This is a genomic window from Actinomadura rifamycini DSM 43936, assembly GCF_000425065.1.
In the GTDB taxonomy this organism is placed as follows: Bacteria; Actinomycetota; Actinomycetes; order Streptosporangiales; family Streptosporangiaceae; genus Spirillospora; species Spirillospora rifamycini.
Map to the genome: position 1 here is coordinate 113,222 of NZ_AULB01000020.1, position 55,190 is coordinate 168,411.

Below are 55,190 nucleotides of genomic sequence, written 5' to 3' on the forward strand. Positions count from 1 at the left end.
CGTGCGGGGCGCGCACGGCGGTCCGGTGCCGGACGGTCAGCCGGCGGTGCGCTCGGGCTCGCCCACCGCGAGCATCGAGCTGCGCAGCAGGTGGGCGCGGGCGAGCGCGGGGTCGGCCGCGGTGCGGCGCATGTGGTCGGCGCGTCGGCGCCGCTCCTCGGGGTCCTCCTCCTGGAGGGACTCCCAGTTCTCGTGGGTGACGGTCCGCACGTAGTCGTGGGCGACGTCGCGGCGGAGTTTCTCGTAGGCGTCGACGGGTCCGGTGTCGCCGCGCAGGGCGGCGGTGACGGCGGCGGCGGCCGCGGCGGCGTCGTGGATGCCGCTGTTCATGCCGAGGCCGCCGAGCGGGTTGTTGATGTGGGCCGCGTCCCCGGCGAGCAGGACCCGCCCGCGCCGGAACCGTTCGGCGATCCGCTGGTGGACTCGGTAGATCCGGGCGTGCGCGATCGTGTAGCCGCGTTCCAGCGGTGCGATTCCCTGCAGCCGCCGCTGGATCGCGCCGGGGTCGAGGGCGCCGCCGTCCGCCTCCGCCTCCGGGATCGGGAACAGCGCCCGCCAGTGCAGCGGGGTGCGCAGCAGCACCAGCCATTCGCGGGGGTCGGAGATGTAGTTGACCGCACCGATGCCCGGGACGAGCTCGGCGAAGTCGTCGGTGGTGGAGACGACGAGGAACCGCTCGGGGTAGGTGATGCCGGGGAACTCGATGCCGAGGTCGCGCCGGACGGCGCTGTGCGCGCCGTCGGCGGCGATCACCCAGCGGGCGCGGCACCGGGCCCCGCCGTCCAGGACGACCGTCGCGCGGGAGTCGGCGCCGCCGTTTCCGGGGTCGACGGAGGTCACCCGCGCTTCGTGGACGAGGCGCGCGTTCGGGATGCCGGCGAGGCGGCGGCCGATGATGCGGACGAGATTGCGCTGCTCGCTCTGCAGCCGGTAGGGGAAGCGGGTGTCGTCCTTGATGCTGGCCAGGTCGAAGTGCGCGACGAGGCCGTCGGCGCGGTCCCGGTACTGGTAGGTGTCCGCGATGAGCCCGGCCTCGTGCAGCTCGTCGGCCACGCCCAGGTCGTCCAGGATCTCCAGGGTGGGGGGATGGAACGTGGAGGCGCGGGACTCGCTCAGGTCCTCGCGCGCCGCCGCCTCGCGTCCGGTCTCCTCGAGGACCACGACGCGCAGCCCGGCGCGGGCGAGGGCGAGGGCCGCGGTGGCACCCACGGGGCCGAATCCGACGATCGCGACATCGGCCTCGGTGTCGCGCGGCGGATCGTTCTGGCCGACAAGCACGGGTTCCCTCCAGAATGGTCGCATCTCTCACAATGCGGTAACCGCGTACTCAGGATGTGGAAGAAGCTAAAGGCTTCCCTGTGACGGTTGTCAATGCTTCCCGGTCGCGGAGTTTGCGACGAAGCAATGGTCGGACGCGCAAAAGGCCGACGGCATCGGGGTTTCGCGGCACGCGAGACCGTCCGGGAAACAGGAAAACGGCGCCGCTCATCTCGCAGTGTGAGACGAGCGGCGCCGTGATCGACGCCGAAGGAAGGGCGGTCCGCCGCCCGGCGGAAGCGGCCTCAGGCCCGGTCGAGGGCGCCGGTGATCTCCTCCGCGCCGGAGATCACGAGCTGGATGATCCTGGCCCGGTCGTTCTGCTGGAGGCGGTACAGCGGTCCGGCGACGCCGAGCGCCGCCACCACGCGCCCCTGGTCGCGGATCGCCGCCGAGACGCCCCAGATGCCGTCGTCGACCTCGCCGAAGCTCTCCGTCCAGCCGATCCGGCCGATGGTCTCCACGTCGGTCTCGAGCTGGTCGCGGACGGGCTCGGTCAGCTCCGGGGCCGACGCCAGGTAGCGCCGCCGCTCGGTCGCCGGCATGGAGGCGAGCAGGACGCGCGCCGCCGACCCCTCGTGCAGGCTCATCGGCTCGCCGGGGGTGAACTGCAGGCGCACGTGGTGCGGGGAGTCGACGCGGTCGACGCACACGGCGCTCCACCCGATCCGCTTGATCAGCAGCGCGGTCTCGCCGCAGTCCTCCACGATCGACTCCAGTACGGGGCGCGCCGTGTCCTCCAGGCTCCGCCCGCCCGCCCGGGCGGCCCCGGCCAGCCGGACGAACACCCACGACAGGCGGTACTCGCCCGTCCCGACCTCCTCGATCATGCCGGTCTCGCGCAGCACCGACAGGTAGCGGTACATCGAACTGCTGGGCATGTCGAGGGCGGCGGCCAGGTCGGCGGCGCCGCGGGTGGGGCGCTCCTCGTCGAACTCCAGGAGGATCTGAAGAACCTTGCGGGCGCTCTCGGCACCGCTGCGCCTGCGAGCGGGCTCTGGCATGTCGTCTCCTCGTCGGGGGGCGCCTGTGGCTTGACGGGGCACGGACTCCGGACCTACCGTGCCTCACATAGCGAAAACTACTCTCTCACAATGTGGTAGCCGGGTGCATCGTTTCGATGAAAGAGCCCGGAGGGACGTCGCCATGCTGCGACACATCATTCTGCTCCGCTGGAGCCCCGAGGCCACCGAAGCGCAGCGGGCGGCCGCCGCGGACGCCTTCCGCGCGCTGCCCGCCGCGATCGGCCAGATCCGCGCGCTCTCCTGCGGACCGGACCTCGCCCTCGGCGAGAACGGCCACGACTTCGCGGCCGTCCTCGACTTCGACGACGCGGACGGCTGGCACGCCTACCAGCGGCACCCCGCGCACCGCGCACTCGTCGCGGACCTCGTCGCTCCGATCCTGGCCGAGCGCGCGGCGATCCAGATCGATGTCTGACTCCGCGACCGGCCGGCCGCTCGCCGACGACTACCGCGAGGCCGGATTCGGCGGACGCCTCGGCCTCGGCGCCCGTCCGGCCCTGCTCGTCGTCGACCTGGTCCGCGCCTACCTCGACCCGGGCAGCCCGCTCTTCGCGCCCGCCGCACCGGCCGCGCTGGAACGCGTCGTCACGCTGGCGGAGCACGCCCGCGCCCAAGGGCACCCGGTGGTCTTCACCTACGTCTCGTACACGCCGGGCGGCGCGGACGGCGGCTGGTTCTACCGCAAGGTGCCCGCCCTCCGGCTGTTCGACGAAGGGTCCCCCCTGGCTCTGCCGCCCGCCGAACTCGTCCCGAGGGAAGGCGACCTCACCGTCCGCAAGCAGTACCCCAGCGCGTTCTTCGGAACGTCACTGGCGGCGACCCTGCACGCCCAGGGGGTGGATTCGGTGGTGGTCACCGGTGTCAGCACCAGCGGCTGCGTGCGGGCCACGGTCGTCGACGCGCTGAGCCACGGGTTCCGTGCGGCCGTCGCGGCCGACGCCGTCGCCGACCGCGACCCGCGCCCCCACGACGCCGCCCTGTTCGACATCGACACCAAGTACGGGGACGTCCGCACCAGCGCCGACATCGCCGCCGCGTGGACGGGGAGCGGATCGTGAGCACCGCGGACACCCATCCCGCCGACCGGCTGCGCGGCTCGCTGAACTCCGGGCCGCCGGTCCTGGCCGCCGGATGCCACGACGCGCTGAGCGCGCGGCTCGCCGAGGCCGCGGGCTTCGAGGCGGTGCATCTGTCCGGCGCACTCGTCGGCGCGAGCGAACTCGGGCTGCCGGACCTCGGCTTCACCGGCGCGAGCGACATGCTCGCCGCCCTGCGGCGCGTCGTCGCGGGCACCGGCGTGCCGATCGTCGCCGACGCCGACACCGGCTACGGGGACCCGCCGCAGGTCGCCGAGACCGTCCGCCGCTACGAGCGGGAGGGAGCCGCCGCCCTGCACCTGGAGGACCAGGTGCAGCCGAAGCGCTGCGGCCACGAACCCGGCGTCGAGGTGGTCGGCCTTCCCGTGGCGCTGGCCCGGCTCGACGCGGCCGTCTCGGTGCGCCGCCGCCTGGTGGTGATCGCCAGGACGGACGCGCTGCGGGCCGCGGGGCCCGACGAGATGCTCCGCCGGGTCGCCGCGTTCGCCGCCGCCGGAGCCGACGCGATCATGGCGGAGGGCGTCGTGGACGCCGAGCTGCTGCGCCGGGTCCGGGACGCGGCCCGCGGGCTCCCGCTCGTGGTGAACTGCTCGGCGGCCGGGCCCGCCGCCGACCCGGCCGACGTCCTCGGCCGCGCCGGCGGCCGGCTCCTGCTGTACCCGGTCGCGGCGGCGCTCGCCGGCGCCGCGGCCATGCGCACCGCCTACCGGAGCATCCTGCGCCACGGCCGCGCCCCCGACCCCGCGATGACCTGGACCGACTTCAACGACCTGCTCGGCCTGCCCGGGCTGGCCGCCCGCTTCCCCGACCGACCGCCAGCCGAGGAGAGGACTCCATGACCACCGTGCTCGCCGACCGCCGCGTCTTCGGCGTGATCGTCCCGTCCACCAACACCGTCGTGGAGGACGAGTACTACCGCCACCGCGCGGACGGCGTGTCCTTCCACGCCGGGCGGATCCTCATCCGCAACGCGGCGCTCGACGACGACGCGAGCTTCCGGACGTTCCTCACCGAGCTGCGCGCCGAGATCGGCAAGGCCGTGGAGTCGGTGCTCACCTGCGAACCCGACCACCTCATCATGGGCATGAGCGCGGAGACCTTCTGGGGCGGCGTGGACGGCAACGCCGAGTTCGAACGCCTCATCCGCGACCTGTCCGGGCTGGACGTCACGACCGGCGCGTCCGCGTGCCGGGCGGCGCTGGCCCGGCTGGGCGTCTCCCGCATCGGCGTCGTCACCCCGTACCAGCCCGTCGCCGACGAGCAGGTCCGCCGGTTCTTCACCGAACTCGGCCACGAGGTGGCCGGCGTCCGCGGCCTGAAGTGCGCGTCCGCGACGTCCATCGCCGGCGTCACCCGGGACGAGCTGCGCGCCGCGTTCGCCGAGGTGGACGGACCGGACGTGGAGGCCCTCGTCCAGGCGGGCACGAACCTGCCGGTCATGGGAGTCGCGGCCGAACTGGAAGAGGAGCTCGGCAAGCCCGTGGTCGCGATCAACGCCGCGACCCTCTGGCACGCCTACCGCACCAACGGGATCGGGGACCGGATCCCCGGCGCGGGCCGCCTGCTGGCGACCCTCTGACCGGCCGCCCCACGACGAGAGGAGCACCACCATGACGAAGATCCGCGTCGCCGCCGCCCAGTTCTTCTCCGGGACCGACCCCGTCGAGAACCTGGCGCTGTGCAGGGAGTACGTGCGCCGCGCCGCCGCCGCGGGCGCGCAGTTGGTCGTCCTCCCGGAGAACGCCAACCGGGTCCGCGACTACGCCGACCGAGCCGAATGCTGGGCGCGCAGCGAGGAGCTGTCGGGACCGTTCGTGACGGGGCTGCGCGCCACCGCCGCCGACCTCGGCGTCCACATCGCGGCGGGCGTCGACCTGCGCGGCGCCGCCGAGCCGGTCGTGCACATCGCGTCCGTGCTCATCGGCCCGGACGGCGAGGTCATCGGCGTCCACAACAAGCACGTCCTCTGGGACTACGAGTACACGCTGTTCGAGCCGGGCGACGAGCCGTACGAGGTCCACGACACCGCGCTCGGCCGGATCGGCCTGCTGCTGTGCGCGGACGGCATCGTCCCCGACACCCCGCGGGCGCTCGCGCTGCTCGGCGCGGAGATCCTCTGCAACTCGCTGAACTCCCGGGGCCCGGACGAGTTCCGCGTCCACGTGCCGCTGCGCGCGATGGAGAACCGCGTGTGGCACGTCGCGGCCAACACCGTCGGGGGTCCCGAACACGAGTGGCCCTGGATGGGCGGCAGCCAGATCGTCGCCCCGGACGGGACCCGGGTCGCCGACGCGGGCGAGGCCGAGCCCGGCCTCGTGACGGCCGACATCGAACCCGCCGCGGCCCGCGACAAGCGGATGCCCGGGGTCGCCGACCTGTTCGCGTGGCGGCGCCCGGACCTGTACGCCCCGCTGGCCCGCCCACTGGACGAGGTCCCGGCCGCCGCCATGTACGGTCCGGCCCCGGCGGACATGCCGCCCCGGCCGCTGCCGGTCGCGATCATGCAGGTCAGCTTCTCCCGCAACACCGAGTGGACGGTGCGCCGCGCGCTCGGGCAGATCTCCCACGCGGCCCGGTCCGGCGCCCGGCTCGGCGTGCTGCCCGAGCTCTTCTGCTTCGAGTCCGGCGAGGTGGCGGCCGACCCGGCCCGCGCCGCGGCGGTGTCCCGGGACGTCCTGGCGCGCATCGCGGCCGCCTGCGCGGAGGCGAAGATCTGGGTGGCCGTCGACCTCGTCGAGGAGTCCGGCGAGGGGTACCACTCGACCGTCCACCTGGTCGACGACACCGGCGCGACCGTCCACCGCTACCGCAAGACGCACCTGACCGACGGCGACCGCGTGTGGGCGGCGCCCGGCGATTCCCTGACGGTCGCCGACACCCCGATCGGACGGCTCGGCTTCATGATCGGCGACGAGGTGTGGGTGCCGGAGATCGCCCGTGCCCTCGCGCTGGAGGGCGCCGAGCTGATCGTCCATCCCACCGCGTGGGGCACGCCCGAGGCCATGCACGTCGCCGCGACCGAGCGCACCGAGGAGAACCGCGTCCACCTGGTGTCGGTCAACCGGTTGGACGACCCCGCCGGGCTGGGCAGCCAGGTACTGCGCGCCGACGACTTCGTTCCGGGACAGCCGATCGCGGTGATGCGCTACCCGACCGGCTACTGGACGCGCCCCGGGTTCGAGGAGCAGCTCGTCTTGGAGCTCGACCTGCGGGAGTCCAACGACAAGATGATGGGTCACCACCTCGATCCGCTGGCCAAGCGCCACCCGCATCTGTACGGCAGCCTGGTCGAAGAAGCGACCGGGTAACGGCCGCCCGCGCTCCCGACCGGCGAGCGAACCGCGCAGACTCGAACCCCGGAACTACGGAGCTCTCGTCACCTCCGGCGCCGCTTCTGGCGGCGGTGCTTGGAGGCGGGGCGCTGTTGCGGCGGCTTCTTACGGGCGGGCTGCTGGGGATTGCGGCCACGGGAGCTGTTGGGGGTGCGGCCGCGGACGATGCCGATCAGTTCCTCCATGAGGTCGGTCGTCTCGGCATCGAGCCAGGCCAGACCGATCCGGGACTGGGGGGCGTCGGTCACGGTCCGGTAGGTGAGGTCTCTGCGGTGGTGGAGGCGGGCCAGGGACTGCGGGAGCAGCAGGACGCCGGTTCCCGACGCCACCAACCCGATCGCGCCGGCGGTGCTCTCGGGACGGGTGAAGGCAGGCTGCCCCGGGCGGTCGTCCCAGGTCAGCACGTCGTCGAGGGGCTCGAACACGTCCTCGTCGGCGAGATCGGCGAGCTCCACCTCCTCCACCGCGGCCACCGCGTGGTCCTTCGGCACCACCACCACGGTCGTCTCCAGGTACAGCGGGATCACGTGGAGCCCCTCGCGGTCGACGGGCAGGCGTACGAACGCCGCGTCCACGCCACCGTTCCGCAGCAGGGGGACGACCTCGGTCGCCGGCGTCTGCAGCAGGCGAAGCGGCACCTCCCGGACCCGCTCGGCCCACACCCCGGCCCACTTCCCGGGCGTCACGCCCGGCACGTAGGCCAGCCGGAACTCGCTATCGGTCACTCCGCCACCCTAGTCACGTCCAGACGGTCCCCTCCCGCTGGCTACCCTTGAGGTCATGGGCACGTCCAAAACAAAGACCCCGCAGACCATGAAGTCCGCGACCGCGGCCAAGAAGCTGGGGATCCTGCTGTCGGCAGCACCCGCCGAGTTCCAGGAAGGTCCCGTCTCCCGGGACGAATTGAACGCGCTCCAAGCCGACCCGCCCTCCTGGCTGGCGGACCTGCGCCGTGAGGGCCCCCACCCCCGCCAGGTCGTCGCCGCCAAGCTCCGCGTCTCCATCTCGGGGCTGGCCCGCGCCGGTATCACGGGCCCCCTCACCACGGCCGAGATCGAGAACCTGAAGGCCGAAAGGCCCGACTGGCTGGAACGCGAGCAGGCCGTCCAGGCCGAGGTCCGCAAGGAGGAACTCCGCCTCAAGCAGCAGCGCGCCGCATCCTGACTCACGCCAGGCCCGGCCGAACCGCCGGGCAGCGACCGGTGTCCCGGCCACGCGACGCCGGGGATGTCGTCGCGGCGACCGAACGGTGCCGCGCTTGGCGGCGGCCCGGCCGCGGGGGTCACGTGGTGCGCCAGCGAGGGGCGACGACGGCTCCGGCGACGGCCAGGACGGCCGCGAGCGCGACGGTCCACGTGAATCCGGTGGCGGCGGCGAGGGCCAGGGCCGCCGAGCTTGCGACGGTGACGAAAATGCCCTCGATCGCCATCGGGACGCTGTAGTCGGTCGCCGCGGACGCGGGACGGGCGAGCGCCATGGACGTCGCGGCGATCCAGGTGACCTTCGCCCCGTAGACGATCGAGACGACGGTCATGGCGGCGAGCGTCGGCACGAGGGGGGCGTGCCCGGCGGCGAGGGGGAGGAGGGCGGCGACCCCGGCGATGCCGAGCACCCCCGTGACGAGGGCGGGACGTGTCCGTCCGTACCGGCCGACGGCCGCGCCGGTGGCGAGCGCCGCGACGACCTGGGCGCCGGTCGCCGCGGACGTGGCCAGCGCGATGCGGTCGGTGGACCACCCGGCGGACAGCAGCATGGCGGGCTGGACGGCCGTCGCGAGCCACTCGCTGACGGCGAAGACCGGGATCACCAGCAGCGCCCACGCGGCGGCCCGGCGGTCCCGGAACAGTGCGCCGAGCACCCTCGGTGCCGCGGCCGCTCGGCCGTCCGGTTCGGGCGGTTCGCGGATGCGGGTGAGGACGGCGAAGGGGACGAGGTGGACGGCGGCGAGCGCGAGGAGCGTGACGGTCCAGCCCGCGTGCGCGTACAGCAGCAGGGCGCCGCTGGAGCCGATGAGGAGTGACGCGGAGGCCGACGCCATCTGCACGCCGTTGCCGACTCCGTGCTCGCCGCGCCGAAGGAGCCGTACCGCCAGCCCGTTCAGCGCCGTGTCGTGGAACACCGACAACCCCAGGAAGACGATCGTCAGCGCGAGCGTCAGCGGCAGGTCGGCGACCGGGTCGAGCGCGGCGAGTGCGGCCAGGGTCGCGATCAGCGGCGGCTGCGTCAGCAGCAGCCAGCCCCGGTAGCGGCCGAACCCGGACGGGCGGGCGCGGTCGATGATCGGGGCCGTGAGGAACCGCAGGAAGTACACCGCGCCGAGCATGTTGATCGCGGCGACGGCTCCGAGCGGCACGTCCCGCGAAAGCAGGATCGTGCCGAGGGCGAGGAAGAAGAACGAGTACCCCGTGTTGGCGACCAGGTAGAGGGCGCCGACGACCGCCAGGGTGCGCCCGCGGGGTGCGGGCGCACACCGGGCGGTGCCGGCGCGGTGGGGCGCGGTCACGCGTGCGGCGCCGGGGGACCGGACGAGGTGATGCGCCAGCTCTGCGTTCGCTCGTACTGGTCGAAGAGCCGGGCGAAGGCACCCCCGGCGGCCCGCAGGTCCACCGGACGCCCGGTCTCGGTGACCCGGCCGCCGTCCAGGGCGACGACGTGGTCGGCGGCGGCCAGCGTGGCGGGCCGGTGCGCGATCACGATGACGGTGCGGTCCGAGTCGCGGGCGAGGCGCCCGATGGCCTGCCCGACCGCGCTCTCGCTCTCCGGGTCGAGCGCGGACGCGGCCTCGTCGACGAGGACGATCCGGGCGCGCTTGAGGAACGCGCGGGCGATGGACACGCGCTGCCGCTCGCCGCCGGACAGCTGCGCGCCGCCCTCGCCGACGCGCGTGGCCCAGCCGTCCGGGAGCCGGTCGACGACCTCGTCCAGGCGGGCCTCGCGGGCGGCGGCGTCGAGGTCGGCGCGGGTGGCGTCCGGGCGGGCCAGCAGCAGGTTCTCCTCGATCGTCGTGTCGAACAGGTACACGTCCTGGAACACGATCGCGATGTCGTCGAGCAGGGCGGCGTGGTCGTACTCGCGGACGTCCCGGCCGCCGACCCGGACGTGCCCGGAGCCGGTGTCGTGGAACCGTGCGACGAGCCGCGTCACGGTCGTCTTGCCCGATCCGGACGGTCCGACGAGCGCGGTGGTGCTCCCGGCGGGGCAGCGGAACGAGACGCCGGACAACGCGGGCGCCGAGGGGTCCCCGTAGGCGAAGGTGACGTCGTCGAACTCGATGGAGGCGTCCGCGGCGCGCCGCACGGGGTGCGGGGCCCGCGGCAGGGCGGGCGCGTTCAGGACGGCTTCCACCCGGCCGACGTTGTTCACCATCGCCCGCAGCGCCCCGTCCAGTTCGATCAGCGTGCCGAGCGGCTCCAGGAACCGGACGGCGAGGACGAGCAGTGCGACGGTGTCGGGGACGCCGAGGCCCCCGGAGACCAGAAGGTGCGCGCCGAGCACCAGGACGGCGACGAACCCGGCCATGACCACGCCGGTGAACCCGAGGTCGGGGAGCATCGCTCGGTTGAGGCCGCGCCGGTAGCTGCTGCGGTGCTCGTCGAGGGCCTCGCGCATCCGGTCGCCGCCCGTCCCCCCGCGGCCCGCGGCGCGCAGCACGGGCTGCGCCTGGCCGATCTCGATCGCGCGGCCCGCGATCTCGGTGGCGGCCGCGTGCAGCTCCTCGTCCGCGGCGGTCGACACCCGCCCGGACCAGCGCAGCGTCACGTACGCGAACGGCGCGACGGCGACGAACAGCAGCGCGAGCCGCCAGTCGACCGCACAGGTGACGCCGACGATGGTGGCGGGCACGAGGACGGACGTCAGGGCGGGCTGCCCGATCGTCACGGCGAGCGTGCCGATGGCGCCGGCGTCCGTCGTGACCGTGCGGGCGAGCCGCGCCTTGCGTTCGGTCGTGAACCAGCCGAGCGGCAGCGTCGTCGCGTGCTCCATCAGCCGGTGCCGCAGCCGGGCCGTCATCTGCATGGCGGCGGCGAAGCCGACCGGGACGGCCAGCACGGTCAGCACCGCGTACACGGCGAGGCCCGCGCCGCCCGCGACGAGCCACGGGACGGCCGCGCCGACGTCCGGTTCGGGGCGCAGCAGCGCCCGCAGGATCGGGACGAGCGCGCCGAGCAGCAGGCCCTGCAGGACGGCGAGGACGGTGGTGAGCGCGCCCAGCCGGGCGATCAGCCCGGGGTGCGGCAGCAGCCGGTACAGCTTGCGGATCATGTGTCGGCTCCGTTCCGCTGGGCGCGCCACATGCGGGCGTACAGCCCGTCGCGGGCGATGAGGTCGTCGTGGGCGCCGGTCTCGGCGACGCGCCCGCCGTCGAGGACGACGATCTGGTCGGCGCCCCGGACGGTGTTCAGGCGATGGGCGATGACCAGCACCGTCTTGCCCGCGGCGAGCGTGGACAGGGCCTCCTGGACGGCGTCCTGGCTGTCGGGGTCGAGTGATGCGGTGGCTTCGTCGAGGACGACGATGGGCGCGTCCGACAGGATTGCGCGGGCGATCGTCAGCCGCTGGCGCTCGCCGCCCGACAACCCGGCGCCGTCGGTGCCGAGCACGGTGCCGTAGCCGTCCGGGAGCCGCTCGACGACGTCGTGGATCTGCGCGGCCTCCGCCGCGCGCCGCACGTCCCGGAGGCCGGCGTCCGGTCGTCCCACGCGGATGTTCTCGGTGACGGTGTCGCGCAGCAGCGCCACGTCCTGGAACACCAGCGACATCGACGACAGCAGCGCCTCGGCCGGGATCTCGCGGAGGTCGGCGCCGCCGATCCGGATCGCGCCGCCGGTCACGTCGTAGAACCGGGGCAGCAGGCTCGCGATGGTCGACTTGCCCGCGCCGGACGGCCCGACGAGCGCGGTGACGGTGCCCGGTTCGCACACGAACGTGACGTCGGTGATCGCGTCGGTGACGCCGTCGTAGGAGAAGGACACGCGGTCGAACTCGACGCGGTGGCCGTCCGGGGGCCGCGGCGCGGTCGGCCGCGGCAGCGGCTCCCGGGACAGCAGGGCGTCGATGCCGGTGGCGGCCATCCGTCCCTGCCGCAGGCCCTGGCCGCCCTGGACGGCCGGGACGATCGGCGTCGGCAGGCCGATCCCGACGATGAGGAACGGCAGCAGGTCGGCGGCGGGGAGCCCGCCGGACGCGACGAGCGGCACCCCGGCGGCCAGGACCACGGCGAGGACGGCGGGCTCGCAGGCCAGCAGGCGCGAGAGGGCCGAGCTGATCCGGGTCTCGGCCACCCAGACGCGCATCGCCTCGGTGTGCTCGGCGACCGCTTCCCCGAAGCGGCCGAGGCCGGTGTCGCCGCCGCCGAACGTCTTGACGACCGTGATCCCGTCGGCGTACTCGACGACGGTGGTGTTGATGCGTCCGGTGGCCGCGGCGAGCCGGGCGAGGTGAGCGGACATGGAGCGCATCGAGACCCGGTAGGCGACCAGCATCGCGGCCGGGACCGCGGCGGTGACCAGCGCCATCCGCCAGTCGACGAGCACCAGGTAGGCCAGTCCGACCGCCATCGCCGTGACCGCGCCGACGAGTTCCCGGAGCGAGTGCGCGATGAGCTGGTGCATCTCCTCCAGGTCGTCGGTCATGGCCTTCTTCACCCGGCCGGACCCGGCGGCGCGGAACCAGCCGAGCGGCAGGAGCCCCAGGTGCCGGACGATCCGGACCCGGAGGTGGTGCAGGATCGCGGCGTCCGCGTAGTGCCCGAGGCGCGAGGACGCGAAGAGCAGCACCAGCCGCAGTACCGCGCCCGCCGCGCCGACGGCGACCCACGTCCGGATGGCGACGTCGGGAGCGCCGGCGAGCGCCGCGCGGGCGATCTCGGCGATGGCGATGTAGGGGGCCAGCCCGGCGGCCGTGCCCACCGCCGACAGGACGGTGCAGCCGATCAGGTGGGGGCGGACGGGACGCAGTAGCCGTCCCAGCGCGCCCGCCCGCACGAGTCGCGAGGTGTCGGTATCGGGGGCGGGGGGCGGTGCCGGCGGGGGATCTTCGGCGTCCTGGGTCGACGTCGTTTCGGTGATCGTCACGAATACGTTCCTTAGGGAAGGCTATCCTCACCGAGATCCTCGGAGTTAAAGTCGTCTTCATGTCAAGCGACGATGCGGTCCCGATCGGTGAGGCCGCCGCCCTGTACCGGCTGGCGCCGTCCACGCTGCGCTGGTGGGACCGGCAGGGCGTGGTCGCGCCCACCGCCCGGCACGGCGGCAGGCGGTTCTACGGGGAGGACGACCTGCGGCGGCTCGGCCTCGCCTACCTGTGCCGCGTCGTCGGCATGATGCCGCTCGACGCCGCGGCGGTCGTGGCGTCCGGCACGGCCGACCTGGACACCTGGCGGCGTACGATGCGCGCCGAGATCGACCGCCTGGACGAGCGGGTCGAGCGGCTCACCGCCGCCCGCGACTACCTGAACCATCTCCTGCGGTGCGAGGACGACGACATCATCCGGTGCTCGTACCTCGACGCGGAGCTGGAGACGCGCACACCGCTCGGCCCTCGCGCCCGCACCGATCTCGTCGCGGCGGCCCGCGCCCGTGACGTAAAGAAGGATGCCGTGCGTGACGAAAAGGCCGGGCCGGTCTGTCCGTCCTGCGGAGGCGCCGTCGAGCGGCCCGCACGCGGACGCCCGCGCACGTACTGCTCGCCCGGCTGCAGGCAACGCGCCTACCGCGCCCGCGCGCGCCGAGACGAGACCACTTCTCAGACGCGACCGACTGCGAGAAGCCGTCCTACGTGAAGAGGTCGAGTGTTCCGACGATGTGGGATTCCATCGCGACTCGGGCGACCTCGGCCTTCCGGGAGCGTATGGCGTGGCGGATCACGTCGTGGTCGTGGTTGCGCTCGCGCACCGCGTCCGCCATGAGCCGCGCACTGCCGAACGTGGCGATGAAGAAATCGGACATGTCCCACATGCGTTCGCTCAGCTCGGCCATGATCCGCGAGTGCGCCATGCGGTGGATGGTGAGGTGGAACTCGCGGTTCAGGCCCCGGTAGCCGCGGCGCCGGGTCTCCGGATCGGGGCCGGCGCCCAGATCCTCGGTCCGCTGCCAGACGTCCTCCAGGGCCCGGAGCTGCTCGTCGGTGCGCCGGGCCGCGGCCGCCGCCGCGAGCTCGCCCTCGGACCGGCCGAAGAGCTTGAAGAAGTCCCGCACCTCCTGGAGGGAGTACACCGCGACCCGGCAGCCGCTCTGCGGGATGATCTCCACGATGCCGACCGTCTCCAGCCGGCGCAGCGCGTCCATCACCGGCTGCTTGCTGACACCGAACTCGGCTTTGAGCTCCTCGATCGAGAGGCGCGCGCCCGCCTCGTACCGACCGTCGAGCAGCCGCTCCTTCAACTCGTCGAGGACGACCTGCCCCAGCCGCTGTCCCGAGCGGCCGTTCGGGGCCCCGCTCACCACGTGTTCCTCTCGTTCATACCGGGCCGAGTGTACGGCGCCGGGCGGCCGGGCCGCCCGGCGCACCACCGGTCAGGCCGACGCCCGGACCGGCTCGCCCGCGACGGGACCGGAGGACTCCGCCCGCCCCAGCCTGCCGGGCAGGAGAAGGACCGAGACGACCGAGATGGCGGAGACCAGCATGAGGTAGCCGACCACGGGCCCGCTGGAGTCGTTCACCGCGTACAGGGCGGTGGCGATCATCGGGGCGAAGGCCGCGCCGCAGATCTGGGAGATGGTGTAGCCGACCGACGCGCCGCTGTAGCGGACCTCCGGCGAGAAGATCATGCTGAACAGCGATCCGGTGACTCCTCCGGCCGGTGCCATGGCGATGCCGAAGACCAGGACGAGCGCGATGGCGAAGTTCACGGAACCGCCGGCGTTGATCAGCGCGAACGCGGGCCAGATGGTGACGAGCATGGCGACCGCGCCGACGAGGTACATGGTCTTGCGGCCCCACCGGTCGGCGAGGGCACCGCACACCGCGTACAGGACGACGGCGACCACGGCGGCGACGAACACTCCCATGAGCGCGTGGGAGCGCTCGATGCCGACGTTCTCGCCCGCGTAGGACACCAGGTAGGACATGCAGATGTAGGCGAACACGCCCTGGCTGAGGTACGTCCCGGCGACGAGCAGGATCTCCTTGGTGTGGCGCCGGAACGCCTCCGCGATCGGCAGCTTGACGTCCGCGTTGCCGGCCCGCACCTTCTCGAACTCCGGACTCTCCGCGACCGTCAAGCGGATCACCATCCCGACGAGCACGAGCAGCGCGCTGAACAGGAACGGCAGCCGCCAGCCCCACGATTCGAACTGGGCACTGCTCAGCTGGGAGGCGAGGTAGAAGGCGATCGTCGCGAGACCGACGCCGGCGGGCGCGCCCATCTGCGGGAACGCCCCGTAGAAGCCGCGCTTTCCGGGCGGGGCGTGCTCGACGGCCATCAGCGTGGCACCGCCCCATTCGCCTCCCACCGCGAAGCCCTGGACGAGGCGCAGCAGCGTCAGCAGGATCGGCGCGGCGACGCCGATCTGGGCGTAGCCCGGCATGAGTCCCATCAGAACCGTGGCCGCGCCCATGGTGATCAGGGAGATGACCAGCATCTTCTTCCGGCCGACGCGGTCCCCGAAATGGCCGAAGAGCACGCCGCCGGCGGGCCGGGCGAGGAAGCCGACGCCGAGCGTGGCGAAGGACAGCAGCGTCCCGACCAGGGGGCTGGAGTCGGGGAAGAACAGACTCGGGAACACGAGCGCGGCCGCGGTCCCGTAGATGAAGAAGTCGTAGTACTCGACGGTGGTGCCGATGAAGCTCGCCGTGGCGACTTTCAGCGGCGATGCCGACGCGGGCGCGTGGCCTGGACTGGGCATGGGATCTCCGGTCGCTGCGGGGTGGTGGGGTACCGCGTGGCCGCTCAGGCGAGGGCGACGGTCGTGAGGGCGAAGCCCGCGATCAGTTCTCTGATCGGGCGGTAGTAGCCGTATCGGACGGTGTAAGCGCCGGCCGCGCCGAGCGCCGCGTACCCGGCGATCCAGGAGCGGACCTCGTGCGAGGAGTTGCCGGCGACCCGGGTCATCTCCTCCGGCGACCACGCGTCGAGCGGAGCGAGGTCGCCGGAGGCCAGTACGCGCAGCAGTTCCCGGTCCCACTCCGGCGCGAGGTCCTGGATGGCGGCGGTGCCGGCGGCGAACTCGCGCGCCGTGTCGATCACGCGCCGCTGGCGGGCCCGCCGCGCCTCGGGCGTCACCGGACCGGCCCGCCCGAGCAGCATCTCGCGCTGGTCGGGCGTGGCGTCGGCCAGCCGCGGGACGGGCGGGTCGTGCGACAGCCCGCCCGAGGCGATCAGCAGGATCTTCTCGTCCCGTGTCCGCAGGTACCGGCCGACGGCCTCGCCGAGGAGCCGGACGCGCCGCAGCGGCGTGAACGGCGGCGCGACCGAGTTGATGAAGATCGGGACGAACGGCTTCGCGGTGATGTCGCCGTACAGGATCTCCATCGGCTGCACGGCGCCGTGGTCGATCCGCATGTCGAGCGAGACCGCGAGGTCGATGCCCTCGCCGATGACCGCTTCGGCCAGTTCGCGCGCCACATCCCCCGGCACGTCCAGGCGTCCGGCCGGGCTCCCGTAGTCGCCGATGCTCTCCGCCGCGTACCCGATGCAGAACGGCGGCATCAGACTGTAGAAGAAGCCGTTGTAGTGGTCGGGCCCGAAGTTCACGACGATGTCGGGGTCGAAGTCGTGGACGAACGCGCGCGCCTCGCCGAACGCGGCGTCCAGCTCGGCGGCCACGGCCGGGTCCAGGTCGGCGTGCTCCAGCAGCGGGCTGTGGCTGGTGGCGAGCAGCGCGAGAGTCATGGCGTCCCGCCTTCGCCGGCGCGGCCGAGCAGGAAGTCCAGGTGGATCCGGTCGAACGTGGCGGTGTCCTCGTACTGGGGCCAGTGCCCGCAGTTCTCGATCACGGCGAGCCGGCCGTTCGGGATGAGCGAGGCGATCCGGCGTCCTTCGTCGACCGGGCCGGAGGGGTCCTTGGTCGTCCAGACCACCAGGGCCTCGGCGGCGATCGAGCGCAGGTCGTCGTCGGTGAGCATGTTGCGGCGCCGTGTCTCGAGATCCTGCAGCGCCATGTTCATCTCGCACGCCTTGAGCCAGTCCGGCTGCTCGAAGATCGCCTGCCGCGTCCGGACCAGGTCGTCGGTGACCATGGACGGGTCGGCCATCAGCCACTCCAGCCGGGCCTTGACACGCTCCCAGGACGGATCCTGGGCGGCCTCCATCGAGAGGGTGTAGAGCCGTTCCATGACCTTCGGGTTGGCCATCGTGCCGCCCATGGTGTTGAGCACGATCTTCTCCACCCGGTCGGCGTGGTCGATGGCGTACCGTGCGGTGACCCAGCCGCCCAGCGACTCGCCGCTGAGGTACGCGGTGCCGGCGCCGAGCGCGTCCAGGACGTGCGAGACCTGGTCCACGTAGTGCGGGATCTCCAGCGGATGGTCGGGCTTGGTGGAGTAGCCGTGCCCGATGAAGTCGATGGCCCACACCGAGAAGTGCTCGGCGTGCGCCGCCAGGTTGCGCACGTACGCCTCGGCGTGCCCCGTGATCCCGTGCAGCAGCAGCAGGACGGGCTTGGAGTCGTCCCCCGCGTGCAGGTAGCGGGTGCGGTAGGGGCCCGCCTGAAGGAACCCCTGGCTGAACTCGACTTGGTTGAGGTCGTTCCAGACGCTGGTGTACGGACGAGTGCTCATGATTCCCTCCGGGAGTCGGTCGGTCGGTCGAGGACGGCCGCGAGGGCGTCCTCGAGCAGTCGCAGGGCTTCGGCGGCGTCCCAGACGGGGGCGCCGTGCCGCCAGGCGACGTAGCCGTCGGGGCGTACCAGGACGGCGCCGGCCTCATGCACCTCGCGGATCCGGCGCCAGTCGCCGTACGGGTCGGTGATCCCGTCCTCGCCGACGACGATCGTGCGGAGGAAGGGGAGCCCGAGCTTGCCGGCCGCCGCCTTCCACGCGTGCCCGCCCAGCCCCGTGATCAGGGTGAGGGCGCCCTTGCCGGCGACGTCGAGGGTGGAGACGCGGGTGCCGTCCGGTCCGACCAGCCAGGCGTGCGGCAGCTTCGCTCCGGGGCGTGTCGTGGCCTGCAGGTACAGCTCGCGGTCCCGCGGCCACTCCTCCTCGCCCGCCGCGGGGTCGGGCACGACGGCACCCGACTCGTACCGCTGGTTGAGCTCCACGCCGTGCGCGTTGAACTCGGTGTTCTTCAGCTCGAGCGCCTCGAACAGCCGCTCCCGCCGCGCGACGCCTTCGGGGCTCGCCTCCTTGAGCTTGGCGAGCCCGCCGAGCACGGGGTCGGGGGCGTCGTGGTCGAACCATTCGCGCATCCCGGCGTAGTCCTTGCGGGACTGGTTGGCGCGGGCCACGATCTGCTTTCCGACGGGCACGCGCTCGCCGGAGTACGAGTCGAGAAGCCCCGGCCCGGCGTGCCCCTTGACGACGAAGGCGAGCTTCCAGGCGAGGTTGAAGGCGTCCTGCATGCTCGTGTTCGATCCGAGCCCGCTGCTCGGCGGATGCCGGTGCACCGCGTCGCCGCCGCAGAACACCCGGCCGGAGGAGTACGCGGTGGCGTACTGCTGGTTGACGTACCAGCACGACTTGGAGAGCACGTCGACGTCGAGGCCGGGGTCGCCGACCAGGGTCCGGATCTGCTCGACGACCACGTCGTCGGAGAGGTCGGGCTCGCCGGCGGCCATGTCGAAGCCCCAGCCGGCGATCCAGCGGTGCCACGGTTCGATGGCCCGCAGCAGGCCCATGCCGATCTCCCCGAACCCGGCCTGGGCGTTCATGATCCAGTGCAGGATGCTCGGGCGGTGCGCGACGTACCGGCTCAGGTCCGCGTCGAAGAGGATGTACGCGGTTCCCGCGCGGGCGAGCTCGCCCTCGAACGGCAGCCCGATGTGTTCGGCGACCTTGGACCTGGCGCCGTCCATACCGACCAGGTAGCGGGCCCGCTGGCGGAACTCCCGCCCGGTCCGTCGATCGCGGAAGGTCGCGGTGACGCCGCTCTCGTCCTGGACGTGCGAGAGGTACTCGGTGTTGAAGCTGATCACGGCGCCGCGTTCGGCGGCGTTCTTGATGAGGATCGGCTCCATCAGCGGCTGCGGGATGTCCAGCATCGAGCACGGGCTGCCGTTGAGGTAGTCCCCGTACCGCAGGTCCCCGGTGCCCCACGTCCGCAGCCGGACGATCTCCTCGCCCGCGAGGCTCGTGGTGAACAGCGTGTCGCCCATCTGGTCCCACGGAGTGGCGTACTTCTCGGCCTCCTCCTCCACGCCGAGGTCGCGCAGCACCTCGACGGCGCGCTGGTTGGTGATGTGCGCGCGGGGGGAGTTGGCGACCCAGGGGAACATGCTCACGGCGTGCACCCGGACCCCGTAGGTCGCGAGGGCGAGCGCGGCGGTCCCTCCCGCCGGGCCGAGCCCGACGACGATCACATCGGTGTCGAAGCCGCCTCCGCCGGATTCCGGCGCGATCTTCGCGTTCGTGTCCATTGCACCTTCTGGGACTGATCTCGGACGCCCGTGGCCGGGCGATCCCGCGGACGTCTCTCGTGAGGGCCAGGTCACAACGACCGACCGAGTAGCGTTCTAGCATGCCAGTTCGGAAGCGGGCAACCCGAAGCCGGTTCTCGACTCAGTATTTCTGCTGATGATGTTGCATAGTGGGCGCCCGGCCCGGCGTACTGGAATGCTAGATTCCGGAGTCCTGGAGACGGTGCGGTCGGCGTCGGTCCGCCGCGGGGGAGCACAGGGGGACCGCACAGCCGCGGCGGGGCGGCGCCGGCTCAGGCGGCGGCAGCCGTGACCAAGGTCCGCGGCGCGTTGGTGCGAAGCCCGACCCGTCCATAACAAGAGCCAAATGGTTGGGTGCCGTCGCGTCACCGTGCGTTGGGGCGGTGGGCGGGGCGACGTTTCCCCGCCTGGCTTGCGGTCCTGGCGCGGGGGACTTTGGTCCTGGACGGACTGGACCAACACCCTCTGCGACGGCCTGAGGGGAGCGGCCAGGATGGACATGAACGACCGGGGCCGTCTGCGAGGGCTACGTAGGCGAGTCGTGGGGAGGCGAAGCCGATGGAGACGAGCGCGGGGGACGGCGGCGGCGGTCTGCTGCCGATCGTCGTGGGGGTCGACGGGTCCCGGCCGTCGGATCGGGCCGTCGAGTGGGCGGCCGACCGGGCGGTCCGCATGGGCCGTGTCCTGCGGCTGGTCTATGTGTCCGAGGTGTGGCCGTACGAGATCCCTTTCCATGCGGCGCCGGATGATTCCGAGTCGATCACCTGGACGGACAACCAGGTCCTGGCGGAGGGGGAGCGGGTCGCGCTCGCTTGGAGGCCCGACGTGGAGCTGGAGTGCAGGCTGGCCGTGGGCGGTACCGTCCGGGTGCTGAGCGAGGGCTCGCAGCACGCGTCGGAACTCGTTGTGGGGCACCGGGGTCTGGGAGGTTTCGCCGGCCTGCTGCTGGGGTCGGTGAGCGTGGGGGTGGTGGCGTACGCGCAGTCGCCGGTGGTGGTCGTGCGAGGCGAGACCGGGGGGCGGCGGGGCGAGCTGGCGGTCGGGGCGAGCCTGGAAGGGGACGCTTCCGCGCTGGCTTACGCGTTCGAGGAGGCGGTCTCCCGCGGCCTCCGCGTCCGGGTCGTCCATGCGGTCCCGCTCCCGAAAGGGACGGACGAGGAGCATCTCGCCTCGGATCTGGAGCGTTCGGAAGAGCGTGCGCGCTCGCGGATCGCCGAGGAGTGCGCGGATCTGCGGCACCGGTACCCGGAGGCCGACGTGATCGAGGACATTGTGCAGGACCGCCCGGCGGCCGCGCTGGTGGCCGCGTCCCGTGAGGCCGACCTGGTCGTCGCGGGCGTCGAACGCGCGCAGCCGGAGGCGCGCCTGCCCCGGCGCCACGCCGTGCGGCACGCGCTGGTGCACCATGCGGAGTGCCCGGTCGCGCTCGTCCGTCCGAGGGGGTAGCCGGGCCTCCTGAGAGGACGCCGGGTCCTCCTTGGCGCCCTCTCTCTCCGGGGTGTCACTTCTCGATGGCGATGCGTCTGGCTTCGGGCGCGGCCGCCGGGTGGACGGGGATCCGGACGGTCAGGATCCCCTTGTCGTACGAGGCCCTGATGTCGTCGGCCCGGGTCTCCGGCGGGAGCGTGAACGACCGTGTGAAGGCGCCGTAGTGGAACTCCGACCGGTGGTTCTGCTTCTTCTCCTCATGGCGTTCGGCGTGGATGCGGAGCACGTCGCCGGTGACGGTGATCTCGACGTCCTCGTCGGGGTCGATCCCGGGCAGTTCCACCCGGACGACGTGGTCGCCGCCCTCGCGGTAGTCCTCCACGCGCATCGCCGGGGCGGTTTCGGGCCGCAGCGTGCCGACGGGGGCCTCGACCCAGCCGAACAGGTCCGGAAGGAAGCCGTGGTGCTCTCTTCGTTGCGGTGTGCCCATGTCATCTCCTTGTTGCCCGTGGGCGGCGATTCCAGCCTCGGCGCCGCCGGTGGCGGTCCGCAGGGACATCGGTCACCGTTCCCCGGGACCTTCGACCCATGTGCGGCGGCGCCCCACGGCGCACACTTCGAGGTGAACCGGCGGTTCCGATCGCGAGGGGCAGTGATGAGCGACGCACCGGCGGGCAGGCGGAACGTCCTGCTCGGCTACGACGGGTTCGAGGGCAGCGACGCCGCGCTGCGGTGGGCGGTCGACGAGGCCGCACTGCGCGGATGCGACCTGGTGATGTGCCACGGCTGGTACTGGCCCTATCCGGAGTCCCATGCCGACCCGCGCGTGGAGGGCAGCGTCAGGCGCGTCGGGGAGAACATCCTCGCCGAGGGCGTCCGGCGGGCGCGTGCGCTGGGCGCCGCCGGGCCCGTCCGGACGTGCCTGGTGCGGGGCTCGGCCGCGGCCGGGCTGCAACGGGAATCGGAACGCGCCGAACTGGTCGTCGTCGGTACGCACGACCGGCGTCCGCTGCCGGTGTGGTCGACGGCGCTGCGCCTTCCGGCGCTCACCCGGCGGCCGGTGCTCGTCGCCCGGCGGGCGCGGGCGCGTCCCGGGCGGATCGTGGCGGGTTTCGACGGGTCGGCGGGAGCCGCGTCGGCGCTCGGCTTCGCCTTCGCCGAGGCCGCTCTGCGGGGGTGGCCGCTGCGGGTGGTGCACGCCTGCTGGGAGCCGGGAGCGGCGAGGGAGGCCGAGCTTCCGCTGTTCGGCGACGCCGAGCGGCTGGTGCGGGCGCGGACGGACAGGGGGGCGGACGCCGTCGCCCCGTGGCGGTCGAGGCATCCGGGCGTCGAGGTGGAACTGGCCGTCCTGCCGGATCCGCCGCGCGAGGCCCTGCCGGCGGCGGTCGGCGAGGCGGACCTGCTCGTCGTCGGCGCCCGGGGCACGGGCCGTCTCGATCCGCGGGCGCTGGGCGCGACGAGCGAGGCGATGATCCACCGGGCGCCGTGCACGGTCGCGGTGGTTCCCGCCCGGCGGGCCGGGAGCGGGGACGGGGCGGAGCGTCCTTCCCTCGCGGCCGGGACGCGGAGGTCCCCGGCCGGCTGACCGGGACCGATCGGACGGTGGGCACGCCGCCGGCCCGGTTCACCAGGTCACAGGTAGTTCGTCCAAGACCTGGAAGCCGGCTATGGGGTTGAACGGGATCTGCTCTGCCGGAACCGCCAGGCGCAGGCCGGGAAGCCGCCGGATCAGGGTGCCGAGAGCGATCTCCATCGTGACGCGCGCGAGGTTCTGCCCGAGGCACTGGTGGGGGCCGAACCCGAACGAGACGTGGTCCCGGGTGGATGAGCGGTTCCAGACGAGGGAGTCCGGCGTCTCGTAAACGTCCCCGTCGCGGTTGATGAGGGAGGTTATGAAGAACACGCCGTCGTTCTTGCGGATGATGGTGCCTTCGACCTCGATGTCCTCCGTGGCCAGCCGCGACACGCCGTCGGGGATGGACAGGAGCCGCAGCAGCTCGTCCACCGCGGCGGGCATCAGCGACGGGTCGGAGCGCAGCTCGGCGAGGCGCTCGGGGGCCTGAAGCAGGGCGAACGTGCTGAGCGAGATCATGCTTCCGGTGGTGCCGTGGCCGCCGGCCACCTGCAGGACCAGCGTCGAGACCAGCTCTTCGCCGTCCACGTCGTCCGTGGCGCCGCGCTTCGCGACGAGGTCGTCGAGGACGCTGTCACCGGGGTTCCGCCGTTTCTGCGCGATCAGCCCGTCCATGTAGGCCATGAGCTCGTCGTACGCCGCATTGGCGTTCGGGCCGGCCGCGAGCTGGTGCGTCCGCTTCTCGAACAGAGCGTGGTCGTCGTCCGGGATGCCCATCATCTGGTACAGCACCTTCGCGGGCACGGGTGCCGCGAACGCGGGGATCAGATCCGCGGGAGCGCCGTTCTCGAGCATGTGGTCCAACCGGCGGTCGACGATCTCCTGGATCTCCGGACGCAGGGCGTTGATCCGCTTCATCGTGAAGCTGGGGATCATCATCTTGCGCCGGGCGTTGTGCACCGGGCCGTCCACGCCCACCAACGCGGTGACGATCTTCATGACCTTCTGCTGGACGTCGCCGACCGCGGCGGCGATGCTCGGGAACATCATGGGCCACGCCGGATCGGTGCGGTCGCTGGAGATGCGGGGGTCGCCCAGGAGCCGGCGGGCCACATCGCGATTCGTGACCGCCCAGACGCGCCGGCCGTCGTAGAGGGCGACCTGGGCGAGGGGCCGCTGCTCGGCCAGCGGTAGGTAGGCCGGCGCGGGCTGGTAGGGGCAGGTGCGGTTCTGCGGGAACACGACGGTGTCGGTCATGGGGAGTGCCTTCCATCAATGAATGCAGTGACATGCATGTAAAGGGAGAGGCGTAGAGACTCGCCAGGAAAGAAAAGACTCTCAGGGAGGAGTTGAAAATGCTCGAACGCAGTGGCTCGATAGCCGCGGCAGCCGGTCGGCGGGGGTGGCCGTATTGCTCCGGGGTCGATTAAATGGCGGAGTTTTCGCGATGATGGGATGGGTGCCGTGAACGGTTCAGTTGACACTTCTCATGCAACAGGTTGGCTGTCTTCGCCGACTTCGGCGGTGAGGCCGTGAACCCCCTCAATATCGTGCTCGAAAGCGTGTGTCCCGAACGGTGTGAAGCGGGCGTGCGCTCCGACTCGGAAACGATAGCCAAGAGACGGTCGGGCTGAGCATCCCTCATCCTGGTAGGGCGACGCCGCGGCCCGACGGCCACCAGGAGCCGGATCTTTAGTCCGCGAAGTCGGCCTTGTGATCGGCCGCCCACTCCGCGAAGGTTCGCGCCGGCTTGCCCAGGACTCGCTCGACGGTGCCGTCGATCTCCTCGGGCCCTTCGAGGGCCTCCACGTAGTAGCGGATCCTGGTCTCGATGATCTCCGGCGTGTCCGTCCGGGAGATCGTCCCCTCCTCTACCAGCTCTTCGAGGCGGGTCCCGATCCGTGCGTGGAACTCGGCGCGCGCGTCGTCGCCCGTGAGGTCCTCGAACGCCACGTCGCGGCCGATCGCCCGACCGATGAGGGCGATCTGCTCCGCCTGCGTGACGCTGTCGCCACCGGTGATGTGATACTTCGCCCCGGCGTGGCCCTCCTGCAGCAGAGCGCAGGTGGCGACCTCGGCTATGTCCCGCTCGTGGATGGAGGACAGGTAGGAGTGCGCGTAGAGGAGCCGTACCGGCTCACCGGCCTTGATGGCCCCGGCCCACTGCAAGGAGTTCGCGGCGAACGGGCCCGGCCGCACGAACGTCCACGACAGGCCGGACCGCTCGATCGAGTCCTCCGCCGCCCGATGCCACCGCGCGATCCAGTGGTCCGGATCGCGACCGGCGGCGGCCAGCGAGGACAGGAGCACGGCGTGCTCGACGCCCGCGGCCTTCGCGACCTCCATGACCCCCTCGGTGCCGGACGGCTGGGTGTACAGGAAGACTTTCTCCACTCCTTGCATCGCCTGCTCGAACGTTTTCGGGTCGTTGAGATCCGCCCTGCGCACATCGACCTGCGGCGGCAGGTCGAGCGACTCCGGATTGCGGGACGTCGCCCGGACGTCCATTCCCGCCCGCAGCAGCAGGTCCACGACGTGGCGACCGACATTGCCGGTCGCACCAGTCACCAAGATCGCCATGATGCCCCATTCGAAGTGCTCGTGCTCTTGCGCCCTCCGCACGAACATCCGCGGAGAGCCGGCTCGTGGTTCGCTCGATATCGTTCGTCGTCTCGGCGCCATCCCGAGGGTCGCGGCGACATACTTCAAGATAGCGTCGGCGATCACCGGACGATAGTGAACTTTCTCGCAGTATCTGCGCTATCCGTGTCATCGCTCACCCGGCTCGGGTGTCGATGAATTTCGTAAGGGCGGAATTCGTGCCCGGCGATGGGCGTCCGGCCAGGTCGCACGTCGGCCGGACGATCGGCCGGAGGCGGCGCGGCGGTCGCGGGGCCGTCAGGTGCGCAGGCGGGCGGCGAAACCGTCGAGGACGATGCCGAGCTGCCGTTCGAACCGCGGGTCGCCGTCGTCGCGGAGGTGTCCGGCGGCCTTGACCAGCTCCGCGCCGTCGCCCAGCCAAGCGTCGCGCTCGGCGGGCGAGTACCGGCCGGGTTCCGTCTGGGTCCGCTCCTGTTCCTCGATGACGAACCCCACCACGAATGCGATGACCAGGTCGAGCACGTCGTCCGCCTCGGCGAGCGTGAAACCGGCCGCGGTCAGGCGGGCGAGCCAGGACTCCTTCGCCTTCACCACATCGGGGTCGGAGAAGCGCGTGCCGCTGAAGATGCGCGCGCCGTCCCGGTGGCGCAGGTACTCCGCTCGGAGAGCGCGGGCGTAGGCGGCCACGTCGTCGCGCCAGCTGCCGCTGGGAGAAATCGCCGTAACGGCGTCGGTGACGCGGCGCATGACGAACGTGCTCATCTCGTCGAGCAGTTCCTGCTTGTTGCGGACGTGCCAGTACAGCGCGGGGGCGCCCACGTCGAGCCGGGCGGCGAGCGCGCGGACGGTGAGGGCGTCCATGCCCTGGTCATTGAGCAGCTCGAGGGCCGCCGCCACGATCCGCTCCCGCGTGATGCCCTTCGCCACGATTGACACCTTAACAAAGTTCAGGCACGGTGGGCGGCAACCGAATTGAACTTAGTTTAGAAGCGTGCCATGCGTGCTGCAGTCGTCACCACTCCGGGAGCGACCCCCGTCTGCACCGACTTCCCGGACCCGGAGCCCGGGCAGGACCGGCCGCCGCTGCGTCTCGTCGGCGCGGGTCTGCACCACATCGTCCGCGGGCTGGCCTCCGGCCGCCACTACGGCAGTGAGCAGGCGTATCCGCTCGTGCCGGGGGTCGACGCCGTGGCCCGGACCGGCGACGGGCGGCTGGTCTACACGGGGTTCGCCCGGTCGCCGTGGGGCACGATGGCCGAACTGCTGGTCACCCCGTTCGAGGTGGAGCTGCCCGCCGGGGCCGATCCGCTCGCGGTCGCCGTCGGCATGAACCCCGCCATGTCGGGCTGGATGGCGCTGGCCGCCCGCCGCAAGGAGACGGGCGGGATCGGCACCACGCTGGTGCTCGGCGCGACCGGCATGTCGGGCGGCCTGGCGGTCCGGGCGGCGATGGCCCTCGGCGCGGAGCGGGTCGTCGCGGCCGGACGCGACCCCGGGGCGCTGGAGTCGCTGCGCGGCCTCGGCGCCGACACCGTCGAACTCGTGGCCACCGCACCCGACTCCTGGGCGGCGGCCCTCGGCGCGGCCGTCGCCGAGGCGCGGCCCACGCTCGTCCTCGACTTCGTGTGGGGCCCCGTCGCCGAGGCCGCCTTCGCCGCTCTGGGCACGACCGGAACGGACGACGGCGGCGCGCCCGTCGACTACGTGCAGATCGGTTCACTCGCCGGGACCGAGGCGGCCCTGCCCGCGGCGCTCCTGCGCAGCCGGCGCGTCCGGATCAGCGGCAGCGGCGCGGGCTCGGTCTCGAAGGCGCATATGATCGCGGAACTTCCCGAGATCATCGCCCGGTTCGGCGACGGGACCTTCGAGGCGCCGTACACCGCCTACCCGCTCAGCCGCGTCGGCGAGGCATGGGCGCACGAGGGACGCGGCAGGGCCGTCATCGTCCCGGACTGACCGGGCGGCGGGGGAGAACCGCCGCCGCGGCGGCCCGGTGATCGACCCCGTCCACGGAAGCGGCCGATCTCAATGGCACTGCCAGGTGAAACGGGCGCGGTCGAAACGCCGGGCGGCGAGGTCGTCGGCGGTGGTCAGCCAGTAGAGGACGCCCCCATCGCCCCACATCATGCCGGCGTCGCCGTCGCCGGCGAACTGAGCGAGAAGCTCCCACCGCGACACCTCGTCGAGGATGTCGTCCAGATGGGGATTGTCACCGGCGTCCGGTCGAGACGACGTTCCGGGCGGGTGTCAGGCTTGGCGCCACCAGGGGGTGGTGCCGCTCAAGTCCCGCTGGACGTTGGTGACGCAGTGGACGTTGCCGCCCGCCGTGCCGACGTGGTGCGAGTAGAACCAGTCCTCGATCCAGTGGACGCGGACGCCGCCGCGGCGCAGGGCGTCCTCGGTGGTCTGCTGGAAGACGTCCCGGCCCGCCAGCCGCGGTCCGTGCTGGGCCGGGGCCAGGTAGCCGCCGGTCCCGGTGCTGACGCCGTTCGCGACGCCCGGGAGGTAGGCGACGGTGAGGCCCTTGCGCGGGTAGTCGCCGGGGACCTCCCCGTCCAGGCTGGTGAAGAGGCCCGGGACGCGGATCACGTCCTGCTCGGTGATCCCGGCCTTCTCGCGAAGCCGGCCGAGCGCCCGGTCCACGCCCGCCGCCGCGACCCGGGTGCCCTCGACCAGTTCCGGCTTGCCGACCGCCTGGGCGACCGTGAGGCCCGGGAAGCGGGTGCCGGACGCGGGGACGCCCTGCACCAGGCGCTGCCCGCCGCCCCCGGACGCGGCGACCTTCCTCAGCAGGTCCATGCCCATGCGCGGGTCGGCGACGACCATCGACCAGCCCTTCCCGCCGCGCCTGGGCACGAAGTGGAGGAACTCGTCGATGTGCCCGACGCCGAGCCAGCCGGAGTCGATGGCGATCGGGTCCTGGTAGCCCTGCGCCTCCAGCATCCGGAGGAACGTCGCGTCCGGGGCGAACTCGCCCTCGCCGCCGTACACGATCCGCCCGGTGGGGTACTTCCCGTGCGGCGGGATCGTCCCGAAGTTGCCGCTCGAACTCGCCGACCCGTAGTAGAGGTTGTCGTCGGGCCGGTCCACCGCCCCGGCGTCGAACTGCTGGACGCCCGCGACGCCCGGCCCGCGCAGCATCGTGAAGACCGGCCGGGACGCGTCGCGCAGCGGACGGTCGCGGGCCGGGAAGTCCGGGGTGACGGCCGGGGACCTGAGGTTGACGACGATGCGGTGCTCCCGGCCTCCCGGCCCGGGCATGGAGGCGTAGCCCGCCTTGAACATGTCGCCCGTCCACCGGTCGCCGCCCGCCGGCGACTCGATGAACGGCTCGCGCAGCCCTTCGGCGTCCAGCCCGCGGCGCAGGTCGCGCCGGTACGCCCGGGCGCCCTCGACCGGCTCGTCCGGCGCGTTCCCGCCTTCGAGCGTCACGGGGGCCTTCGGGCTCGCGACGACGGCGCGGTCCAGGCGGAGCAGGTCGTGCTGGAAGAGCACCGGCGCGACACGCAGCCGCACCCGGTCGGACCGGGGCGCGCCGCCGTCGGTCACCGTGAGGGTGAGGTCGGCGAAGCCTGTCCACACGGCCGGATCGCGGGCGATGTCGCGGGCCTCGACCGCGAGCCGTACGCCGCGGCGCAGTTCGTCCGCGCCGATCGCGCCGTCCGGGCCGAGCGCGGTGAGCCGCCCGCCGCGCTCGACGAAGATCCGCACCTTGTCCCGTGCAGGGGCGTCGGGCAGCAGCGCCGCCCGCGCGGACCGGGACGCCCCCTTCATCGCGGGGATCTCCAGCGGTGCGAGGTCGGCGGCGTCGGCCGCGCCGTTGACCACCGAGTCCGCGGCGTCGTTGCACGCGGCGAGCGCCGCGTCGGCCAGCCGCGCGCCGTCCGCGCCCGCGGCGGGGCAGCGGGCGGTGTCGTCGTCCAGGTTCGGCAGCATGATCGCGCCGCGACGGGCGGTCCACGCGCCGCGCCCCGCGTCGTCGGCGGGCGACAGCCGCCCGTCGCGGTCGGTGTCGGCGCGCAGCAGCGCCCGTCCGCCCGCCGCCGCGGCGTCGCCCGGCGGCAGGGCCCCCGCGGCGAACTGCACCACGACGGCCGCGGCCAGCCCGGTCCGTACGATTCGCTTGTGATCGTTCATGGCGACCAGCCTCGGGAATGCGGCGGCATCCGGGCATCTGCCGTTCGGCAGATCTTCGAGCCCGCGCGGCCGGCGGAGGCCGTCGGCCGTCAGCCGCCGTTCGAGCTTTTGCCGCGCTCGCCCAGGACGAGCACTCCGATACCGAGGAGGCCGGTAACGATGCCGGCGAACGGCTGGTAATCGTGCGCCCACCTCAGCAAAAACCCGAATCTCGCGTCGTCGCTGAGCATCGTGGCGATGGCCGAGCCGAAGCCCTGGATCATGATGATCACCCCGAGAAATCCCCACATGGGGAGAGTGTTTCGCCCTCGGGACGCCGGGTGATACGAGCCAAGGTCTAGAGCCGTCACGACTTTGGTCGCCGCGGCCCGGTCGGTGCGGCGCGCGCGGACCGGCAGCACCGTGCCTATGGCCTCGGCGACGAGCTCGGAGTCGCGGACGGTTCGGGTTTTACCAGGTCATGCTCCGCTCGACACCTGCGCTGAGATCGCCGAGCCGGGCGTGACCCGCCCGGCCGGTGTGAAAATGCATTGTCCGGGGTTGTGCGTCCGGGTGATTCTGAGCGGATGGACCTTGAAAGCGCGGCGCGGGACTGGCGGACCGATGGTTTCGTGCTCCTCCCAGGGTTCGTTCCCGCCGAGGAGTTGGCGGCGGCGGCAGGTGAGCTGGGCCTGCTGTTTCCCTCCGCCGAGGGCTTTCACGACGGTACCGACCCGCGCCGCGAACGCTTCATCGGTGACGAGTTCGCCGGCATCGACACCTTTCCGTTCGCGAGCACGGAGATCAGCCTGCTGGCGGTGAACCATCGCATTCTGGCGCTCGCCCGAGCACTGCTGGACGACGGCGACGTCCGTATCTACACGGCCGAGGCGTGGGCGAAGTACACCGGTGCCTGCGACTACGACCAGGACATGCACCGCGACTACCTCAACCACTCCCTGCTGGTCCCCAGCACGGCACCGGGCTGCCTGCAGGTGGAGATGTTCGTCTTCCTGACCGACGTCCCCGAAGAGCTCGGGCCGCCGCACCTGCTCTCGCGCAGGCATACCGCGGACATTCCCCCCGTCCCGAACTGGTTCCTGCGGCCGGGACGGCAGAGCACTTGGCGGTTCGTCGATGACAGCGGCAGCCCGGAGATGTACGAGGCCGAGGTGTCGGGTGCAGGGCCCGCCGGAACGGTCATCGCCTTCGAACCCGGCGCCTTCCACCGTGGGACCCGACTGACGGCACCCCGCGGGGCCCGCTACAGCATGCACCTGGGCTTCCGCCCGTCCGGCCTCTCCTGGGGGCAACGTGCGGGGTGGGCGGCGCGGAGCTTCGAGCCGGAATGGGTCGAGTTCGTCCACCGCGCCACCCCTCGCCAACTCCAAGCCTTCGGCTTCCCCCCGCCCGGACATGCCTACTGGACGCCGCAGACGCCGGCCGGCGTGGCCCTGCGGTATCCGGAACTCGACCTCACACCCTGGTCGGCCCCCGCGCCACGCGAATCCTGATCACGTACCGACACCTTCCCGGGGCGTGGGACCAGGTGTCGCCCCCTCTTCGATGTCGCCGGCGGTGGGCGGCGGCCGGGCTCGGCCGTCGCTCGGCCGCGCATTGCGGGCTCTCACGAACTACCAGGGGTCTCTTGACGTGCAATGGAGCGAAGTATACAAACGTTCATACATCAACTGGAGGAGGCGGCCTTGGTCACTTACCGGACGGACGGGATGCCCCGGCGCGGGTTCCTGGCGGGCGCCGCGTCCGCCGCCGCGCTCGGCGTGCTCGGCCTGGGGACGGCGGGGTGCGGCGGCTCGGGAGGCGGCGGGACGAAGGCCGCCCGGATCGGCTGGGTGGAGCCGAAGACCGGCCGGCTCGCCGCCGCCTACAAGCCGATCTACGTCGGCGCGAGGCTCGCCCTGGAGGACATCGAGGCGGCCGGCGGGTTGCTCGGGGAGGCCGTGCGGGTCACCGAGCACGACGACAAGGGGAGCCCGGCCGGCCAGCCCGCCGTGGCGCAGCGGCTGATCCGGGACGAGCCCGCCTTCGTGGTCGGCCCCACCGGCAGCTCGCAGGTGCTGGCGTCGGTGACGGCGCTCGCCCGCGCGAAGGTGATCCAGTCGGCGTGGGGCGGCGCGGAGCTGCTCGGCGACGGCGACCGCTTCCCGTACCACTACCAGCTCGTCTACAACACCGCGCAGCAGGCCAGGGTGGCGGCGCGCTTCCTGCGCGAGGTCCGCGGCCTGCGCAAGATCGGCATCATCGTGGAGAACTCGGAGTTCGGCACCTCGATCAGGGACGCCGTCGTCGCGACGCTGCGGAACGACTACTCCACCGAGCCGGTCGCCGTCGAGGTGTTCGAGGTGGACGCCTCCGACATGACGCCGTTCGTCCGCAACCTGGAACGCGCCGGCGTGGACGGCCTGGGGCTGTTCACGGGCCAGCCGCAGGCGACGATCCTCATCCTGCGGGCGATGGCGGCGAGCGGCTTCCAGCCGGTGATCGTGTCGCACGACCTCAACTACATCGACGCGCTCGGAGAGTTCCCGCGCCCGCTGCTCGACGGCTTCTTCGGCACCACGTACCGCGGGCTCACCTACAGCGGCCGGGAGAAGCCGTCCGCGGAGGTGCGCGAACTGGTCGAGCGCATCAACGCGCACCCGGACACCGGCGGCCTCGGCTACTCGGCGGTGACGAGCCCCTACTACGACTACCTGATGCTGATGGCCGAGGTCGTCGAGGACACCGGGACCACCGACCCGGCGAAGCTCAAGGCGGCGCTCGACAAGGTGAGCGGCTACGCGGGCATCCGGGCGAAGGTCTCGTTCACCGCGAAGCAGCACTCCGGCATCGCCGACGAGGACATCACCATCGGGACGCTCATGTCGGCGAAGGAGCCGGAGAGCCTGGGCGGGGTCCTGCGGCGCCGCGCGGACGGGATGTGATCGCGGTGCTCGCCGACATCCTGGTCGCCGGACTGGTGTTCGGCAGCCTGTACGGCCTCGTCGCGATGGGCTTCAACGTGCTGCACCGGCCGACGAACGTGGTGAACTTCGCGCAGGGCGAGCTCATCATGATCGGCGCGATGCTCATGGCCGCCACCCCGATCGGCGGGCTCCCCTGGGGCGTCGCCGTGGTCTGCGTGATGGCCGTCGTCGCGGTCGTGGCGCTGGCGGAGGAGCGGGTGGCGGTCACCCCGGTGCTGCGCCGGTCGTCCCACGCCGCCGGCTGGGTGATCACCACGCTGGCGTTCTCGCTGCTGATCGCGGAGGCCGCCGGACGGCTCTGGACGGACCAGCCGAGCACCGTCGCGCCGCCGTGGCCGCTGTCCCTGGACGTCGTCCACGTGGCGGGGTTCCGGTTCTCCAGCTACCAGGTGGCGGTGGTGGCGGTCGCCGTCGCAGCGGTGCTGCTGCTCGGCCTCCTGGACCGCTCCCGGCTCGGCACGGCGCTGCGCGCCGTGGCCGCCGACCGCGACGGCGCCCGGCTGCGCGGCATCGACCCGAGGGCGCTGACCCGGCGCTCCTTCCTGCTCGGCGGCGCCCTGGCGGGGCTCACCGGGGTCCTGGCGGCACCGCTGCTGCTGGCGTCGGTGACGATGGGCCTCGGCCTACTGATCAAGGGTTTCGCCGCCCTGGCGGTCGGCGGGATCGGCGACAACCGCGGCGTGCTGGCGGCCGGATGGGTGCTCGGCACCGTCGAGGCCGCCGGCGCCGCCTACGCCTCGCCCGGTTCCCAGTCGGTCGTGCTGTTCGCGGCGATGCTGCTCATCCTGCTCGTCCGGCCGAACGGCCTGCGGGGTCTGGCGGTGCAGCGCCATGTCTGAGGCCATCCGGAGACGGCCGGGCACCGTGCGGCGCGCCGCCCCCTGGCTCGTCCTGCTCGCGGCGGCGGTCGTGCTGCCCCCGGCGAGCGGCGACCCCACGATCACCTACCTCGCCACCACGGCCGCGATCTACGTGATGGTGGCGACGGGCCTGAACATCATGTTCGGCTACACCGGCCAGGTCTCGCTCGGCCAGGGCGCGCTGGTCGCCGTAGGCGCCTACACGTCCGGCGTCCTCATGGCCGGCCACGGCTGGACGTTCTGGGCGGCGGCGCCCGCGGCGGTGCTGGTCACCACCGTCGCCGGGACCCTGATGGCGCTTCCCGCGTTCCGCCTGTCGTCCTGGTACATCGCGCTGGTGACGCTCGGCGCGGCGATGGCGGCGCGCAGCCTGCTCGTCGAGTTCGAGGGGCTGACCGGGGGCTGGTCCGGGCTCGTCGGCGTCCCGCGGCCCGCGATCGGGTCGTGGGAGCCGGGGGAGCGGGACGTCCTGTGGCTGGTCATCGCCCTGAACGCCGTACTGTTCATCATGGTCCGCAACATCGTCGACTCCCGGCTGGGCCGGGGCATGATGGCCGTCCGGGACGCGCCGGAGATGGCGCGGAGCGTCGGCGTCGGCCCCGCGCGGACCAAGCTGTTCGCGTTCGCCTGCGGCGGCGCCACCGCCGGGCTGGGCGGGGCGCTGCTGGCCGTCCACCACGGGCTCGTGACGCCGGACGACTTCACGCTCGACTTCTCGATCCTGTTCCTGCTGGTCGTCATCATCGGCGGCGCGGCGCGCCTGGCGGGCCCGGTCATCGGCACGCTGCTGTTCTTCGTGCTCCCGGAACTGCTGACCGGCCTGGCGGAGTGGCGCGGCCTCATCTACGGCGCGGCGCTGCTCGTGCTCATGGTGTACGCGCCGCAGGGCATCGCGGGGGCCTGGGACAAGCTGCTCGCGCGCCACCGGAAGGGGCGCCCGCCCGCCGCGGCCGAGCCGACCGGCGACGCCGAGGTCGGGCCGCCGCGCGGCGCACCGCTCGGCGTCGAGCTGTCCGGCGTCCGCAAGTCCTTCGGCGGCGTGCACGCCCTGCGCGGCGTCGACCTCACCATCGAGCCCGGCAAGGTGCACGCGATCGTCGGGCCGAACGGGTCGGGGAAGACGACCCTGCTCAACGTGATCAGCCGCCTGCTGCGGCAGGACGCGGGCCGGGTGGTCCTCGGCGCCGAGGACGTCAGCCGGGCCACCGCCGAGCGGCTCGCCCGGCGCGGCGTCGCGCGCGTCTTCCAGACGCCGCGGCTGCTCGGAGCGTCGAGCCTGCGCGACAACGTCCTGCTCGGCGCCTACACGCGCGAGCGGGCGGGCGGGCCGGCGACCGTCCTGCGGCTGCCCCGGGCCCGGCGCGAGCGGGCCGCGCTGGCGGCGGAGGCCGACCGCCTCCTGGCCGCCCACGGCCTGGCCGGGCGGGCGGACGAGGAGGCCGCCGCGCTGCCGCACGGCGAGCAGCGGCTGCTGGAGGTGGCGCGGGCCCTGATGGCGCGCCCGCGGCTGCTGCTGATGGACGAGCCGGCCGCCGGGCTCACCCCGCGGGAGCTGGAGGCGCTGGGGCGGCTGATCCGCGCGATCCGCGACGCCGGCACCACCGTCGTCCTGGTGGAGCACCACATCGAGCTCGTCGCGAACGTCGCCGACGTCGTGACGGTCCTGGACCGGGGCGAACAGGTGACGTCGGGGGCGCCGCAGGAGGCCCTCGGCGACGCGCGGGTCGTCGAACTGTACTTGGGGGCACCGGCATGACGGCGCGGGGCGAGGAACTGATCACGGTGTCCGGGCTGAGCTCCGGCTACGGGGCGGTGCCGGTGGTCCGCTCCGTGGACCTCGCGGTCCGGACGGGCGAGGTCTTCGCGGTGGTCGGCGGCAACGGCGCCGGGAAGACCACCCTGCTCAGCACCATCTCGGGGCTGCTGCGCCCCACGTCCGGGTCGGTGCGGTTCGCCGGCACCGACATCACCGGGTGGAGCCCGGAGCGGATCGTCGCGCACGGCCTCGTCCACATCCCCGAGGGCAGGCGCCTGTTCACGGGGCTCACGGTCGCCGAGCACCTGCGGCTCGGGCTCTGGAACGTCCCGAACCGGCGCAGGGTCGAGCGGGAGCGGACGGAACGGGTCGTCGACCTGTTCCCGGTGCTGGGCGAGCGGATGGACGCCTACGCGGAGGTGCTCAGCGGCGGGGAGCAGCAGATGCTCGCCATCGGCCAGGCGCTGATGCGCGAGCCCCGGGCGCTGCTGCTGGACGAGCCGTCCATCGGCCTCGCGCCCGTGATCGTCAAACGGGTGTTCGCGGTGGTGGACCGGCTGCGCGAGCAGGGCCTGACGGTGATCCTGGTCGAGCAGCGCGTCGGCCAGGCGCTGGCGCTCGCCGACCGGGGGCTGGTCATGCGGCACGGCGGGGTGGAGGCGTCCGGGGACGCCGCCGGGCTGGCGGCGGACCCGGCGCTGCGGGTCGCCTACCTGGGCGCGGCGGCGTCCGGCGGGCAGCGGAACGAGGAGCGACATGAGCGATGAGTGGTGGGGCCCGGCGGTGCCCGCGGCCGAGGACTGCGCGGTCGGGGAGCTCCTCGTCCGCCGTGCCGCCGAGCATCCCGACCGGGTGTACGCGGTCTTCCAGGACGGGACGCGGTGGACCTACGCCGCGACTCTGGCCGAGGCCGAGCGGGTCGCCGCCGGGCTGCACGGCCTGGGCGTGCGGCCGGGCGACACGGTCGTCTCCTGGCTGCCGAACGGACCGGACGCGCTGCGCGTCTGGTTCGGCGCGAACCTGCTCGGCTGCACCCTCGTCCCGCTCAACACCGCCTACCGCGGCGGGCTGCTCGAACACGCCGTCCGGCTGTCGGGGGCCCGGGCGGCGGTCGTCCACGCCGACCTGGCGGGGCGGCTGGCCGGCATCGACACCGGCGCGCTGGAACGCGTGGTGGTGCTCGGAGCGGGCGACGCCCCGCCGGAGGCGGCGCCGGGGCCGGAACTGCTCGGGCCGGACGCGCTGGCCGCGCCCGCCCCCGGGTTCCGGACGGACGGGCCGCCCGGGCCGTGGGACCCGTACGCGGTGATCCTGACGTCCGGGACGACCGGGCCGTCGAAGGGCGTGCTGTGCTCGTACGTCCAGCTCGCGGCGTGCGCGCGCGCCGCGTTCACGGGGTTCGGAGCGTCCGACCGCTACATGGTGAACCTGCCGCTGTTCCATGCGGGCGGCACCATCGGCACCTACGCCGCGCTGCTGTTCGGCGGCGGGATCAGCCTCGTGGACGCGTTCGACACCGAGTCGTTCTGGCGGACCGTCCGCGCGACGGGGACCACGCACGTCACGCTGCTCGGCGTGATGGCGACGTTCCTCGGCAAACGGCCGCCGTCCCCGCGGGACCGAGCGCACCCGCTGCGGCGCGTCTTCATGATCCCGCTCATCGAGGACAGCGCGGCGTTCGCCGAGCGCTTCGGCGTCGAGGTGGTCGCCATGTTCAACATGACGGAGGTCTCGATCCCGATCATCTCGGGACCCGATCCGGAGGTGCCGGGCACGTCCGGGCGGCTGCGGCCGGGCGTGGAGGCCCGGGTCGTCGACGAGCACGACCGGGTCGTCCCCGACGGGGAGGTCGGCGAGCTGGTGCTGCGCACCGCGCAGCCCTGGGCGATGAACTCCGGGTACCTCGGGATGCCCGAGGCGACGGCGCGGGCCTGGCGCAACGGCTGGTTCCACACCGGGGACGCCTTCCGGACGGTGGGCGGCGAGTACTTCTTCGTGGACCGGATGGGCGACACGATCCGGCGGCGCGGCGAGAACATCTCCTCGGCGGAGGTGGAGGCCGAACTGCTGGCGCATCCGGCGGTCCGGGAGGCGGCGGTGGTCGCGGTGCCGAGCCCGCACGGCGAGGACGACGTGCTCGCGGTCGTCGCCCCCGTGGACGGCGGGACGGTCGATCCCGCCGAGCTGCTGCGCTTCCTCGTCCCGCGCATGGCGCACTTCATGGTGCCGCGCTACGTGCGGGTGGTCGGCGCGCTGCCGCACACCCCGACGAACAAGATCGAGAAGCACCGGCTGCGCGCGGAGGGCGTCACGGCGGACACGGCCGACCGCGAGCGGCTGGGCATCGTCGTCCGGCGGGACCGCATCGGCGGGACGTCCGCCGCCCGCTGAACCGCCCGGGACCGCCCGGGACCGCCCGGCCGGAGGGCGCGCCGACCCCGGGGTCCGGCGCGCCCTCCGGCCGCCTCGCGTGCGGGGCGGCCGGAGGCGTCAGGTGTCGCGGGGGTCGGCGCCGACGAGCTGGAGGGCGAGGAAGGCGTACTGGTCGGCGAGGTCGCGGGCCGTCACCGGGCCTTCCGGCCGGAACCACTGCCCGGCGTTGATGCACATGTCGAGGATGGCCTTGGCGACCACGTCCACCTGCGCCGGGCGCGGCGACCGGGGGTCGCTCAGCCGGAACCGGCCGGCGGCCAGGCCCCGCTCCAGCGTCCGCTCGAAGATCCGGCGGACGCGCCGCTGCGCGTCCAGGACCTCGCGGGCCTGCTCGGGCGGGAGGTGGCGCCACTCGGTGCGGGCGACGAGGCCCTCGACGCGCCGCTCGGTGTGGAACAGGGTGAGCTCCCGCACCAGCTCGGCCAGCTGCCGGTCGGGCCGGTCGCCGCCGTGCAGCAGGCCCTCCTCCAGCAGCGCCTCCGAGTCCTCGTGGGCCCGCTTGAGGATCGCGTAGAGGACTTCCTCCTTGGATCCGTAGTGGTTGTAGAGCGAACCCGCGGTGACCCCGCACGCGGCGGTGATCTTGCGGACGCTGGTGGCGGGGAACCCGTCCTCGTAGAACAGGCGCGCCGCCTCGTCGAGTATCCGCCGGCTCATCGAGGCCGCGGCCGGGGCGCCGGCGGCGGTCGTCCGGGAGCGTGTCGTAGCCACGCCTCGACGCTATCACCACATGAACGTTCATTGACCTGCGCTCGGCGGATCTGGTAAACAAACGTTTATACATAAGGGAGGCCGTGATGCGTGAACCGGTGATCGACGTCTGCGAGGTCGCCTATGACACCGAGTGCTGGACGGCCTATCTGCGCGCGCTGGCCACCGCCGCGCCGCGCTACCTCGTCCTCTTCGCAGGGCGGCTCGCCGCCCGCACCGGACGCGCGCCCGGCGAGGTCGCGGCGGACGCGGCGCGCGACCCGGTGGGCACGGCGGAGCGGCTGGCCGCCGTCCTCGGGGACGGCTTCGACATCGACCGCCACGCCGGCGCGCTCGCCGAGACGGGGGTGGCCCATCAGGTCCTGCACGGCGGGCCGTGGCCCGTCGGGGACGGCACCGTCAACGACCGGGTCGCCGGCTACGCCGCCCGGCATCCCGACCGGCTCAGCGCGTGGGCGGGCGTCGGCCTCGCCGACCCGCGGGCCGCGCTCGCCGAGGCGCGCCGCGCGCTCGACGGGCTCGGCGCGACCGGCCTGTCGGTGATCCCGTTCCTCGACGGCGTCGACCCGTCCGGTCCCGAGCACGCGGAGCTCTGGCGGTTCGCCGCCGAGGCCGGCGCCCCGGTGTGGCTGCACTGCGGGCAGCACTTCCGCTCCGACGTCCCGATCGACGTCTCGGCGCCGCGCGTCCTGGACCGGATCGCCGGCGCCCACCCGGACCTCGTCCTGGTGGCCGGCCACGGAGGCTGGCCGTGGGTGGCCGAGATGCTGGCCGTGGCGCAGCGGCACCCCAACGTCCACGTGGAGTTCTCCTCGCACCGCCCGTCCAGGATGGCGGTGCCGGGATCGGGCTGGGAGGCGCTGCTGACGCTGGGCGCCGGGCCCGTCCGCGACCGCGTCATGTTCGGTTCGACCAGCTGGACGCAGGCCCGCCCGCCCGCCGCGCTCGCCGCCGAGGCGACCCGGCTCGGCCTGCCGGACGGCACCGTCCGCGCCTGGCTGCACGGCAACGCCGAACGGCTGCTGCGCCGGGCCCGTGCCGGGGCGGCGGCGTGAACGGCCGCCGGGTCCTGGTCACCGGCGCGGCCGGGGGCATCGGCACCTCGCTGGTCGCCGAACTGCTCCTGCACGGCGCCCGGGTGCTGGCGACCGACGTCGACGAGGCCGGATGCCGCCGCCTGGAGCGGCGGTTCGGCGACCCGGTCGCGGACGACCGGCTGCACACGATGCCGCTCGACCTGACCGGCGGCGGCGCACCGCGGCGGCTCGTCGCCCGCGCGGTCGAGCGGCTCGGCGGCCTCGACGGCCTGGTCAACAACGCGGGCGTCGAGCACCGCGCGCCGCTCGGCGAGCACCGCACCGCCGACTGGACGCGCGTGCTGGAGGTCAACCTGGCGGCGCCGTTCCGGCTGGCCCGCGAGGCGGCCCCCGCCCTCGCCGGGCGGCCGGGCGCCGCCGTCGTCAACGTCTGCTCGATCGCGGTGACCGGGTTCGCGGGGCAGGCCGCCTACGACGCGAGCAAGGGCGGGCTGCTGAGCCTGACCCGGTCGCTCGCCGTCGAGCTGGGACCGCTCGGCGTCCGCGCGAACGCCGTGTGCCCGGGCTTCATCGACACCCCGATGCTCGATGAGAGCGGGCTCCGCGGGCTGGCCGAGAAGACCGCCGCGCGGCTGCCGCTCGGCCGCTGCGGCTACCCGGAGGAGGTCGCCGCCGCGGTCGTCTGGCTGCTGGGGACGGGCGCCGGCTACGTCACCGGCCAAGCACTGTTCGTCGATGGAGGGATGGTCCGAGCATGACGCAGGGGCAGGAGAGCACGGTGGCCGGAGGCGGGGTCCTGCTGGCCTCGCGGCCGGCGCCGGGGGTTCTGTGGCTGACGATGAACCGACCGGGCCGGCGCAACGCGCTCGACCGCGCGCTCGGCGAGGAGCTGCTGCGCGCGCTCGAGCGCGCCGAGACCGATCCGCGGGCCCGGGCGGTGGTGCTGACCGGCGCCGGCAGCGCGTTCTGCGGCGGGGACGACCTCGGCGCGGTGGACGAGCACCTCGCCGGGGAGCGCAGGCACTCGCCGGTCCTCGGCGACACCGCCGACCCGGTGTACCTGCGGATCGTCGAGGCGATCGCCACGGCGCCGCAGCCGGTCATCGCGGCGGTCAACGGCCCCGCGGCCGGAGCCGGCACCGAACTGGCCTGCGCCGCCGACCTGCGGATCGCCGCGGACACCGCCCGGATCGGCAGCTGCCTGGTCAACGTGGCGCAGACCGGCACCGCCGTCATGCTGGCCCGTGTCGTCGGGACCGCGAAGGCGACGGAGATCTACCTGTCGGGAGGGCTGCTCGACGCCGCCGACGCCGAGCGCCTGGGCATCTACACCCGCGTCGTCCCGCAGGCGGACCTGCGGGACGCGGCGCTCGCCGAGGCCCGGCGCCTCGCGGCCGGCCCGACCCGGGCGATCGGCCTCTACAAGCAGCTGCGCGAGAGGGTGTACGGCCAGCCGCTCGAGCAGGCTCTCCGCACCCAGAACACCTTCCACATCCGCAACAACAGGGAAGTGCACGACGCGGCCGAAGGCGCACGGGCCTTCGTCGAGAAGCGCGGCCCCGAGTTCACCGGCCGCTGAGGGGAAGAGCATGACCATGACAGACGGCGACGTCTTCGGCCGCCTCGACGGCCGGGTCGTCCTGATCACCGGCGCGGCGAGCGGCATCGGCGCGGCCTCGATGAGGCTCTTCCGGGCCGTGGGCGCCGAAGTCGTCGGCGTGGACCTGACGCCGGGGGAGGGGATCGTCCAGGCGGACGTCTCCGACCCCGCCGCGGTCGCCGGCGTCGTCGACGCGGTGGTCGCCCGGCACGGCCGCCTCGACGTCGTCCACGGCAACGCCGGCGTCAACGTCCCCGGGCGGCCGCACAGCCTCACCGACGACGACTACCGCACGGTGATGGGCGTGTGCTGCGACGCCAACTTCTACCTGGTGCGCTCCGCCGTCGGGCACATGCGCGCGGACGGCGGGGTGTTCGTGTTCACGTCCTCGATGTGCGGGGTCGCGGCGACGCCCCGCTCTCCCGTCTACAACATGGCCAAGCACGCCCTCATCGGCCTCGCCCGGTCGGTCGCCGTCGACTACGGCGCGCAGGGGATCCGCGCGGTGGCGCTGGTCACGGGACCGACGCACACCGGGATGGTGGACGAGCTGTGGCCGCCCGGCCCGCTGCGCGACTCCCTCGCCGCGACCACGTCCGCCGGACGGCTCGCCGCCCCCGAGGAGCAGGCCCGCGCCGCCGTGTTCGCCGCGCTGCCCGGCAGCTCGTTCCTCACCGGCTGCGCCCTCACCGTGGACGGCGGCGCGACCGCCGGGTGGAACGAGATGGCCCGCACGATGCTCGCCCTCAAGGCGGTGTGACGGTGGAACTGGGACGCATCGACAGCGGCGTCGAGACCCCGATGCGCGACGGCGTGCCGCTGCGCGGCGACCTGTGGCGGCCCCCGGCCCCGGCCCCGGCCGTGATCTTCAGGACGCCCTACGGGCGGCGGGAGATCGGCTCCGACGCGCTGCACCCCCGGCACTGCCTCGCCGGCGGGTTCGCCGCCCTGGCGCAGGACACCCGCGGCCGCTTCGACTCCGGCGGCGAGTGGCGGGCCGTCATGTGGGAGCAGGAGGCCGAGGACACCTACGACACCGTGGAGTGGGCGGCGGCGCAGCCCTGGTGCGACGGCAACGTGTTCCTCGCGGGCACGTCCTACCTCGGCATCGTCGCCTGGCTCGGCGCCGCGCTGCGGCCGCCGCACCTGCGGGGCATCGCCCCGGCCATGACGACCGGCGCGGCGGCGGACGCCCGCGACACCGGCGGCGCGCTCCGGCTCGACCACCTGGTCGGCTGGCTGGCCTACATGGCCGCCGACTGGCTGGGCCGGCAGGGGCCGGACGCCGACCCGGCGCTCGCCGCGCGGGTCGCGGCCCTGATCCACGACCCGGAGCGGGCGATGCGGCGGCTGCCGCTCGCCGGCATGCCGGAGCTGGACCTGCCCGGCTTCCCGATCCGCATCGGCGACCTGCTGGCCGGGCGGGTCCGGGCCCTGCCCGACTGGGACCACGCGGCGGTGGAGGTGCCGGTCCTGTCGGTGACGGGCTGGTACGACGTGTACGCCTCCGCGACCGTCCGCGGCCACCTGGAGATGCGGCGGCTGCGCCCGGACCTGCGGCACGAGCTGATCGTCGGGCCCTGGGCGCACACCGGGGCCCTGACCCACCTGCAGGGCGAGGTGAACTTCGGCGTCGCGGCCTCGGCCGCCGCCGCGCGCCTCCCGGAACGGCACCTGGACTTCTTCCGCCGCTGCCTGGACGGGCCGGGCGAATCCGCGCCCGTCCTGTACTTCCTGATGGGGGCGGACGAATGGCGCACCGCCGAGCGGTGGCCCCCCGCGGGCACCGCCGGCCTCGCCCTGCACCTGACCGGTCCCGCGGTCGCGGGCGGAACGCCCGGCGGGCTGGCCGCCGGGCCCGATCCCGCGGGCCCGGCGGAACCCGACGGCTACGTCCACGACCCGGCCGACCCGGTCCCGAGCCGCGGCGGGCGCGTCCTGCACCTCGGCCGCCTCGTCCCCGGGCCGCTGGACCTCGGCCGGATCGCCGCGCGCCCCGACGTCCTGCTCTACCTCGGTGACGTGCTCGGCGAGGACACCGACGTCATCGGCCGCGTCCGGCTGCGGCTCTCCTTCGCGACCGACGCCGCGGACGCCGACGTGATGGCCCGCCTGGTGGACCGGCTGCCCGACGGACGGCTGCTGCCGGTCTGCGAAGGAGCGGTCCGGCTGAGCCACCGCGACGGCCCGGGCACCCCCGTGCCGCGCGGAGAGGTGATCCCGCTGGAGATCGACCTCGGGTACACGGCCCGGCGGTTCGGGGAGGGCCACAGCATCGGCCTGCTGCTGTCCAGCAGCAGTTTCCCGCACTTCGACCGCAATCAGGGCGGCGGGGAACCGGTCGCCACGGCCGGACCCGGGACGCCGTCCACCCAGAGCGTCCACTACGGCGCGTCGGTCCTCCTCCTGGGCGGCGAGGGGGAGCGATGACGCCGCGGCACCGCACCGTCCAGCGCGCCGGCTGCGAGATCCACTACTGGACGGGCGGACCGGACGACGGGCTCCCGATCGTCTTCACGCACGGCGCCACCCTCGACCACCGCACGTGGGAACCGCAGATCGAGACGTTCGCCGCCCGGCACCGAGTCCTCCTGTGGGACGTCCGGGGGCACGGCCGCTCCATCCCCAACCGGGCCGCGTGGTCCCTGGGCACGGCCGTGGACGACCTCCTCGCGATCCTCGACCGGGAGGACATCGGGCGGACCGTCCTCGTCGGCCAGTCGATGGGCGGCAACCTCTCCCAGGAGATCGTCTACCACCGCCCCGACAGGGTCTCGGCGCTCGTCGCGCTGGGCTGTGCCGGCAACACCCTGCCGATGTCGCGCCGGGAGCGGCTCCAGGCGGCGGCGGTCGTCCGCATGCTGCCCTGGTACCCGCGCAAGGCGCTGATCCGCCAGGAGGCCAAGGCGTCCGCCCGCGACCCCCGCGTCCGCGAGTACGTGCGCGGCACCGCGAGCCGGATGTCGCATCCGGACATGGTCGCGGTCATGGCGAGCCTGGTCGGCGCCCTCCGCCCCGAGCCCGCGTACCGGATCGAGATCCCCGAGCTGCTGCTGCACGGCGACCACGATCGGCTCGGCAACTTCCGCACCGCCATGCCCGTCTGGGCGCGCCGGGACCCGCTGGCGCGGTACCTCGCCGTCCCGGACGCCGCCCACCTGGCCAACCAGGACAACCCCGCCTTCTTCAACGACGCCGTGCTGCGCTTCCTCGCCGAGCACGGACTCGACTCGTCCAGGGACCTGACATGACACTGTGGACCCGGGAGGACGGCGACGGCGTCGCCGTCCTCACCTACCGCAACCCGCCGCGCAACTTCCTCACCTTCGCCGCGCTCGAAGAACTGGACGCGGAACTCGCCCGTCTGGAGACCGACCCGGACATCGGGGTCGTGATGCTGGCCGGCGGCGTCCCCGGCTACTTCGTCGCACACGCGGACCTGGACGAACTCGCCGAACTGTCCCGGGGGCCGGTGCCGCGGGCCAAGATCTGGTACACCGCGATGCGGCGCGTCGAGCGGCTCCCGCAGCCGGTGATCGCCGCGATCGACGGGCAGGCGTGGGGCGGCGGCCTCGAACTGTCCCTGGCCTGCACGGTGCGCTGGGCCTCGGCCGAGGCCCACGTCAGCCTCCTGGAGACCGCGCTCGGCATCATCCCCGGGGCGGGCGGCACCCAGCGCCTGGCCAGGCTGATCGGCCCGGGGCGGGCCGCCGACGTCGTCCTGTCCGGCGACGTCCTCACCGCCGAACAGGCCCGGGCGGCCGGGATCGTCGAGCGGGTGCTCCCCGCCCCGGTCTTCCGGGCGGAGGCGACGCGCCTGGCCCGCCGGATGGCGTCCCGTCCCGCCGCCGCACTCGCCGCCGCGAAACGCGCCCTGGTCGAGGGCTCCCGGCTGCCGCTCACCGAAGGTCTCCGCCTCGAGGCCGGGCTCTTCGCGGAGCGGCTCGCGAGCCCCGAGTCCCGGGAGCTCCAGCGGGACGCGCGGCGCCGTTACGCCGCGGCGGCCGACGGCGACCGCGTCGCCTTCGGGGACCGCCGGTGAAGGCCGCCGTCGTCCGGTCCGCCGCCGGCCCGCCCGCGCCCCGGCCGGGCGCGGGCGCGGGCAGCCGGGCAGTCCGGTTCCGACCGGTTCGCACAGCTGCCGGCGGTTGAGCATCCGGGAGATGCCGAGGACGAGGGAGCGCCGCGTCCGATCGCGCAGATCGGCGACGCCGGGATCGGCGTCCGGTGGCGCCGGTCAATGCTCCCCGGGGGCGGGCGGGAGGATCCGGCAGAGGGCTTCGACGGCCTGCGCGTAGCCGTGGTTCGGAGGGGCGGCGTAGCCGACGACCAACCCGTCCTGGACGGGCATGGTGGCGTCGGGGTGGCGGAAGTCGGCGAGCCCGTCCAGGGCGATGGACCGCTCGGCGGCGGCCTCGACCGTGGAGCGTTCCGTCCCCGGCGGCAGGCGCAGGACGGCGTGCAGCCCGGCGGCGATGCCGGTGGGCGTTATGTGCGGGGCGCGGGCGGTGAGGGCGGCGACGAGCCGGTCGCGCCGCGCGCGGTAGCGCTGGCGCATGCGGCGGACGTGCCGGTCGTAGTGTCCGGAGGCGATGAAGTCGGCGAGGGTGAGCTGGTCGGTGACGCCGGCCCACGCCTCCCGCCGGCCCTTGGCGTCCAGGACGGCCGGGACGAGGTGCTCGGGCAGCACCATCCAGCCGAGCCGCAGCGCCGGAGACAGGCTCTTGCTGACCGAGCCGATGTAGACGACCCGGTCGGGGTCGAGGCCCTGGACGGCGCCGACCGGGTCGCGGTCGTAGCGGAACTCGCCGTCGTAGTCGTCCTCCAGGATCACCCCTCCGCGGGTCCGTGCCCAGTCCAGCGCGGTCACGCGCCGCTCGGGATGCAGCGGCCCCCCGGTCGGGAACTGGTGCGCCGGAGTGAGCAGCGCCGCCCGCACCCCCGTGAGCCCTGCCAGCTCGGCGGTGCGGGCGCCGTCGGCGTCGAGGGCGAGCGGGACGGTCCGGACGGACGCGGCGGCCAGGATCGCCCGGTGGAAGGCGAGGCCGTACGACTCCACGGCCAGCGGGCCGTGCAGGACCCGGCCGCCGAAGATCAGCCTCAGCGCGTGGGCGAAGCCGGAGCACACGACGATCCGGTCGGGCGAGGTCCGGACGCCGCGCGCACGGGCCAGGTACTCGGTGAGGGCGCGGCGCAGCTCCGGGCGCCCTCGCGGGTCGCCCGGGCCGAACGCTTCGTTCGGTGCGGCGGCGAACGCGCGGCGGGCGGCGGCCAGCCAGGCGGACCGCGGGAACGAGGAGGCGTCCGGCTGCCCCTGCTGAAGGTCGTGCGCCGGCGGCGCGGGTCGCGGCGCCGCCGCCTTCGGCACCTGGGGCGGGGGGACGGGCTCGGTGCGGGGCGCGACCTGGGTGCCCGAGCCCTGCCGGGCGATCAGCCATCCCTCGGCGACCAGCTCGGCGTAGGCGTCGGCGACGGTGTTGCGGGCCAGCCCTAGATCGGCGGCCAGCGACCGGTACGAGGGGAGCCGGGTGCCCGGGGCCAGGCGCCCGTCCCGCACGGCCTCGCGGAGCGCGCCGGTGAGGACGGCGCGGCGGCTGCCCGGGCGGGCGAGGTCCAGATGCAGGTCGCTGCCGAGCCGCTCCGCCGAATTGACCCACGATTCCGTCATGCAAGTGCACCCTATCCGAGGTCTATCGGCTCCCTGGCGTGGTGGTCGTGACCGGCGGCCGGGGCGCTGAAGGCATCCGGGTCCGGCCGTCGCCTCCTCTGGCAGTGCCGGTCCGGACATCCGGACCGCTTCCACCCGCCCCTGACTCGGACGCCGGGCGCCCTCGCGCCCGCCGTCCGCCCAAAAAGGAGGGCGATCCTCGAATGGCAGACGACCGGAACGGACCGGCGCGCTTCCGCCGGCCCGCCGCGGCCGCGAGCGTCGCCGGGTCCCAGCTCGCCGGGCGGCCGGCGACGGCCCGCGGCCCGCGCACCGCGATGCTCGCGAGCCTGGCCGCCGGCGGCGCCGGCGCCCTCGTCCTCGGCGCGAGCCTCGGCACTGTACACCGACGGCAGGTCGTGGGACCGGGTGCACGATGGCGTTGAAGACGTGAAGACGGGGATGCCGACCCGGTCCAGCCGGGTGATGTCGGCGACCCGGGTCACGCCCACCGTCCGGAGCAGCGGCGTCACCGTCCCCAACGTCCGTGCCGCGGTGACTTCCCTGGTGGGCCCGCACTTGGGCACGCGATCTCGTAGTCTCATACGGCGGGTTCCAGACCGTCGCCCGCTCGGCGGGACGGCCGGCAGCGCTCGCTCATGTCTCACAGCCCTTCGTGGGAGTCCGGGGTCCGTCCCGGAGCGGCCCCGACCCCCCGTATCGGCCGGGCCCGCCCCTGTCGCGGCGGACGTCTCCGATTATTCGGCCGTCGTGACCGGGTGTCATGACCCCCGTTCGGGGGTCAAACGCCGCGCGGCATGGCCCCCGGCGTGATGGCGATGCATCATGGAACGGTGCTGTTCCGCAGGCGGCGTGACCCGGAGCGCGGCCGCGCCGTGCTGGCCGCCGCGCTCTACGGCGGCAGCGGCCGTGCCCGTGAGCGGATCGACCGGTGGTGGGCGGCCGGCGGGGCGGACCGCCACGAGGTCTGGCGCGGCGCCTGGTTCCTGCTGAGCGGCGCGCGCTTCAGGTTCGGCAACCACGAGCTGCCCGAGCGGGTCGTTCCGGTGCTGGAGTTCCTGCTCGAGCCCGACCCGACGTCCCCGTACCGGCCGCGGGTCCGGTTGACGGCGTGCCTTCCGCAGACCGCCGCCGAGCCGCCGCTCGGGGTGTACAACGGCGATCCGTATGTCCAGCGGCTGGTCGATGCCGCGCTGGGGTTCCCCGACCTCGCCTTGCGGCGGCGGCTGGCGGATCTGCTGTCCGTCACCGACCAGCCCGGCCTGCTGGACGCCCTGGAGACCGCCGTCCGGCCGCGCGCGCGGCTCGGCCCGACCTACCTCGGCGCGGCACCGCCCGGCCATGAGACCCGGGTCGACCTGTGGCGCGGCGGCGAGCCGAACGCGCTGCTGCGGATCGTGGACGCCAACCCCCACCTGCCCCGGCCGCCCGCCCGGCCCGACGACGTCGACCTGGCGCTTCTCGCCCTGCTGAAGGACCGGTCCGATCTGCTGCCGGCGTTCGAGCAGGGCGCCCTGGCCGGGCGGCTGCTGGAGTACCTCGGCACCTGGCTGCCCGAGCAGGTCCACGACCGGTGCCGCAGGGCGCTGCGCGCCCTGTCGGCTCCCGAGGGCGTCGCGGTGGTGTGCGATCGGGCCGTCCTCGGGGACGCCGAAGCGATCGCCGCGGTGCGCGACGCCGGACACCGGCCGGACGGCCCCGCCTGGGCGCCCCTCCTCCTGCTGCTCACCCGGCAGTTCGCCGCCTACCGCGAGGCCGACCCGGACGGGCGGGTCCTGCAGTCGATGTGCAAGGGCGACGGGCCGGGGGCCCGGGAGGACGCCGTCATCGACCGGATCCTGGGCCTCCTGGGCACGGACCTGCCGGACGACGTCGCCGCGGCCGTCCGGCGGTCCCTGCGCGACCTCCGCCCCTCGGACGCACTCTCGGCCGACGACTTCAGGCGCGGGCACCTGCGGAGGGCCCTGCTGGCCCGCGCGACCAAGCTCGAGCCGGAGGCGGTCGCCGCCGTCGTCGACGCGGGCTACCTGCCCGAGGACGACGACAACGTGCTCCCGCTGCTCTTCCTCACCGAGCAGTTCGACCGGTACGACCGCGAAGATCCGGACGGCTCACGGCTGCGCACCGTCCTCGCCGGCAAGCGCTACTGGTACGAGCACGAGCATTTCCTGACCGTCGCGGAGCGGGCGGGACGCCCGGATCCCTGGCCGCCGGCCGAGCCGCCGCCGCCGAACGACCGGGGGACGATCCGGCACGTCACCACGTGGCCGAGCAGTTACGGTGTCGACGGTTTCGGCGGCCACTTCTAGCACCGCGCACCGTTCAGCGCCCGACACGCTCGACCGGGGGGTTCTCCTTCCAGGAGTCTCGCTTCCTCCAGGGGATGGCGAGGGCCGCCGGTGCCGCCAGGAGCGCCAGGCCGGAGGCGACGATCAGGGCAGCGGTCAGTGACCGGCTCGCGACGGGTCCGGCGACGGCCGCTCCGACGGCGAACGCGGTGATCTTCAAGCTGGCGCCGGTGGTGAAGATCTGGCCGCGCAGCTCCTCCGGCGCCTCCCGGTGGCGGACCGCGAACAGCGCGACCAGTTGGGGGCCCTCACCGAGTCCCGCGACGACGACGGCGATGATCAGCAGGACCGGTCGTTCCAGAGCGGCCAGCGCCAAGGCGGCGGCCTGGACCAGGGCGCCGACCCAGATGATCGTGTCGGGGGCGACGGCGCGCGGGAACCGCGCCAGCAGGGCGTTGGCCGCCAGGGCCGAGACCGCCGCGCAGGACAGCAGCAGCACGCCGCGGCCGGCTCCGCCCAGGACGCGCTCGCCCAGCAGCGGGACGCAGGCGGTCATCATGCCCTGCGCCGCGCAGCAGACCACCGAGGCGAGGGTCGCCCGTGCCAGCGGTGGCCTGCCGGCGATCACCCGCACCCCGGCCGCCAGCGCGCCGGCCAGCGAGGCCGCCCGAGCCTCCCGCGCCCGGACGGGACGGTCGGGCAGCCTCCACGCGGCGGGCAGCGCCAGGGCGATGAGCACGGCGGATACCACCACGGCCATCGGTGCCCCCAACGCCTCCGCGGCGACGCCGGCGAGGGCCGGGCCCGCCAGGCTCGCCGCGCCGAAGGTCATGGCATCGAGGGCGTTCGCCCGGGGCAGGCGGCCGGGGGACGCCACCCGGGGAAGCTGGGCCGTCCACCCGCCCGACAGGGCCGGACCCAGCAGCCCCGTCACCACGGCGACCACGAGGGCGACGGCGAACGGGACACGGCCCAGCGCCAGCAGAACCAGCGCCAGGCCCGCCGCGTACAGCGCGAGGGCTCCGCCCAGCAGGCGGCCCGGTCGTCCGGCTCGGTCCAGAAGCGCCCCGAGCACCGGCCCCCCGACCGCGGCGGAAACCGTGAGGGCCGCGAGCAGCGCCGACGCGTCCGAGGCCGACCCGGCCAAGGCGAATCCCGCGAGCATCAGCGCCGGACCGGACATCTCGTCCCCGATCCGGGCCGCCACCGCCCCCGAGAGATAGGAACCCAAGGAGTAGCGCCTCTTCACCGGCGGAACGATACGGAGGTAACTCAAAACTTCGCAATATGCGTTACATTCGAGGCGTGCGCCCCGACATCGACGACTGGTCGACCCGGCATTCCGTGCCGGCCATGGCCAGGCGGACCGCCGCCCTGATCAACGTCCTCGCCGACGACCGCCCCGACCCGGAGAGCGTCGCGGACGTCCTCCGCGCCCACGGTGAAGCGGACCCCGTCGCCCCCACGGCCGACGACGTCGCCGGGATGCGCTCGGCCGCCGCCCTGCTCCGGGACGTGTTCACCGCCGAGGACGCCGACGCCGCCGCCACCGCGCTCAACCGCATCCTGCGGGCGCACACCGGGCCGCTCCGCCTGACCTCGCACGGCGGCGCCTCGCCCTGGCACCCGCACCTCGACCACGACGACGACGCTCCCTGGGGCCAGTGGCTCCTCGCGTCGTCGTGCATGGCTCTGACCGTCCTGCTCTGGGACCGCCAGCGTCCGCCCGGCCGGGTCTGCGCGTCCCCGAGCTGCCGGAACGTCTTCATCGACCAGGGCAGCGGCCCCGAACGCCGCTACTGCTCCCGCCGGTGCGCGACCCGTGAACGCGTCGCGGCCCACCGCCGAGCCCGCTCCGCCGAGCAGCACGGCCGCCGTTGAAACACCGCGTCCGCCGGACCGCTGCCGACCCGCGGCGGGGCGTCCCCTACTCTGGCGATATGTCCCATATCTGCCCGTTCGGGCATGAGTTGCGGCCCGGGGAGGTCCTGGTCGGCTGGTCGCCGTGCGCCTGCCCGCCCGCGTGGGCCGTCCACAAGGGCCACCAGACCCTCCAGTGCCGGGCCTGCGAACGCGAGGGGCAGACGGTCGTGCGGTACATGCCCGAGCACATCGGCCCCGGACACCCCGGACGCTGACGCGAGACGCCTGAAGGACCTGTACGGGCGGTGGGGCGTCGTCAGGGTTCGAGGTCCGTCACGCCCTGGCCGGTCGAGATGTCGAACGGGACGGAGACTTGGTCGTGGGCGATCAGCCAGGCGCCGTCGGTCTTCCGGAAGCCGAACGTGGCGCGGACCCACATGCCGGTCGTCGCCGTCCCGTCCCGCAGGGTGCCGCTCAGCCGTCCGAAACCGTGCCCGAACGCGACGTCGTCGCCCACGGTGAGGGCCAGGTCGCGGACTTCATACGACACGTCCTGGAAGACCGTGAACACGTTCGTCCAGTTCTTCAACTTCGCCTCTATCCCCACATGCTGGAGCGGCGGCTCGACGTCGAAGGAGACGACGTCCGTCGCGTAGAGGCGCCGCAGGGCGTCGAGGTCCTTGGCTCCGAGGGCTTCGATGATCTTGTCGACGTGCCGCCGGAGGCCGGCTTCGTCCTGCTCGCGCTGCGTGGGCATCGTCGCCCGTCCCTTCTGCCGGTGAGGCATCTCCGCTTCTCACCTCATATGACAGTTCAGCGACCCAGGATGTGACGCCCTCGGGAAGCGGAAGTCCAGATTCGCCGCGGTGGTGAGGTGCGCGCTCCTTGTGGACCTATCCGATCGATGGGGAGAAGAACGTCAGCACCTGGTCAGCTGCCTGCTGAACTGACGCCGGAGGCCTGATCCGGCCATAGAGCGTTGTCCGGGGCGCTACTTCGGCAGTGCGGCCAGCGCCTTGTCCGCGTGGACGTTCATATTGATCTCGCTGTGGACCGCGGCGAGCACGCGCCGGTCGCCGTCGATGACGAAGGTGGCCCGCTTGGCCGGCAAGCCGGGGATGCGCCGCGCGAGCTTGTAGGCGCGGGCGACGGCCCCGTCGGCGTCGGAGAGCAGGGGGTAGCCGAGGCTGTGCCGGTCGTCGAACCGCTTCTGCTTCTGGACGTCGTCGCCGCTGATGCCCAGGATCGCCGCTCCGCGCTCGGCGAACTCGGCGACGATGTCGCGGAAGTGGCATGCCTCGCGGGTGCACCCCGGGCTGAGGGCGGCAGGGTAGAAGAACAGCACCACCGGCCCCGTGCCCAGCCGCTCGCTCAGCCGGACGCGTTCGCCGTGCTGGTCCGGCAGTTCGAAGTCGGGTGCGGAATCGCCCGTCTGCAACATGGGATGTCCTCCTGTGCTCAGTCGTCGGTCTCGGCGAGGCCGCCGACCATGCCGACGGTGACCGACACCGCCGACTCGGCGACGTCGATCTTCTCCTGCCGGGCGGCGGCCTTCAGGGCGCTGTGGAAGCAGGCCGCGTACCCGGCGGCGAACAGCTGCTCGGGATTGGTGCCCCGGCCGTCGTCGCCGCCGAGGGCCTTCGGGACGGACAGGTCCAGCGCGACGCGCCGGTCGGTCGACTCGACGCGGCCCTCGCGCCCGCCCCAGGCGGTCGCCGTGGCGGTGTACAACGTGGATGGCATAGTCGTTCTCCTCCGATGCCGACCGCGCCGGGCCGGTATCCCGTATATTTAACGTACCGCCATGGTACATCAATTCTCGAGGATGGTGAAGTGAGCTCAGCAGGACGTCCGCGCGGACGCCGGCGCGACCCGTCGATCGACGCGCGGGTGCTCCGGGCGGCGGTGGACGAACTCGCCGAACGGGGGATCGCGGGGTTCTCCACCAACAGCGTGGCCGCGCGCGCGGGGGTCGACAAGCGCGGCATCTACGCCCGCTGGCCCGACCGCGACCGGCTCGTCGTCGACGCGCTGGGCACCCTCGCGGCCGGGCTGGCGGTGCCCGGGACGGGCGCGCTGCGCGCGGACCTGCTCGCGATCGTCCCGGCGGTGGCCGCGGTGTTCACCAGCCCGCGCCTGGAGATCCTGCAGCGGTGCGTCCAGGAGGCGCAGAACCATCCCGCCATCTACGCGGGGTTCCGCCGCGACTTCATCGACCACTGCATGGCGGTCGTCGAGGACGTCTTCCGCTCGGCCCGGCGGCGCGGTGAGATCCCCGGCGCGGTCGATCCCGCACTGGCCTGCGAGGCGTTCCTGGGCGTCATCCTGACCCGGGTCAGCTTCTCCGGCGAGGCGTCGATCCTCGACCCGGACCGGCAGCGTGCCATCGTCGACTTCTTCGTCACCACGCTCGAGCCCGGTGGAACCGCGCCGACCTGAGGTCTCGCACCGTCCACCCGGACGGCCGCCGTGCCGTGTGGTCAGTCCGGGGGGATGCCGCCGTCCGGGTGCCGGGGCGTCTGCCGGGGGAGGACGGGTTCCATCCGGTACAGCGACGGCATCCCTCCGCTTGGCGGCGCCGCCTCCCGGTGGACGCCCGCGATGGCGGCCATCAGGTCCCGTGCGGTGAGCAGGCCGACGAGCCCGCCCGCCTCGTCGGTGACGGCGACGTAGTCGGCCCCGGCGTCGAGCATGGCCCGCGCCGCCTCCGGGACCGGGGTGCCGGGGCGGACCGCGCGGGGCGGGCGGTCCGGCAGCAGTCCGGTGACCGGACGCCGCGCGTGCAGGGGCCCGGACGCGCTCCACGTGGCCGCGACGGTCTGGGCGTCCAGCACGCCGAGGAACGCGCCCTCGTCGTCGGCGACGGGCAGGTGGTGCACGCCCGCCTTGGACATCAGCTCCCACGCCATGAGCGCGGACTCCGACGCGGCGATGACGAGCAGGTCCCGGGTCATGAGTTCGCCGGCGGTCCGGGACTCGGCCGGTGCGTCGGTGTTCACGGTCTCCACCTCTCCTTCGCGTCGGTCCGCCGCGGCGCTTCCAGCGTCCGTCGCGGCCGCGGGCGGCGGTGGGGGCCGAACGTCCCGGGCCGGCCGGCGTTCGGCCCTGGACGTCCCGCCCGGTCCGGACCTTCGGCCCTGCCGCCGGCGCGGACCGGTTGATGGGCTGGTGGGGAGACCTTCGAAGGAGTGGGCATGCGAACCAGGATCACCACCCCGGTGCCGCCGGAGCAGCTCGCCGAGGACGCCCGCCGCGCGATCGGCGACGCGGTCTGGGCTCCGTCGGTCCACAACACCCAGCCGTGGCGCTTCGGCGTCCGCGGGGCGCGGATCAGCGTGCGCGCGGACGCCGACCGGCGGCTGGGCGTCGCCGACCCGGCCGGCCGGGAGATGCTGATCAGCTGCGGAGCGGCGCTGTACAACCTGCGGCTCGCGCTGCGGGTGCTCGGATACGCCCCGGACGCCCGGCTGCTCCCGGACCCGGACCGGCCCCACCTGCTGGCCGACGTCCACATGAACCCGGGGCAGCCGCCGGACGGCGACCTGGAGGACCTGCACGGCCGCATCAGGCGGCGCCGCACGCACCGCGGCGGGTTCGGGCCGGGCGGCGTCCCCGACACCGTGATCGGCAGGATCGCGACGGAGACCCAGACGGAGGGCGCCCGCCTGATACAGGCGGTGGACGCCCATGTCGAGGGCGCCCTGGCCGCGCTGACCGACGCCGCCGAGCACGTCCAGCGGCGCACGCCGTCCTACGCCTCGGAGATCGCCCGATGGGCTCCGGCGCCGGGCACCCGGCGCAGGGACGGCGTCCAGGAGGGCGGCTATCCGCGGGAGGCGCGCACCGAACCCCGGTTCGCCGCGCGGGACTTCGCGCGCGGGCAGGATCGGGGCGTGCCGGGTCCGGCGGAGGGAGGCGGCCGGGAGGCGGGCCTCGTCATGCTGCTGGCCACCCAGACCGACGACCCGACGGCCTGGATCCGGGCCGGCCAGGCGCTTCAGCGGCTCCTGCTGCGCGCCGACCAGCACGGTCTGGCGGTGGCGTTCCACACGCAGGCGCTGGAGGTGCCCGAGTTGCGGGACTTCATCCGTACCCGTTTCTGCGCCGGACGCCACCCGCAGTCGCTGCTGCGGATCGGTGCGGTGAGCGGCGACGCCCCGCGGTTCGAGGCCGTCCGGAGGCCGGTGGAGGAGGTCACCACCGAGGAGTGGTGGTGAGTTAACGCCGCTCCTGGCGGCGTGAAAGAAAGGGAGATCGCGGGCGCGCGGACCGGTTATTCCGGCGTCCGCGTGCCGCTTCCGGATTCGAGGTGCGCGGCGAACGCCGCGGCCTGGGTGCGACGGCTCATGCCAAGTTTCGTGAAAATCGAGGAAATGTAGTTCTTTACGGTTTTCTCGGCCAAGGACATGCGTTCGCCGATCTGCCGGTTGGTGAGCCCCTCGCCGATGAGGTGCAGGATGCGGCGCTCCTGCTCGGACAGACCGTGCAGCGGATCCTTCTGCTCCCTGCGGCTGCGGATGCGCTCCAGCATCCGCGCGGTGCTGCGGGGGTCCAGGAGGGACTGGCCGGAGGCGACCGTCCGGACGGCGCCGACCAGGTCGGAGCCGTGGATCTGCTTGAGCACGTACCCCGCGGCCCCCGCCATCACCGCCTCGAACAGCGCCTCCTCGTCATCGAAGGAGGTCAGCATCAGGCAGGCCAGCCCGGGCATCCGGGAGCGGAGTTCGCGGCAGACGGCCACGCCGTCCCCGTCGGGAAGGCGGACGTCCAGGACCGCGACGTCCGGCCGGACGGCGGGGACGCGGACCAGGGCCTGCTCCATCGTGCCCGCCTCGCCGACGACCTCGAGGTCGGCCTCGGCCGACAGCAGCGCCGACACGCCCCGGCGCACGACCTCGTGGTCGTCGAGCAGGAAGACGCGGATCGCCGTGCCCGCCGCCGCGTCACGGCCTTCGGTCGTCG

The 55,190-nt window shown here is 73.6% G+C and carries 55 protein-coding genes; 29 read left to right on the forward strand and 26 right to left on the reverse strand.

The window, feature by feature from the left end:
- Positions 1-36: 36 nt before the first annotated feature.
- Both H505_RS0120145 and H505_RS0120150 read right to left on the reverse strand, forming a co-directional pair.
- Positions 37-1,278, reverse strand: a complete 1,242-nt coding sequence (locus H505_RS0120145; protein ID WP_051300930.1) for an FAD-dependent oxidoreductase — start codon at positions 1,276-1,278, stop codon at positions 37-39.
- Between the two features lie 284 nt (positions 1,279-1,562).
- Positions 1,563-2,321 carry an IclR family transcriptional regulator gene (locus tag H505_RS0120150; protein ID WP_026403423.1) on the reverse strand — a complete coding sequence of 253 codons (759 nt, stop codon included), beginning with the start codon at positions 2,319-2,321 and terminating at the stop codon, positions 1,563-1,565.
- A 142-nt stretch (positions 2,322-2,463) separates the two neighbouring features.
- Between H505_RS0120150 and H505_RS0120155 the strand changes: the two genes are divergently transcribed.
- Genes H505_RS0120155 through H505_RS47865 form a run of 5 tightly spaced genes read left to right on the forward strand, consistent with a single transcriptional unit; the run spans position 2,464 to position 6,747 of the window.
- Complete coding sequence (locus H505_RS0120155; protein WP_026403424.1) at positions 2,464-2,757, forward strand: Dabb family protein; 294 nt, start codon at positions 2,464-2,466, stop codon at positions 2,755-2,757.
- On the forward strand, positions 2,750-3,400 hold the full coding sequence (locus H505_RS0120160; protein ID WP_026403425.1) for an isochorismatase family protein: 651 nt from the start codon (positions 2,750-2,752) through the stop codon (positions 3,398-3,400). The genes H505_RS0120155 and H505_RS0120160 overlap by 8 nt, the downstream gene beginning before the upstream one ends.
- Positions 3,397-4,278, forward strand: a complete 882-nt coding sequence (locus tag H505_RS43190) for an isocitrate lyase/PEP mutase family protein (RefSeq protein WP_034518950.1) — start codon at positions 3,397-3,399, stop codon at positions 4,276-4,278. The genes H505_RS0120160 and H505_RS43190 overlap by 4 nt, the downstream gene beginning before the upstream one ends.
- The gene (locus H505_RS0120170; protein WP_026403426.1) at positions 4,275-5,018 is read left to right on the forward strand and encodes a maleate cis-trans isomerase family protein; all 744 of its coding nucleotides are present in this window, start codon (positions 4,275-4,277) and stop codon (positions 5,016-5,018) included. Before H505_RS43190 ends, H505_RS0120170 begins: the two co-directional genes overlap by 4 nt.
- Positions 5,019-5,049: 31 nt before the next feature.
- The gene (locus H505_RS47865) at positions 5,050-6,747 is read left to right on the forward strand and encodes a carbon-nitrogen hydrolase family protein (protein WP_051300932.1); all 1,698 of its coding nucleotides are present in this window, start codon (positions 5,050-5,052) and stop codon (positions 6,745-6,747) included.
- 68 nt (positions 6,748-6,815) lie between these two features.
- Here the strand turns inward: H505_RS47865 and H505_RS0120180 are convergent, their stop codons facing one another.
- Positions 6,816-7,496 carry a LysR family substrate-binding domain-containing protein gene (locus tag H505_RS0120180; RefSeq protein WP_026403427.1) on the reverse strand — a complete coding sequence of 227 codons (681 nt, stop codon included), beginning with the start codon at positions 7,494-7,496 and terminating at the stop codon, positions 6,816-6,818.
- A 55-nt stretch (positions 7,497-7,551) separates the two neighbouring features.
- Between H505_RS0120180 and H505_RS0120185 the strand changes: the two genes are divergently transcribed.
- Complete coding sequence (locus H505_RS0120185; protein ID WP_026403428.1) at positions 7,552-7,935, forward strand: DUF5997 family protein; 384 nt, start codon at positions 7,552-7,554, stop codon at positions 7,933-7,935.
- Positions 7,936-8,053: 118 nt separating this feature from the next.
- Here the strand turns inward: H505_RS0120185 and H505_RS0120190 are convergent, their stop codons facing one another.
- From H505_RS0120190 to H505_RS0120200, 3 genes are read right to left on the reverse strand one after another with little or no spacing between them, the layout of a single operon-like run.
- Positions 8,054-9,274, reverse strand: a complete 1,221-nt coding sequence (locus H505_RS0120190) for an MFS transporter (RefSeq protein ID WP_026403429.1) — start codon at positions 9,272-9,274, stop codon at positions 8,054-8,056.
- Positions 9,271-11,034 carry an ABC transporter ATP-binding protein gene (locus H505_RS0120195; RefSeq protein WP_026403430.1) on the reverse strand — a complete coding sequence of 588 codons (1,764 nt, stop codon included), beginning with the start codon at positions 11,032-11,034 and terminating at the stop codon, positions 9,271-9,273. Before H505_RS0120195 ends, H505_RS0120190 begins: the two co-directional genes overlap by 4 nt.
- Positions 11,031-12,845 (reverse strand): ABC transporter ATP-binding protein, encoded by a 1,815-nt coding sequence (locus H505_RS0120200; RefSeq protein WP_245592579.1) that lies wholly within the window; start codon positions 12,843-12,845, stop codon positions 11,031-11,033. Before H505_RS0120200 ends, H505_RS0120195 begins: the two co-directional genes overlap by 4 nt.
- Positions 12,846-12,904: 59 nt before the next feature.
- Between H505_RS0120200 and H505_RS43200 the strand changes: the two genes are divergently transcribed.
- On the forward strand, positions 12,905-13,552 hold the full coding sequence (locus tag H505_RS43200) for a MerR family transcriptional regulator (protein ID WP_051300933.1): 648 nt from the start codon (positions 12,905-12,907) through the stop codon (positions 13,550-13,552).
- On the opposite strand, the gene H505_RS0120210 is transcribed toward H505_RS43200, so the two are convergent.
- The 5 genes from H505_RS0120210 to H505_RS0120230 form a co-directional block, all read right to left on the reverse strand.
- Entirely contained in the window at positions 13,545-14,213 is a 669-nt protein-coding gene (locus H505_RS0120210) for a GntR family transcriptional regulator (protein WP_199747541.1), read from the reverse strand. The genes H505_RS43200 and H505_RS0120210 overlap by 8 nt on opposite strands.
- Positions 14,214-14,285: 72 nt before the next feature.
- Positions 14,286-15,617, reverse strand: a complete 1,332-nt coding sequence (locus tag H505_RS43205; RefSeq protein WP_034518846.1) for an MFS transporter — start codon at positions 15,615-15,617, stop codon at positions 14,286-14,288.
- A gap of 44 nt (positions 15,618-15,661) precedes the next feature.
- A complete protein-coding gene (locus tag H505_RS0120220) occupies positions 15,662-16,603 on the reverse strand; it encodes a 3-carboxyethylcatechol 2,3-dioxygenase (RefSeq protein ID WP_026403433.1) in 942 nt (313 codons plus the stop codon).
- Complete coding sequence (locus H505_RS0120225; protein WP_026403434.1) at positions 16,600-17,490, reverse strand: alpha/beta fold hydrolase; 891 nt, start codon at positions 17,488-17,490, stop codon at positions 16,600-16,602. Before H505_RS0120225 ends, H505_RS0120220 begins: the two co-directional genes overlap by 4 nt.
- Positions 17,487-19,286, reverse strand: a complete 1,800-nt coding sequence (locus H505_RS0120230; protein WP_051300934.1) for an FAD-dependent monooxygenase — start codon at positions 19,284-19,286, stop codon at positions 17,487-17,489. Before H505_RS0120230 ends, H505_RS0120225 begins: the two co-directional genes overlap by 4 nt.
- Positions 19,287-19,865: 579 nt before the next feature.
- Between H505_RS0120230 and H505_RS0120235 the strand changes: the two genes are divergently transcribed.
- A complete protein-coding gene (locus H505_RS0120235) occupies positions 19,866-20,753 on the forward strand; it encodes a universal stress protein (protein WP_051300935.1) in 888 nt (295 codons plus the stop codon).
- A gap of 55 nt (positions 20,754-20,808) precedes the next feature.
- Here the strand turns inward: H505_RS0120235 and H505_RS0120240 are convergent, their stop codons facing one another.
- The gene (locus H505_RS0120240; RefSeq protein WP_026403437.1) at positions 20,809-21,225 is read right to left on the reverse strand and encodes an Hsp20/alpha crystallin family protein; all 417 of its coding nucleotides are present in this window, start codon (positions 21,223-21,225) and stop codon (positions 20,809-20,811) included.
- A 165-nt stretch (positions 21,226-21,390) separates the two neighbouring features.
- Here H505_RS0120240 and H505_RS43210 point away from each other — a divergent pair, with 165 nt between their 5' ends.
- Positions 21,391-22,320, forward strand: a complete 930-nt coding sequence (locus H505_RS43210) for a universal stress protein (RefSeq protein WP_051300936.1) — start codon at positions 21,391-21,393, stop codon at positions 22,318-22,320.
- 39 nt (positions 22,321-22,359) lie between these two features.
- Here H505_RS43210 and H505_RS0120250 read toward each other — a convergent pair whose 3' ends face one another.
- From H505_RS0120250 to H505_RS0120260, 3 genes are all read right to left on the reverse strand, one after another.
- Entirely contained in the window at positions 22,360-23,565 is a 1,206-nt protein-coding gene (locus tag H505_RS0120250) for a cytochrome P450 (RefSeq protein ID WP_026403438.1), read from the reverse strand.
- 435 nt (positions 23,566-24,000) lie between these two features.
- Positions 24,001-25,035, reverse strand: a complete 1,035-nt coding sequence (locus H505_RS0120255; protein ID WP_211238519.1) for an NAD(P)H-binding protein — start codon at positions 25,033-25,035, stop codon at positions 24,001-24,003.
- A 171-nt stretch (positions 25,036-25,206) separates the two neighbouring features.
- The gene (locus H505_RS0120260; protein ID WP_026403440.1) at positions 25,207-25,836 is read right to left on the reverse strand and encodes a TetR/AcrR family transcriptional regulator C-terminal domain-containing protein; all 630 of its coding nucleotides are present in this window, start codon (positions 25,834-25,836) and stop codon (positions 25,207-25,209) included.
- Positions 25,837-25,905: 69 nt separating this feature from the next.
- On the opposite strand from H505_RS0120260, the gene H505_RS0120265 reads away from it, so the two are divergent.
- A complete protein-coding gene (locus tag H505_RS0120265; RefSeq protein ID WP_026403441.1) occupies positions 25,906-26,865 on the forward strand; it encodes a quinone oxidoreductase family protein in 960 nt (319 codons plus the stop codon).
- Positions 26,866-26,934: 69 nt separating this feature from the next.
- On the opposite strand, the gene H505_RS49090 is transcribed toward H505_RS0120265, so the two are convergent.
- The 3 genes from H505_RS49090 to H505_RS43215 all read right to left on the reverse strand — a co-directional run bounded on the left by H505_RS49090 (position 26,935) and on the right by H505_RS43215 (position 29,318).
- On the reverse strand, positions 26,935-27,087 hold the full coding sequence (locus H505_RS49090) for a DUF1963 domain-containing protein (RefSeq protein WP_245592580.1): 153 nt from the start codon (positions 27,085-27,087) through the stop codon (positions 26,935-26,937).
- Between the two features lie 69 nt (positions 27,088-27,156).
- Positions 27,157-29,046: a protein-arginine deiminase family protein gene (locus H505_RS0120275; protein WP_026403442.1), complete on the reverse strand. Its 1,890-nt coding sequence runs from the start codon at positions 29,044-29,046 to the stop codon at positions 27,157-27,159.
- A gap of 89 nt (positions 29,047-29,135) precedes the next feature.
- A complete protein-coding gene (locus H505_RS43215; protein WP_157433065.1) occupies positions 29,136-29,318 on the reverse strand; it encodes a hypothetical protein in 183 nt (60 codons plus the stop codon).
- Positions 29,319-29,612: 294 nt separating this feature from the next.
- Between H505_RS43215 and H505_RS0120285 the strand changes: the two genes are divergently transcribed.
- The 6 genes from H505_RS0120285 to H505_RS0120310 all read left to right on the forward strand — a co-directional run bounded on the left by H505_RS0120285 (position 29,613) and on the right by H505_RS0120310 (position 37,019).
- On the forward strand, positions 29,613-30,539 hold the full coding sequence (locus H505_RS0120285) for a phytanoyl-CoA dioxygenase family protein (protein ID WP_026403443.1): 927 nt from the start codon (positions 29,613-29,615) through the stop codon (positions 30,537-30,539).
- A gap of 192 nt (positions 30,540-30,731) precedes the next feature.
- Positions 30,732-31,970: an ABC transporter substrate-binding protein gene (locus tag H505_RS0120290; protein ID WP_169528849.1), complete on the forward strand. Its 1,239-nt coding sequence runs from the start codon at positions 30,732-30,734 to the stop codon at positions 31,968-31,970.
- Positions 31,967-32,851: a branched-chain amino acid ABC transporter permease gene (locus H505_RS0120295; RefSeq protein WP_026403445.1), complete on the forward strand. Its 885-nt coding sequence runs from the start codon at positions 31,967-31,969 to the stop codon at positions 32,849-32,851. The genes H505_RS0120290 and H505_RS0120295 overlap by 4 nt, the downstream gene beginning before the upstream one ends.
- Complete coding sequence (locus tag H505_RS0120300) at positions 32,844-34,628, forward strand: branched-chain amino acid ABC transporter ATP-binding protein/permease (RefSeq protein ID WP_084550553.1); 1,785 nt, start codon at positions 32,844-32,846, stop codon at positions 34,626-34,628. The genes H505_RS0120295 and H505_RS0120300 overlap by 8 nt, the downstream gene beginning before the upstream one ends.
- Entirely contained in the window at positions 34,625-35,395 is a 771-nt protein-coding gene (locus tag H505_RS43220; protein ID WP_034518858.1) for an ABC transporter ATP-binding protein, read from the forward strand. Before H505_RS0120300 ends, H505_RS43220 begins: the two co-directional genes overlap by 4 nt.
- Positions 35,385-37,019 (forward strand): AMP-binding protein, encoded by a 1,635-nt coding sequence (locus H505_RS0120310; RefSeq protein WP_026403447.1) that lies wholly within the window; start codon positions 35,385-35,387, stop codon positions 37,017-37,019. The genes H505_RS43220 and H505_RS0120310 overlap by 11 nt, the downstream gene beginning before the upstream one ends.
- 99 nt (positions 37,020-37,118) lie before the next feature.
- Here the strand turns inward: H505_RS0120310 and H505_RS0120315 are convergent, their stop codons facing one another.
- Positions 37,119-37,772 carry a TetR/AcrR family transcriptional regulator gene (locus H505_RS0120315; RefSeq protein ID WP_125610874.1) on the reverse strand — a complete coding sequence of 218 codons (654 nt, stop codon included), beginning with the start codon at positions 37,770-37,772 and terminating at the stop codon, positions 37,119-37,121.
- An 86-nt stretch (positions 37,773-37,858) separates the two neighbouring features.
- On the opposite strand from H505_RS0120315, the gene H505_RS43225 reads away from it, so the two are divergent.
- Genes H505_RS43225 through H505_RS43245 form a run of 7 tightly spaced genes read left to right on the forward strand, consistent with a single transcriptional unit; the run spans position 37,859 to position 44,451 of the window.
- Entirely contained in the window at positions 37,859-38,827 is a 969-nt protein-coding gene (locus H505_RS43225; protein ID WP_051300938.1) for an amidohydrolase family protein, read from the forward strand.
- Positions 38,824-39,567: an SDR family NAD(P)-dependent oxidoreductase gene (locus tag H505_RS0120325; RefSeq protein WP_026403449.1), complete on the forward strand. Its 744-nt coding sequence runs from the start codon at positions 38,824-38,826 to the stop codon at positions 39,565-39,567. The genes H505_RS43225 and H505_RS0120325 overlap by 4 nt, the downstream gene beginning before the upstream one ends.
- A complete protein-coding gene (locus H505_RS43230) occupies positions 39,564-40,388 on the forward strand; it encodes an enoyl-CoA hydratase-related protein (protein ID WP_051300939.1) in 825 nt (274 codons plus the stop codon). The genes H505_RS0120325 and H505_RS43230 overlap by 4 nt, the downstream gene beginning before the upstream one ends.
- Before the next feature lie 10 nt (positions 40,389-40,398).
- Positions 40,399-41,169: an SDR family NAD(P)-dependent oxidoreductase gene (locus H505_RS43235; protein ID WP_051300940.1), complete on the forward strand. Its 771-nt coding sequence runs from the start codon at positions 40,399-40,401 to the stop codon at positions 41,167-41,169.
- The gene (locus tag H505_RS0120340) at positions 41,166-42,839 is read left to right on the forward strand and encodes a CocE/NonD family hydrolase (protein ID WP_051300941.1); all 1,674 of its coding nucleotides are present in this window, start codon (positions 41,166-41,168) and stop codon (positions 42,837-42,839) included. Before H505_RS43235 ends, H505_RS0120340 begins: the two co-directional genes overlap by 4 nt.
- A complete protein-coding gene (locus H505_RS43240; RefSeq protein WP_051300942.1) occupies positions 42,836-43,660 on the forward strand; it encodes an alpha/beta fold hydrolase in 825 nt (274 codons plus the stop codon). Before H505_RS0120340 ends, H505_RS43240 begins: the two co-directional genes overlap by 4 nt.
- Positions 43,657-44,451, forward strand: coding sequence for an enoyl-CoA hydratase/isomerase family protein (locus tag H505_RS43245; protein ID WP_051300943.1), 795 nt, complete (start codon positions 43,657-43,659; stop codon positions 44,449-44,451). The genes H505_RS43240 and H505_RS43245 overlap by 4 nt, the downstream gene beginning before the upstream one ends.
- Positions 44,452-44,646: 195 nt before the next feature.
- Here H505_RS43245 and pdxR read toward each other — a convergent pair whose 3' ends face one another.
- Positions 44,647-46,077, reverse strand: a complete 1,431-nt coding sequence (pdxR, locus tag H505_RS0120355; RefSeq protein ID WP_026403451.1) for a MocR-like pyridoxine biosynthesis transcription factor PdxR — start codon at positions 46,075-46,077, stop codon at positions 44,647-44,649.
- 203 nt (positions 46,078-46,280) lie between these two features.
- Here pdxR and H505_RS0120360 point away from each other — a divergent pair, with 203 nt between their 5' ends.
- On the forward strand, positions 46,281-46,502 hold the full coding sequence (locus tag H505_RS0120360) for a hypothetical protein (RefSeq protein WP_026403452.1): 222 nt from the start codon (positions 46,281-46,283) through the stop codon (positions 46,500-46,502).
- A gap of 408 nt (positions 46,503-46,910) precedes the next feature.
- Entirely contained in the window at positions 46,911-48,386 is a 1,476-nt protein-coding gene (locus H505_RS43250) for a hypothetical protein (protein WP_034518864.1), read from the forward strand.
- A gap of 13 nt (positions 48,387-48,399) precedes the next feature.
- Here H505_RS43250 and H505_RS43255 read toward each other — a convergent pair whose 3' ends face one another.
- Positions 48,400-49,614 (reverse strand): MFS transporter, encoded by a 1,215-nt coding sequence (locus tag H505_RS43255; RefSeq protein ID WP_034518866.1) that lies wholly within the window; start codon positions 49,612-49,614, stop codon positions 48,400-48,402.
- A 56-nt stretch (positions 49,615-49,670) separates the two neighbouring features.
- Here H505_RS43255 and H505_RS0120375 point away from each other — a divergent pair, with 56 nt between their 5' ends.
- On the forward strand, positions 49,671-50,246 hold the full coding sequence (locus tag H505_RS0120375; RefSeq protein ID WP_341849566.1) for a CGNR zinc finger domain-containing protein: 576 nt from the start codon (positions 49,671-49,673) through the stop codon (positions 50,244-50,246).
- Between the two features lie 59 nt (positions 50,247-50,305).
- Positions 50,306-50,503 (forward strand): hypothetical protein, encoded by a 198-nt coding sequence (locus tag H505_RS0120380; RefSeq protein WP_026403454.1) that lies wholly within the window; start codon positions 50,306-50,308, stop codon positions 50,501-50,503.
- A 41-nt stretch (positions 50,504-50,544) separates the two neighbouring features.
- Here H505_RS0120380 and H505_RS0120385 read toward each other — a convergent pair whose 3' ends face one another.
- The 3 genes from H505_RS0120385 to H505_RS43260 all read right to left on the reverse strand — a co-directional run bounded on the left by H505_RS0120385 (position 50,545) and on the right by H505_RS43260 (position 51,971).
- Positions 50,545-51,015, reverse strand: a complete 471-nt coding sequence (locus H505_RS0120385; protein ID WP_245592581.1) for a YybH family protein — start codon at positions 51,013-51,015, stop codon at positions 50,545-50,547.
- A gap of 204 nt (positions 51,016-51,219) precedes the next feature.
- Positions 51,220-51,669: a peroxiredoxin gene (locus H505_RS0120390; RefSeq protein WP_281173468.1), complete on the reverse strand. Its 450-nt coding sequence runs from the start codon at positions 51,667-51,669 to the stop codon at positions 51,220-51,222.
- Between the two features lie 17 nt (positions 51,670-51,686).
- Positions 51,687-51,971: an Ohr family peroxiredoxin gene (locus H505_RS43260; RefSeq protein ID WP_084550555.1), complete on the reverse strand. Its 285-nt coding sequence runs from the start codon at positions 51,969-51,971 to the stop codon at positions 51,687-51,689.
- Positions 51,972-52,061: 90 nt separating this feature from the next.
- Here H505_RS43260 and H505_RS43265 point away from each other — a divergent pair, with 90 nt between their 5' ends.
- Positions 52,062-52,667, forward strand: a complete 606-nt coding sequence (locus H505_RS43265) for a TetR/AcrR family transcriptional regulator (protein WP_034518869.1) — start codon at positions 52,062-52,064, stop codon at positions 52,665-52,667.
- A gap of 41 nt (positions 52,668-52,708) precedes the next feature.
- Here H505_RS43265 and H505_RS0120405 read toward each other — a convergent pair whose 3' ends face one another.
- A complete protein-coding gene (locus tag H505_RS0120405; protein WP_026403457.1) occupies positions 52,709-53,236 on the reverse strand; it encodes a CBS domain-containing protein in 528 nt (175 codons plus the stop codon).
- Positions 53,237-53,422: 186 nt separating this feature from the next.
- On the opposite strand from H505_RS0120405, the gene H505_RS0120410 reads away from it, so the two are divergent.
- Complete coding sequence (locus tag H505_RS0120410) at positions 53,423-54,445, forward strand: Acg family FMN-binding oxidoreductase (protein ID WP_026403458.1); 1,023 nt, start codon at positions 53,423-53,425, stop codon at positions 54,443-54,445.
- A gap of 56 nt (positions 54,446-54,501) precedes the next feature.
- Here the strand turns inward: H505_RS0120410 and H505_RS0120415 are convergent, their stop codons facing one another.
- A complete protein-coding gene (locus H505_RS0120415) occupies positions 54,502-55,152 on the reverse strand; it encodes a response regulator (RefSeq protein ID WP_026403459.1) in 651 nt (216 codons plus the stop codon).
- Positions 55,153-55,190 lie beyond the last annotated feature (38 nt).

Bases quoted from the DNA above. Each gene is read 5' to 3' on its own strand.
- H505_RS0120150 (WP_026403423.1), bottom strand. From the start codon at position 2,321: ATGCCAGAGCCCGCTCGCAGGCGCAGCGGTGCCGAGAGCGCCCGCAAG.
- H505_RS0120155 (WP_026403424.1), top strand. From the start codon at position 2,464: ATGCTGCGACACATCATTCTGCTCCGCTGGAGCCCCGAGGCCACCGAA.
- H505_RS0120160 (WP_026403425.1), top strand. From the start codon at position 2,750: ATGTCTGACTCCGCGACCGGCCGGCCGCTCGCCGACGACTACCGCGAG.
- H505_RS0120170 (WP_026403426.1), top strand. From the start codon at position 4,275: ATGACCACCGTGCTCGCCGACCGCCGCGTCTTCGGCGTGATCGTCCCG.
- H505_RS47865 (WP_051300932.1), top strand. From the start codon at position 5,050: ATGACGAAGATCCGCGTCGCCGCCGCCCAGTTCTTCTCCGGGACCGAC.
- H505_RS0120185 (WP_026403428.1), top strand. From the start codon at position 7,552: ATGGGCACGTCCAAAACAAAGACCCCGCAGACCATGAAGTCCGCGACC.
- H505_RS0120195 (WP_026403430.1), bottom strand. From the start codon at position 11,034: ATGATCCGCAAGCTGTACCGGCTGCTGCCGCACCCCGGGCTGATCGCC.
- H505_RS43200 (WP_051300933.1), top strand. From the start codon at position 12,905: ATGTCAAGCGACGATGCGGTCCCGATCGGTGAGGCCGCCGCCCTGTAC.
- H505_RS43205 (WP_034518846.1), bottom strand. From the start codon at position 15,617: ATGCCCAGTCCAGGCCACGCGCCCGCGTCGGCATCGCCGCTGAAAGTC.
- H505_RS0120220 (WP_026403433.1), bottom strand. From the start codon at position 16,603: ATGACTCTCGCGCTGCTCGCCACCAGCCACAGCCCGCTGCTGGAGCAC.
- H505_RS0120225 (WP_026403434.1), bottom strand. From the start codon at position 17,490: ATGAGCACTCGTCCGTACACCAGCGTCTGGAACGACCTCAACCAAGTC.
- H505_RS0120230 (WP_051300934.1), bottom strand. From the start codon at position 19,286: ATGGACACGAACGCGAAGATCGCGCCGGAATCCGGCGGAGGCGGCTTC.
- H505_RS0120235 (WP_051300935.1), top strand. From the start codon at position 19,866: ATGGAGACGAGCGCGGGGGACGGCGGCGGCGGTCTGCTGCCGATCGTC.
- H505_RS0120240 (WP_026403437.1), bottom strand. From the start codon at position 21,225: ATGGGCACACCGCAACGAAGAGAGCACCACGGCTTCCTTCCGGACCTG.
- H505_RS43210 (WP_051300936.1), top strand. From the start codon at position 21,391: ATGAGCGACGCACCGGCGGGCAGGCGGAACGTCCTGCTCGGCTACGAC.
- H505_RS0120250 (WP_026403438.1), bottom strand. From the start codon at position 23,565: ATGACCGACACCGTCGTGTTCCCGCAGAACCGCACCTGCCCCTACCAG.
- H505_RS0120265 (WP_026403441.1), top strand. From the start codon at position 25,906: ATGCGTGCTGCAGTCGTCACCACTCCGGGAGCGACCCCCGTCTGCACC.
- H505_RS0120275 (WP_026403442.1), bottom strand. From the start codon at position 29,046: ATGAACGATCACAAGCGAATCGTACGGACCGGGCTGGCCGCGGCCGTC.
- H505_RS0120285 (WP_026403443.1), top strand. From the start codon at position 29,613: ATGGACCTTGAAAGCGCGGCGCGGGACTGGCGGACCGATGGTTTCGTG.
- H505_RS0120300 (WP_084550553.1), top strand. From the start codon at position 32,844: ATGTCTGAGGCCATCCGGAGACGGCCGGGCACCGTGCGGCGCGCCGCC.
- H505_RS43220 (WP_034518858.1), top strand. From the start codon at position 34,625: ATGACGGCGCGGGGCGAGGAACTGATCACGGTGTCCGGGCTGAGCTCC.
- H505_RS0120310 (WP_026403447.1), top strand. From the start codon at position 35,385: ATGAGCGATGAGTGGTGGGGCCCGGCGGTGCCCGCGGCCGAGGACTGC.
- H505_RS43225 (WP_051300938.1), top strand. From the start codon at position 37,859: ATGCGTGAACCGGTGATCGACGTCTGCGAGGTCGCCTATGACACCGAG.
- H505_RS43230 (WP_051300939.1), top strand. From the start codon at position 39,564: ATGACGCAGGGGCAGGAGAGCACGGTGGCCGGAGGCGGGGTCCTGCTG.
- H505_RS43235 (WP_051300940.1), top strand. From the start codon at position 40,399: ATGACCATGACAGACGGCGACGTCTTCGGCCGCCTCGACGGCCGGGTC.
- H505_RS43240 (WP_051300942.1), top strand. From the start codon at position 42,836: ATGACGCCGCGGCACCGCACCGTCCAGCGCGCCGGCTGCGAGATCCAC.
- H505_RS43245 (WP_051300943.1), top strand. From the start codon at position 43,657: ATGACACTGTGGACCCGGGAGGACGGCGACGGCGTCGCCGTCCTCACC.
- pdxR (WP_026403451.1), bottom strand. From the start codon at position 46,077: ATGACGGAATCGTGGGTCAATTCGGCGGAGCGGCTCGGCAGCGACCTG.
- H505_RS0120360 (WP_026403452.1), top strand. From the start codon at position 46,281: ATGGCAGACGACCGGAACGGACCGGCGCGCTTCCGCCGGCCCGCCGCG.
- H505_RS0120380 (WP_026403454.1), top strand. From the start codon at position 50,306: ATGTCCCATATCTGCCCGTTCGGGCATGAGTTGCGGCCCGGGGAGGTC.
- H505_RS0120385 (WP_245592581.1), bottom strand. From the start codon at position 51,015: ATGCCTCACCGGCAGAAGGGACGGGCGACGATGCCCACGCAGCGCGAG.
- H505_RS0120390 (WP_281173468.1), bottom strand. From the start codon at position 51,669: ATGTTGCAGACGGGCGATTCCGCACCCGACTTCGAACTGCCGGACCAG.
- H505_RS43260 (WP_084550555.1), bottom strand. From the start codon at position 51,971: ATGCCATCCACGTTGTACACCGCCACGGCGACCGCCTGGGGCGGGCGC.
- H505_RS0120410 (WP_026403458.1), top strand. From the start codon at position 53,423: ATGCGAACCAGGATCACCACCCCGGTGCCGCCGGAGCAGCTCGCCGAG.